The organism is Serratia sp. 22264 (genome assembly GCF_052045345.1).
GTDB classification, from domain to species: Bacteria; Pseudomonadota; Gammaproteobacteria; order Enterobacterales; family Enterobacteriaceae; genus Serratia; species Serratia plymuthica.
On the sequence record NZ_JBQEOY010000005.1, the window covers coordinates 171,854 to 227,132 of the forward strand.

62 protein-coding genes (1 of these 62 only partly in view) are annotated in these 55,279 nt (G+C 56.7%); 19 read left to right on the forward strand and 43 right to left on the reverse strand.

All coding sequences use genetic code 11. The features are described from left to right. Positions 1-184: 184 nt before the first annotated feature. The 3 genes from rpsI to zapE all read right to left on the reverse strand — a co-directional run bounded on the left by rpsI (position 185) and on the right by zapE (position 2,425). The gene (gene rpsI / locus ACTJJ1_RS18085) at positions 185-577 is read right to left on the reverse strand and encodes a 30S ribosomal protein S9 (protein ID WP_004948488.1); all 393 of its coding nucleotides are present in this window, start codon (positions 575-577) and stop codon (positions 185-187) included. Between the two features lie 15 nt (positions 578-592). Continuing rightward, the gene (gene rplM / locus ACTJJ1_RS18090) at positions 593-1,021 is read right to left on the reverse strand and encodes a 50S ribosomal protein L13 (RefSeq protein ID WP_004948491.1); all 429 of its coding nucleotides are present in this window, start codon (positions 1,019-1,021) and stop codon (positions 593-595) included. 276 nt (positions 1,022-1,297) lie between these two features. Further along, positions 1,298-2,425 (reverse strand): cell division protein ZapE, encoded by a 1,128-nt coding sequence (gene zapE, locus ACTJJ1_RS18095; protein WP_004948495.1) that lies wholly within the window; start codon positions 2,423-2,425, stop codon positions 1,298-1,300. Positions 2,426-2,656: 231 nt separating this feature from the next. Between zapE and zapG the strand changes: the two genes are divergently transcribed. From zapG to degS, 3 genes are all read left to right on the forward strand, one after another. Continuing rightward, positions 2,657-3,058, forward strand: coding sequence for a Z-ring associated protein ZapG (gene zapG, locus ACTJJ1_RS18100; protein WP_004948498.1), 402 nt, complete (start codon positions 2,657-2,659; stop codon positions 3,056-3,058). 193 nt (positions 3,059-3,251) lie between these two features. Beyond that, positions 3,252-4,622, forward strand: a complete 1,371-nt coding sequence (gene degQ / locus ACTJJ1_RS18105) for a serine endoprotease DegQ (protein ID WP_122288887.1) — start codon at positions 3,252-3,254, stop codon at positions 4,620-4,622. Positions 4,623-4,711: 89 nt separating this feature from the next. Continuing rightward, positions 4,712-5,770 (forward strand): outer membrane-stress sensor serine endopeptidase DegS, encoded by a 1,059-nt coding sequence (degS, locus tag ACTJJ1_RS18110; RefSeq protein WP_004948503.1) that lies wholly within the window; start codon positions 4,712-4,714, stop codon positions 5,768-5,770. 74 nt (positions 5,771-5,844) lie between these two features. Here degS and murA read toward each other — a convergent pair whose 3' ends face one another. The 7 genes from murA to mlaF form a co-directional block, all read right to left on the reverse strand. Further along, complete coding sequence (murA, locus tag ACTJJ1_RS18115; protein WP_004948506.1) at positions 5,845-7,104, reverse strand: UDP-N-acetylglucosamine 1-carboxyvinyltransferase; 1,260 nt, start codon at positions 7,102-7,104, stop codon at positions 5,845-5,847. 54 nt (positions 7,105-7,158) lie between these two features. Next, complete coding sequence (gene ibaG / locus ACTJJ1_RS18120) at positions 7,159-7,413, reverse strand: BolA family iron metabolism protein IbaG (RefSeq protein WP_004948511.1); 255 nt, start codon at positions 7,411-7,413, stop codon at positions 7,159-7,161. A gap of 140 nt (positions 7,414-7,553) precedes the next feature. Continuing rightward, positions 7,554-7,856 (reverse strand): lipid asymmetry maintenance protein MlaB, encoded by a 303-nt coding sequence (mlaB, locus tag ACTJJ1_RS18125; RefSeq protein ID WP_004948514.1) that lies wholly within the window; start codon positions 7,854-7,856, stop codon positions 7,554-7,556. After that, complete coding sequence (gene mlaC, locus ACTJJ1_RS18130) at positions 7,856-8,485, reverse strand: phospholipid-binding protein MlaC (RefSeq protein ID WP_004948518.1); 630 nt, start codon at positions 8,483-8,485, stop codon at positions 7,856-7,858. Before mlaC ends, mlaB begins: the two co-directional genes overlap by 1 nt. Positions 8,486-8,499: 14 nt before the next feature. Further along, entirely contained in the window at positions 8,500-9,051 is a 552-nt protein-coding gene (mlaD, locus tag ACTJJ1_RS18135; protein WP_006328260.1) for an outer membrane lipid asymmetry maintenance protein MlaD, read from the reverse strand. Positions 9,052-9,055: 4 nt separating this feature from the next. Beyond that, entirely contained in the window at positions 9,056-9,838 is a 783-nt protein-coding gene (mlaE, locus tag ACTJJ1_RS18140; protein ID WP_004948524.1) for a lipid asymmetry maintenance ABC transporter permease subunit MlaE, read from the reverse strand. 4 nt (positions 9,839-9,842) lie between these two features. Then, entirely contained in the window at positions 9,843-10,658 is an 816-nt protein-coding gene (mlaF, locus tag ACTJJ1_RS18145; RefSeq protein ID WP_004948525.1) for a phospholipid ABC transporter ATP-binding protein MlaF, read from the reverse strand. A gap of 313 nt (positions 10,659-10,971) precedes the next feature. Here mlaF and ACTJJ1_RS18150 point away from each other — a divergent pair, with 313 nt between their 5' ends. The 11 genes from ACTJJ1_RS18150 (at position 10,972) to npr (ending at position 19,134) form a co-directional block, all read left to right on the forward strand. After that, positions 10,972-11,949: a calcium/sodium antiporter gene (locus tag ACTJJ1_RS18150; protein ID WP_004948527.1), complete on the forward strand. Its 978-nt coding sequence runs from the start codon at positions 10,972-10,974 to the stop codon at positions 11,947-11,949. 16 nt (positions 11,950-11,965) lie between these two features. Further along, the gene (kdsD, locus tag ACTJJ1_RS18155) at positions 11,966-12,952 is read left to right on the forward strand and encodes an arabinose-5-phosphate isomerase KdsD (protein ID WP_004948529.1); all 987 of its coding nucleotides are present in this window, start codon (positions 11,966-11,968) and stop codon (positions 12,950-12,952) included. An 18-nt stretch (positions 12,953-12,970) separates the two neighbouring features. Continuing rightward, positions 12,971-13,525 (forward strand): 3-deoxy-manno-octulosonate-8-phosphatase KdsC, encoded by a 555-nt coding sequence (gene kdsC / locus ACTJJ1_RS18160; protein ID WP_004948532.1) that lies wholly within the window; start codon positions 12,971-12,973, stop codon positions 13,523-13,525. Continuing rightward, on the forward strand, positions 13,522-14,100 hold the full coding sequence (gene lptC, locus ACTJJ1_RS18165) for an LPS export ABC transporter periplasmic protein LptC (protein ID WP_004948534.1): 579 nt from the start codon (positions 13,522-13,524) through the stop codon (positions 14,098-14,100). The genes kdsC and lptC overlap by 4 nt, the downstream gene beginning before the upstream one ends. Next, the gene (lptA, locus tag ACTJJ1_RS18170) at positions 14,069-14,608 is read left to right on the forward strand and encodes a lipopolysaccharide ABC transporter substrate-binding protein LptA (protein WP_006328270.1); all 540 of its coding nucleotides are present in this window, start codon (positions 14,069-14,071) and stop codon (positions 14,606-14,608) included. The genes lptC and lptA overlap by 32 nt, the downstream gene beginning before the upstream one ends. A gap of 6 nt (positions 14,609-14,614) precedes the next feature. Beyond that, on the forward strand, positions 14,615-15,340 hold the full coding sequence (gene lptB / locus ACTJJ1_RS18175; protein ID WP_006317106.1) for an LPS export ABC transporter ATP-binding protein: 726 nt from the start codon (positions 14,615-14,617) through the stop codon (positions 15,338-15,340). Positions 15,341-15,390: 50 nt separating this feature from the next. Next, complete coding sequence (gene rpoN / locus ACTJJ1_RS18180; RefSeq protein WP_004948545.1) at positions 15,391-16,824, forward strand: RNA polymerase factor sigma-54; 1,434 nt, start codon at positions 15,391-15,393, stop codon at positions 16,822-16,824. A gap of 23 nt (positions 16,825-16,847) precedes the next feature. Then, positions 16,848-17,135, forward strand: coding sequence for a ribosome hibernation promoting factor (hpf, locus tag ACTJJ1_RS18185; protein WP_004948547.1), 288 nt, complete (start codon positions 16,848-16,850; stop codon positions 17,133-17,135). Between the two features lie 282 nt (positions 17,136-17,417). Next, positions 17,418-17,879 (forward strand): PTS IIA-like nitrogen regulatory protein PtsN, encoded by a 462-nt coding sequence (gene ptsN / locus ACTJJ1_RS18190; RefSeq protein WP_004948550.1) that lies wholly within the window; start codon positions 17,418-17,420, stop codon positions 17,877-17,879. Positions 17,880-18,010: 131 nt separating this feature from the next. Beyond that, positions 18,011-18,865 carry an RNase adapter RapZ gene (rapZ, locus tag ACTJJ1_RS18195; protein ID WP_004948553.1) on the forward strand — a complete coding sequence of 285 codons (855 nt, stop codon included), beginning with the start codon at positions 18,011-18,013 and terminating at the stop codon, positions 18,863-18,865. After that, a complete protein-coding gene (npr, locus tag ACTJJ1_RS18200) occupies positions 18,862-19,134 on the forward strand; it encodes a PTS phosphocarrier protein NPr (protein ID WP_004948556.1) in 273 nt (90 codons plus the stop codon). Before rapZ ends, npr begins: the two co-directional genes overlap by 4 nt. A 200-nt stretch (positions 19,135-19,334) precedes the next feature. Here npr and ACTJJ1_RS18205 read toward each other — a convergent pair whose 3' ends face one another. The 10 genes from ACTJJ1_RS18205 to ACTJJ1_RS18250 all read right to left on the reverse strand — a co-directional run bounded on the left by ACTJJ1_RS18205 (position 19,335) and on the right by ACTJJ1_RS18250 (position 28,200). After that, entirely contained in the window at positions 19,335-21,251 is a 1,917-nt protein-coding gene (locus tag ACTJJ1_RS18205; RefSeq protein ID WP_006328272.1) for a BglG family transcription antiterminator, read from the reverse strand. A 52-nt stretch (positions 21,252-21,303) separates the two neighbouring features. Beyond that, on the reverse strand, positions 21,304-22,518 hold the full coding sequence (locus ACTJJ1_RS18210; protein WP_440834750.1) for a lactonase family protein: 1,215 nt from the start codon (positions 22,516-22,518) through the stop codon (positions 21,304-21,306). A 121-nt stretch (positions 22,519-22,639) separates the two neighbouring features. Then, positions 22,640-23,380 (reverse strand): 2-dehydro-3-deoxy-phosphogluconate aldolase, encoded by a 741-nt coding sequence (gene dagF / locus ACTJJ1_RS18215; protein ID WP_004948565.1) that lies wholly within the window; start codon positions 23,378-23,380, stop codon positions 22,640-22,642. Further along, positions 23,377-24,495 carry a DgaE family pyridoxal phosphate-dependent ammonia lyase gene (locus ACTJJ1_RS18220; protein WP_020439858.1) on the reverse strand — a complete coding sequence of 373 codons (1,119 nt, stop codon included), beginning with the start codon at positions 24,493-24,495 and terminating at the stop codon, positions 23,377-23,379. Before ACTJJ1_RS18220 ends, dagF begins: the two co-directional genes overlap by 4 nt. Beyond that, positions 24,479-25,618 carry an amidohydrolase/deacetylase family metallohydrolase gene (locus ACTJJ1_RS18225; RefSeq protein WP_409443688.1) on the reverse strand — a complete coding sequence of 380 codons (1,140 nt, stop codon included), beginning with the start codon at positions 25,616-25,618 and terminating at the stop codon, positions 24,479-24,481. Before ACTJJ1_RS18225 ends, ACTJJ1_RS18220 begins: the two co-directional genes overlap by 17 nt. A 68-nt stretch (positions 25,619-25,686) precedes the next feature. Then, positions 25,687-26,337, reverse strand: a complete 651-nt coding sequence (locus ACTJJ1_RS18230) for a DUF4310 family protein (protein WP_041417193.1) — start codon at positions 26,335-26,337, stop codon at positions 25,687-25,689. 11 nt (positions 26,338-26,348) lie between these two features. Beyond that, positions 26,349-27,125, reverse strand: coding sequence for a DUF4311 domain-containing protein (locus tag ACTJJ1_RS18235; protein WP_006317117.1), 777 nt, complete (start codon positions 27,123-27,125; stop codon positions 26,349-26,351). Positions 27,126-27,155: 30 nt separating this feature from the next. Continuing rightward, positions 27,156-27,452, reverse strand: coding sequence for a DUF4312 family protein (locus ACTJJ1_RS18240; protein WP_004948579.1), 297 nt, complete (start codon positions 27,450-27,452; stop codon positions 27,156-27,158). After that, the gene (locus ACTJJ1_RS18245; protein WP_004948582.1) at positions 27,452-27,817 is read right to left on the reverse strand and encodes an SFCGS family glycine-rich protein; all 366 of its coding nucleotides are present in this window, start codon (positions 27,815-27,817) and stop codon (positions 27,452-27,454) included. Before ACTJJ1_RS18245 ends, ACTJJ1_RS18240 begins: the two co-directional genes overlap by 1 nt. 35 nt (positions 27,818-27,852) lie before the next feature. Beyond that, positions 27,853-28,200, reverse strand: a complete 348-nt coding sequence (locus ACTJJ1_RS18250) for a glycine dehydrogenase (protein ID WP_006328280.1) — start codon at positions 28,198-28,200, stop codon at positions 27,853-27,855. Positions 28,201-28,714: 514 nt separating this feature from the next. Between ACTJJ1_RS18250 and rnk the strand changes: the two genes are divergently transcribed. Continuing rightward, complete coding sequence (gene rnk, locus ACTJJ1_RS18255) at positions 28,715-29,125, forward strand: nucleoside diphosphate kinase regulator (protein ID WP_004948590.1); 411 nt, start codon at positions 28,715-28,717, stop codon at positions 29,123-29,125. Between the two features lie 41 nt (positions 29,126-29,166). Here the strand turns inward: rnk and ACTJJ1_RS18260 are convergent, their stop codons facing one another. From ACTJJ1_RS18260 to ACTJJ1_RS18270, 3 genes are read right to left on the reverse strand one after another with little or no spacing between them, the layout of a single operon-like run. Next, on the reverse strand, positions 29,167-29,955 hold the full coding sequence (locus ACTJJ1_RS18260; RefSeq protein ID WP_440834754.1) for a sulfite exporter TauE/SafE family protein: 789 nt from the start codon (positions 29,953-29,955) through the stop codon (positions 29,167-29,169). Continuing rightward, a complete protein-coding gene (locus ACTJJ1_RS18265) occupies positions 29,948-30,829 on the reverse strand; it encodes a formyltransferase family protein (RefSeq protein ID WP_064799199.1) in 882 nt (293 codons plus the stop codon). Before ACTJJ1_RS18265 ends, ACTJJ1_RS18260 begins: the two co-directional genes overlap by 8 nt. Further along, on the reverse strand, positions 30,826-32,280 hold the full coding sequence (locus tag ACTJJ1_RS18270; protein ID WP_004948598.1) for an FAD/NAD(P)-binding protein: 1,455 nt from the start codon (positions 32,278-32,280) through the stop codon (positions 30,826-30,828). Before ACTJJ1_RS18270 ends, ACTJJ1_RS18265 begins: the two co-directional genes overlap by 4 nt. Before the next feature lie 274 nt (positions 32,281-32,554). On the opposite strand from ACTJJ1_RS18270, the gene ACTJJ1_RS18275 reads away from it, so the two are divergent. Beyond that, complete coding sequence (locus ACTJJ1_RS18275) at positions 32,555-33,340, forward strand: AraC family transcriptional regulator (protein ID WP_037433689.1); 786 nt, start codon at positions 32,555-32,557, stop codon at positions 33,338-33,340. Here ACTJJ1_RS18275 and cybC read toward each other — a convergent pair. Together cybC and pmbA are read right to left on the reverse strand one after the other, a co-directional pair. Then, positions 33,337-33,723, reverse strand: a complete 387-nt coding sequence (gene cybC / locus ACTJJ1_RS18280) for a cytochrome b562 (RefSeq protein WP_004948604.1) — start codon at positions 33,721-33,723, stop codon at positions 33,337-33,339. The two genes, ACTJJ1_RS18275 and cybC, sit on opposite strands and share 4 nt — an antisense overlap. A 212-nt stretch (positions 33,724-33,935) precedes the next feature. After that, entirely contained in the window at positions 33,936-35,276 is a 1,341-nt protein-coding gene (gene pmbA, locus ACTJJ1_RS18285) for a metalloprotease PmbA (protein ID WP_004948605.1), read from the reverse strand. 177 nt (positions 35,277-35,453) lie between these two features. On the opposite strand from pmbA, the gene yjgA reads away from it, so the two are divergent. After that, a complete protein-coding gene (yjgA, locus tag ACTJJ1_RS18290; RefSeq protein ID WP_004948607.1) occupies positions 35,454-36,002 on the forward strand; it encodes a ribosome biogenesis factor YjgA in 549 nt (182 codons plus the stop codon). A gap of 30 nt (positions 36,003-36,032) precedes the next feature. Here yjgA and ACTJJ1_RS18295 read toward each other — a convergent pair whose 3' ends face one another. From ACTJJ1_RS18295 to aaeX, 5 genes are all read right to left on the reverse strand, one after another. Beyond that, positions 36,033-36,332, reverse strand: coding sequence for a barstar family protein (locus ACTJJ1_RS18295; RefSeq protein ID WP_004948609.1), 300 nt, complete (start codon positions 36,330-36,332; stop codon positions 36,033-36,035). Positions 36,333-36,337: 5 nt separating this feature from the next. Further along, positions 36,338-36,787 carry a ribonuclease gene (locus ACTJJ1_RS18300; protein ID WP_004948611.1) on the reverse strand — a complete coding sequence of 150 codons (450 nt, stop codon included), beginning with the start codon at positions 36,785-36,787 and terminating at the stop codon, positions 36,338-36,340. A 253-nt stretch (positions 36,788-37,040) separates the two neighbouring features. Next, on the reverse strand, positions 37,041-39,008 hold the full coding sequence (gene aaeB, locus ACTJJ1_RS18305; protein WP_004948612.1) for a p-hydroxybenzoic acid efflux pump subunit AaeB: 1,968 nt from the start codon (positions 39,006-39,008) through the stop codon (positions 37,041-37,043). Then, the gene (gene aaeA / locus ACTJJ1_RS18310) at positions 39,008-39,943 is read right to left on the reverse strand and encodes a p-hydroxybenzoic acid efflux pump subunit AaeA (RefSeq protein ID WP_004948614.1); all 936 of its coding nucleotides are present in this window, start codon (positions 39,941-39,943) and stop codon (positions 39,008-39,010) included. The genes aaeB and aaeA overlap by 1 nt, the downstream gene beginning before the upstream one ends. 7 nt (positions 39,944-39,950) lie before the next feature. Beyond that, the gene (gene aaeX, locus ACTJJ1_RS18315) at positions 39,951-40,154 is read right to left on the reverse strand and encodes a p-hydroxybenzoic acid efflux pump operon protein AaeX (RefSeq protein ID WP_004948617.1); all 204 of its coding nucleotides are present in this window, start codon (positions 40,152-40,154) and stop codon (positions 39,951-39,953) included. Positions 40,155-40,462: 308 nt separating this feature from the next. Between aaeX and aaeR the strand changes: the two genes are divergently transcribed. Further along, positions 40,463-41,374 carry an HTH-type transcriptional activator AaeR gene (aaeR, locus tag ACTJJ1_RS18320; protein WP_004948619.1) on the forward strand — a complete coding sequence of 304 codons (912 nt, stop codon included), beginning with the start codon at positions 40,463-40,465 and terminating at the stop codon, positions 41,372-41,374. Here aaeR and ACTJJ1_RS18325 read toward each other — a convergent pair. Then, positions 41,337-41,714 (reverse strand): hypothetical protein, encoded by a 378-nt coding sequence (locus tag ACTJJ1_RS18325; RefSeq protein WP_004948622.1) that lies wholly within the window; start codon positions 41,712-41,714, stop codon positions 41,337-41,339. The two genes, aaeR and ACTJJ1_RS18325, sit on opposite strands and share 38 nt — an antisense overlap. 205 nt (positions 41,715-41,919) lie before the next feature. Between ACTJJ1_RS18325 and uriH the strand changes: the two genes are divergently transcribed. Next, positions 41,920-42,864: a uridine-preferring nucleoside hydrolase UriH gene (gene uriH / locus ACTJJ1_RS18330; protein WP_440834761.1), complete on the forward strand. Its 945-nt coding sequence runs from the start codon at positions 41,920-41,922 to the stop codon at positions 42,862-42,864. Here the strand turns inward: uriH and ACTJJ1_RS18335 are convergent. The 12 genes from ACTJJ1_RS18335 to csrD form a co-directional block, all read right to left on the reverse strand. Next, complete coding sequence (locus ACTJJ1_RS18335) at positions 42,861-43,004, reverse strand: hypothetical protein (protein ID WP_252978571.1); 144 nt, start codon at positions 43,002-43,004, stop codon at positions 42,861-42,863. The genes uriH and ACTJJ1_RS18335 overlap by 4 nt on opposite strands. Before the next feature lie 66 nt (positions 43,005-43,070). After that, positions 43,071-43,238, reverse strand: a complete 168-nt coding sequence (locus tag ACTJJ1_RS18340) for a hemagglutinin repeat-containing protein (protein ID WP_440834763.1) — start codon at positions 43,236-43,238, stop codon at positions 43,071-43,073. 49 nt (positions 43,239-43,287) lie between these two features. Then, entirely contained in the window at positions 43,288-43,539 is a 252-nt protein-coding gene (locus ACTJJ1_RS18345; RefSeq protein WP_440834765.1) for a VENN motif pre-toxin domain-containing protein, read from the reverse strand. A gap of 338 nt (positions 43,540-43,877) precedes the next feature. Further along, positions 43,878-45,323 carry a metalloprotease TldD gene (gene tldD / locus ACTJJ1_RS18350; RefSeq protein ID WP_004948634.1) on the reverse strand — a complete coding sequence of 482 codons (1,446 nt, stop codon included), beginning with the start codon at positions 45,321-45,323 and terminating at the stop codon, positions 43,878-43,880. A 7-nt stretch (positions 45,324-45,330) separates the two neighbouring features. Continuing rightward, a complete protein-coding gene (nit1, locus tag ACTJJ1_RS18355) occupies positions 45,331-46,191 on the reverse strand; it encodes a deaminated glutathione amidase (protein WP_004948637.1) in 861 nt (286 codons plus the stop codon). After that, entirely contained in the window at positions 46,188-50,000 is a 3,813-nt protein-coding gene (gene yhdP, locus ACTJJ1_RS18360) for an AsmA2 domain-containing protein YhdP (RefSeq protein ID WP_440834768.1), read from the reverse strand. Before yhdP ends, nit1 begins: the two co-directional genes overlap by 4 nt. Positions 50,001-50,095: 95 nt before the next feature. After that, the gene (gene rng / locus ACTJJ1_RS18365) at positions 50,096-51,565 is read right to left on the reverse strand and encodes a ribonuclease G (protein ID WP_004948644.1); all 1,470 of its coding nucleotides are present in this window, start codon (positions 51,563-51,565) and stop codon (positions 50,096-50,098) included. A 37-nt stretch (positions 51,566-51,602) separates the two neighbouring features. Then, a complete protein-coding gene (locus ACTJJ1_RS18370; protein ID WP_004948648.1) occupies positions 51,603-52,187 on the reverse strand; it encodes a Maf family protein in 585 nt (194 codons plus the stop codon). Between the two features lie 8 nt (positions 52,188-52,195). Further along, entirely contained in the window at positions 52,196-52,684 is a 489-nt protein-coding gene (mreD, locus tag ACTJJ1_RS18375) for a rod shape-determining protein MreD (protein ID WP_004948651.1), read from the reverse strand. After that, complete coding sequence (mreC, locus tag ACTJJ1_RS18380) at positions 52,681-53,685, reverse strand: rod shape-determining protein MreC (protein ID WP_004948652.1); 1,005 nt, start codon at positions 53,683-53,685, stop codon at positions 52,681-52,683. The genes mreD and mreC overlap by 4 nt, the downstream gene beginning before the upstream one ends. Positions 53,686-53,779: 94 nt before the next feature. Further along, complete coding sequence (mreB, locus tag ACTJJ1_RS18385; protein ID WP_004948655.1) at positions 53,780-54,823, reverse strand: rod shape-determining protein MreB; 1,044 nt, start codon at positions 54,821-54,823, stop codon at positions 53,780-53,782. A gap of 412 nt (positions 54,824-55,235) precedes the next feature. Continuing rightward, positions 55,236-55,279: the 3' end of an RNase E specificity factor CsrD gene (csrD, locus tag ACTJJ1_RS18390; RefSeq protein ID WP_004948657.1), read on the reverse strand. 1,888 nt of this gene lie beyond the right edge of the window; the window shows 44 of its 1,932 coding nt (coding positions 1,889-1,932); the start codon falls outside the window, past its right edge; it ends in the stop codon at positions 55,236-55,238.

The window sequence follows — 55,279 nt, forward strand, 5'->3', positions numbered from 1 at the left end:
CAGGCGCAAAAGTGGATGATAGTTTACCAGATTTTGCTTGTTTTGTGGGGACTCTGCGGTGATTTCGTGTTGAATTGTCTGATATACCACAGATTTTAGTCGTGAGAAGGTAATTTTCAGGCATAAAAAAACCCGGTGAAGCACCGGGTTTTTGGCGTAAACTCCACTGCCGAAGCAGTAAAAATTAACGCTTGGAGAACTGCGGACGACGACGTGCTTTACGCAGGCCGACTTTCTTACGTTCAACTTTACGAGCATCACGAGTGACGAAGCCAGCTTTACGCAGCTCACCACGCAGAGTCTCGTCATATTCCATCAGTGCACGGGTGATACCGTGACGGATAGCACCAGCTTGACCAGAAATACCACCACCTTTAACAGTGATGTACAGGTCAAATTTGCCAACCATGTCGACCAGTTCCAGCGGCTGACGAACTACCATGCGGGCAGTTTCGCGACCGAAGTACTGTTCCAGGCTGCGCTGGTTAATTACGATGTTACCGTTGCCCGGCTTGATGAAGACGCGAGCGGCGGAGCTTTTGCGGCGACCAGTGCCGTAGTATTGATTTTCAGCCATTGCCTATAATCCCGATTAGATGTCAAGAACTTGCGGTTGCTGTGCCGCGTGAGTGTGCTCGTTGCCCGCGTAAACTTTCAGTTTACGGAACATTGCACGACCCAACGGACCCTTTGGCAGCATGCCTTTAACCGCGATTTCAATCACGCGCTCAGGATTGCGGGCAATCATCTCTTCAAAGGTCGCTTGCTTGATACCACCGATGTGGCCGGTGTGGCGGTAATACACCTTGTCTGTACGCTTGTTGCCGGTTACAGCAACTTTTTCTGCGTTCAGAACGATGATGTAGTCACCGGTATCAACGTGCGGGGTGTATTCCGCTTTATGCTTGCCGCGCAAACGACGAGCGAGTTCAGTAGCGAGACGGCCTAAAGTTTTACCATCCGCATCAACAACGAACCAGTCGCGTTTTACGGTTTCTGGTTTAGCTGTAAAAGTTTTCATTAGAAAGCTTACCCAATAATTAGTTACACGTTGGTGAACACCCAAACGCTCGAAAACAGTTGAGGCTCACACGACCATACAAGTCCAGCAAACCTACCCCTTCGAATAGCCATTGCCGGCACTATAAAGTTTTTGGGAAAAAAACTTTGTTGTAACGTGGGGTCGCAAGATTATAGAGAAGTCGCTCACAAAGATCGAACGCTTTTTGAATGGAAAAGCAATTTATCGCCGGCGAGAGGAAAGCGGGGATCCTGGCGGCCAGACCCCCGGGGGCGATCAAGGCAGATGAGGCAGCTTCAGATACTCTTCGCTTTGCATCTCCTGCAGGCGCGACAGGCAGCGTTGATATTCAAACTTCAACCGCTCCCCCTGGTAGATGTCGAACATCGACGCTTCGGCGGCAATCACCAACTTGACGTGGCGTTCGTAGAATTCGTCCACCAGCGCCAGGAAGCGGCGGGCGGTGTTCTCCTTCAACGGCCCCATCACCTGGACATTGTACAGTATTACGCTGTGATACAGCCGCGACAGCGCAATATAGTCCAGTTGGCTGCGCGGTTCTTCGCACAGGGTATGGAAATCCACCGCCAATACCCCATCCACCGCGCGGATCGCTTGCAGCGGCCGGTGATTGACCTGCAGCACCGGCGCCTCTTCTCCTGCCTTCCCCGCCAGCTTGATGAACATCCGATCCATGGTCTCTCGGGTCTGACTGTCGAGCGGCGTCAGATACAAATGCGCCTGAGTCAAAGTGCGCAAACGGTAATCAATGCCGGCATCGACATTCATCACATCGCAGTAGTCGTTAATCAGGGCAATCGCCGGCAAAAAGCGCGCACGTTGCAAGCCGTTGCGGTACAGCTCGTCCGGCGGAATATTGGACGTCGCCACCAGCGTGATGCCGCGAGCAAACAGCGCCTGCAACAGCGTGGCCAGCAGCATGGCGTCGGTGATGTCGGAGACGAAGAATTCGTCAAAACACACTACGTCGGTCTGCGCCTTGAACCCGTCGGCAATCATCTCCAACGGGTTCTCCTGCCCTTGCAGCTCGGTCAGTTCTTCGTGCACGCGCAGCATAAAACGGTGGAAATGCAGCCGCAGCTTGCGCTCCCCCGGCAGGCTGTGGAAGAACATGTCCATCAGCCAGGTTTTACCGCGTCCGACACCGCCCCACATGTACAGCCCCTGCACCGGACGAAGGCTGGTCGTTTCAGCGCCCTTGCCCAGCCAGCGGCTTAACTTGCCGCGCAGGCCGTTGGCCGACACGCTTGCTGCAGGTGCCTGCTGCAATGCCTGATAAATGCCCTCCAGCCGGGTAACCGCCTGGCGTTGAACCTCGTCGGCCTGATATTCCCCCGCATCCAGCGCCTGCTGGTAGCGTGATAACGGTGATAATGCCTGCATCTGTTCGATGTTCCCTTAGAACCCGTAGAAATTATTTAGCAAATTTTCGCGGCATGTTGATGCTGCTTCGCACCGTTATCGCCACAAATGTCCGCGTCGCGGCGTACTGAAAAACCCTGTAAACGCCAGGTTATGGCTTATCAGGATTCCACTCGGACAAGGTTAACGGTTATAGTGGATATTATTAAGTGAAAAATCCCTGCGGAACAACGAAGTCAAAAAGGAGTCATCATGACCTGGGAGTATACGCTGATTGGTTTAGTCGTCGGCATCGCCATTGGTGCGGTAGCGATGCGTTTTGGTAATCGTAAATTACGTCAACAACAAGTTTTGCAGAACGAGTTGGACAAGAGCAAAACCGAGCTGGAAGAGTATCGTCAGGAACTGGTCGGCCACTTTGCCCGCAGCGCCGAGCTGTTGGATAACATGGCGCGAGACTATCGCCAGCTGTATCAACACATGGCGAAAAGCTCCAACAACCTGCTGCCGGATCTGCCGATGCAGGAAAATCCGTTCCGCTATCGCCTGACCGAAGCCGAAGCCGATAACGATCAGGCGCCGGTAGAAATGCCGCGCGACTATTCTGAAGGCGCCTCTGGCCTGCTGCGTGGCGAGCGTCCGCGCCGCGACTGATCCTCACCCTGCCCGTGGGCCTGCCCCACGGGTTTTGATCTTGCCCGCTTTATCTCCCCCGCGCCTGAACTATCCTTAACGCTGGTGCTTGAGTGAACTTTTCACGCAAATTCACGGTCTTACCCTTCACTATGGTATTGCTGCTGCTTTATCATCACTATTTCATCGTCAGGTATTGAGAGAGTTATTATCAATGAAGAAAAAGTCGTTAATTCTTAGTGCATTGGCAATGAGTATTGGCCTCACGATCACCTCCGTACCGGCAGCCAGCGCCGCATTGCCCGTCGCTGTTCAGGGGCAGTCGCTGCCGAGCCTGGCACCGATGCTGGAAAAAGTGTTGCCCGCCGTGGTGAGCGTGCATGTTGAAGGGACCCAGGTGCAGCGCCAGCAAGTTCCGGAGGAATTCAAACGCTTCTTCGGCCCCGGCGGCCCAGGGCAGCAACAAAGCTCGCGCCCGTTTGAAGGGCTGGGGTCCGGCGTAATCATCGACGCCGCCAAAGGCTATGTGCTGACCAACAATCACGTCATCAACAACGCCGACAAAATCAGCGTACAGCTGAATGACGGCCGCGAAGTGGACGCCAAGCTGGTTGGCCGCGACGAGCAATCCGATATTGCCCTGCTGCAGCTCAGTGACGTGAAAAACCTGACCGCGATAAAAATGGCGGATTCCGATGCATTGCGGGTCGGCGATTTCGCCGTTGCCGTCGGCAACCCGTTTGGCCTCGGCCAGACCGCCACCTCCGGCATTATCTCAGCCCTGGGTCGTAGCGGCCTGAACCTGGAGGGGCTGGAAAACTTTATCCAGACGGACGCCTCCATCAACCGCGGCAACTCCGGCGGCGCGCTGGTTAATCTCAACGGCGAGCTAATAGGCATCAACACGGCCATTCTGGCACCGGGCGGCGGCAACGTCGGCATCGGCTTTGCCATTCCGAGCAACATGGCGCAGAACCTCAGCCAGCAGTTGATCGAATTCGGCGAGGTGAAACGCGGCCTGCTAGGCATCAAAGGCAGCGAAATGACCGCCGATATGGCCAAAGCGTTTAATTCCGAAGCCCAGCGCGGCGCTTTCGTCAGCGAAGTGCTGCCGAAATCCGCCGCCGCCAAGGCGGGCATCAAGGCCGGCGACATTTTGGTCTCCGTCGACGGCAAGCCGGTCAGCAGCTTCGCCGAACTGCGTGCCAAAGTGGGCACTACCGCTCCGGGCAAAACCATTAAGGTCGGGCTGCTGCGCGATGGCAAACCGCAGGAAGTTGCCGTTACGCTGGATAACAGCGAGGGCACCTCCACCAATGCCGAAACGCTTTCACCGGCCCTGCTGGGTGTTTCCCTCAGCAACGGCACCATTGCCAGCGGTGACAAAGGCGTGAAGATCGATAAGGTGGAAAAAGGCTCTACGGCAGCGCAGATTGGGCTGCAGAAAGACGATGTGATCATTGGCGTCAACCGCCAGCGCGTTGAGGACATCACGACATTGCGCAAAGTATTGGCAGCCAAACCTCCAGTCATGGCGCTGAACATCGTGCGCGGCACTGAAACCCTTTATCTGCTGCTGCGTTAATTTGTTTAAAAACCGGGCTCAGTGACATACTGCGCCCGGTATTCTCATGTTATCCTCCCTGCATCCTTCATCTCACGTACTAAAACTCCATGTTTGCTAAGCTCTTGCGTTCTGTCGTTATTGGTTTAATCGTTGCCGGCCTGCTGCTGGCTGCGCTGCCTGTGCTGCGCTCTTCCAATACTCTGTTCGCAGAAAAACATGACAATACCCGTGACGAAACGCCGGTCAGCTACAACAAGGCCGTGCGGCGTGCGGCGCCCGCCGTGGTGAATATCTACAACCGTAATATGAGCGGCGCCGCCAACGTGCTGTCGCTGGGTTCCGGCGTGATCATGAACGAACGCGGTTATATTCTGACCAATCGCCACGTTATCAAGGATGCCCAGCAAATTACCGTCGTGCTGCAGGACGGCCGCCGCTACGAAGCGCTGCTGGTCGGCTCCGACAGCCTGACCGATCTGGCGGTGCTGAAGATAGATCCGGGCAATCTGCCGGTAATCCCTATCAATAACGCCCGTGCCGCGCACGTGGGCGATGTGGTACTGGCGATCGGCAATCCCTATAATCTCGGCCAGACCGTCACTCAGGGGATCCTAAGCGCTACGGGTCGCATCAGTATGAGCACCACCGGTCGTCAGACCTTCCTGCAAACCGATGCCTCGATTAACCGCGGCAACTCCGGCGGCGCTCTGGTTAACTCACTGGGTGAGTTAATCGGCATCAACACCCTGACCTACGATAAAATCACCGACGGCGAAACACCGGAAGGCTTGGGGTTCGCCATTCCCATCGAGTTGGCCACCAAAATCATGGACAAATTGATCCGTGATGGCCGCGTTATCCGCGGTTACTTCGGCATTCAGGGCAAAGAGATTATTCCTTTGCGTTCGTCCAATTCCGGTATCGACCGCCTGCAAGGCATTATCGTAACCGAAATTACGCCGAACGGACCGGCGGGTAACGCCGGCTTCCATATCAACGACGTAATCACCAACGTTGACAGCAAACCGGCAATATCGGTACTGGAAACCATGGACCAGGTGGCTGAGATCCGTCCGGGCACGGAAATTCCGGTCATCGTACTGCGCGACGGCAAACGCATTACGCTGAAGATGACGGTGGGAGAGTTCCCGGAAGACAGCAATTAAAAAGGGCCCGGCCAAAGTGAGCCGGACCCTCAACGCAGTGTTTTCGCCGGGGCGTCGCCCCGGCATCTGACAAATTACTCGCCTTTCACACGCTCAATATTCGCACCCAGCGCACGCAGCTTATCTTCAATACGCTCATAACCACGGTCGATATGGTAGATACGATCGACGACGGTCACACCGTCGGCGATACAGCCGGCCAGTACCAGGCTGGCGGAAGCGCGCAGATCGGTTGCCATCACCTGGGCGCCGGACAGTTGCTCAACACCGTGACAAATCAAGGTATTGCTCTCAATCTCGGCGTGTGCACCCATACGGATCAGTTCAGGCACATGCATGAAGCGGTTTTCAAAAATGGTCTCGGTGATCACGCCGGTGCCTTCCGCGACCAGGTTCAGCAAGCTGAATTGGGCCTGCATATCGGTCGGGAAACCAGGGTGCGGCGCGGTACGTACGGTAACCGCTTTAGGACGCTTGCCGTGCATGTCCAGGCTGATCCAGTCTTCACCCACTTCGATATCCGCGCCGGCTTCGCGCAGCTTGGCCAACACGGCGTCCAGCGTATTCGGACGGGTATCGCGGCACATCACTTTGCCGCCGGAAACCGCTGCGGCAATCAGGAAGGTGCCGGTCTCGATACGGTCAGGCAGAACGCGATACACACCGCCACCCAGGCGCTCAACGCCTTCGATGGTGATGCGGTCACTGCCGGCGCCGCTGATTTTCGCCCCCAGCGTGTTGAGGAAGTTGGCGGTATCGACAATTTCCGGCTCGCGTGCGGCGTTTTCAATCACGGTGGTACCGGTCGCCAGGGTCGCTGCGCTCATGATGGTTACGGTGGCGCCAACGCTCACCTTGTCCATCACGATGTGCGCGCCTTTCAGGCGGCCTTCAACGGAAGCTTTAACGTAACCTTCTTCCAGTTTGATCTCCGCACCAAGCTGCTCCAGGCCGCTGATATGCAGATCGACCGGACGTGCGCCGATCGCACAACCGCCCGGCAGAGAAACCTGACCGCGGCCGAAGCGCGCGACCAACGGCCCCAATGCCCAGATAGAAGCGCGCATGGTTTTCACCAGGTCATAAGGTGCGCAAAACTCGTTCACGCCGCTGGCGTCTACATACACCGAACCGTTGCGTTCGATCTTGGTGCCTAACTGGCTGAGTAGCTTAATGGTGGTATCGATGTCCTTCAGCTTAGGGACATTCTGCAGCTCGACCGGCTCTTCCGCTAATAATGCGGCGAACAGGATCGGCAGGGCAGCGTTTTTCGCCCCGGAAATAGAAACTTCACCGCTGAGGCGGGTCCGGCCCTGCACACGAAATTTATCCATCTGACTACTCTCTGTTATCTAATCTGAAGCTGCCCGCCCGGAGGGCAAACAGCCTTAAAATCCGTTGAGTTTGCGGTCTCGCTGCCACTCTTCAGGGGTGTACGCCTTGATCGATAAGGCATGAATTCGGTTGTCCGCAATGTATTCCATCAGCGGTGCGTAGACCGTCTGTTGTTTCTTGACGCGGCTCATGGCGGCAAACAGCTCGCCGACCACGATCACCTGAAAGTGGCTGCCATCGCCCGTGACATGTGCTTCATCCAGCGCCAATGCTTGCATCAGCACGTCTTTAATCTCGTTATTTTCCATAGTATCCAGTTCTGCAGCAAAAGGATCATAATCAGCCTGACATCTTAGTGGAATACGACGTTTTCTTAAACTAAAGAAAAAGCCCCTGTGCAACAGGGGCTTTCTGGGGAATGACCGTATTCAGCCAGCTGAAAATATCGCTAACCAGCGGTATCGACAGGCATTATTGCTTGCAGGTTGTACAACGCGATCAACGTTTTCAAGCGATCGGTGGCGCCGGAAATTTTTAATTCAACGCCGCGCTGGCGCTGCTGCTCACGCAAATGCACCAACAGCGCCAACCCGGAAGAGTCCACGCGCTGCAGTTGCGAGACGTCGAGAGCGGTTTTATCCGCCAGCAACGTTTCCCGCTGTTCCCACAGCGGCAGCAGCGTTTCCCGGTCCAGCTCGCCGCGCAGGATCAGGGTCTGCTGCTGCGATTCAAAGCTGAGTGCGGCCGACATCAGTTTTTCTGATCCAGCGTGATAGGCCGCTGCGCAGCCGCTTGCAGCTGTTTGGTCAGACCGTCAATGCCCTGAGTACGCAGGGTAGACGCCCACTCGTTCTGCTTGGTGGTGATCATGCTGACGCCTTCGGCGATCATGTCATACGCCTGCCAGTAGCCGGTTTTGCTGTTTTTACGCCATTGGAAATCCAGACGTACCGGTGGACGGCCGTCTTTATCGATGATGGTCACGCGGATGGCGACGATGTCGGCGTTACCCAGCGGCTGCTCAGGGGCGATCTGGTAGGTCTGACCGTGATACATCGCCAGCGCCTGGCCATAAGCCTGCTCCAGATAGGCCTGGAATGCGGTGAAATAGGCCTCACGCTGCGCCGGCGTCGCTTCTTTGTAATAACGGCCCAGCACCAGCGCACCGGCATACTTGACCTGGACAAACGGCATCAGCTCCTGATGCACCACTGAACGCAAGTAGTTAGGGTCCTGCTTGATTTTTGGCTGCTCGGTTTTCAGCCGGGTGAAGGTCTTCTCAGCCGCATCTTGCATCAGGCTGTACGGGTTGGTTTGATCGGCCGCATTCGCCAGCGGCGCAACCACCAGCAGGGCAACCATAAGTAAACGTTTAAACATGCAGGTTTCCTCTCTTAATGACTTGGGGCGACAGATTGCGGCGCAGTACCGGCAGCCGGCTCAGCGGCCGCGTCTCCCGGCTTGGCTGCATTGTCCTGGCCGCCGCTTTTATACAGGAACTGGCCGATCAGATCTTCCAGAACCATAGCTGATTTGGTGTCTTGAATGGTACCGCCGTCCTTCAGAATGGTGGTGCCCATATCAGGATCTTCAAAACCGACGTTCAGCGCCAGATACTGCTCCCCCAGCAAGCCGGAGGTGCGGATCGCCAGCGAGCTGGTGTCCGGGATCTGGTTAAATTTGTCCTGAATATCCAGGGCTACGCGCGGCGTATAGGTTTTAGGATCGAGCGAGATATCGGCCACACGGCCAATCACCACCCCACCGATTTTCACCGGCGAGCGTGCTTTCAGGCCGCCGATATTATCGAAGGTCGCATAGATGCGGTACGTCGGCTCATTACCGATAGACTTAATGTTTGCTACCTGCAGGCAGAGAAAGACGATGGCGCACAGCGCAATCAGCATAAACGCCCCAACCCAAATTTCACTCTTCTTCGTTTGCATCGAATCAATTCCCAAACATCAGTGCTGTCAGCACGAAATCCAATCCCAACACCGCCAGCGACGAATGTACCACGGTACGCGTCGTTGCCCGGCTAATCCCTTCAGAGGTCGGTACCGCATCATACCCGTTGAAAATGGCAATCCAGGTCACGGTGATGGCGAATACCACGCTCTTGAGCAGGCAGTTGAGCAAGTCTTTTCTCCACTCCACTGCGCCCTGCATCGCCGACCAGAAGAAGCCGCTGTCGATGCCCTTCCAATCCACGCCGACTATCGAACCGCCCCAGATGCCCACCGCGACGAAGATAATCGTCAGCAAAGGCATGCTGATCAAACCGGCCCAAAAGCGCGGCGCGACAATCCGTCGCAGCGGATCGACGGCCATCATTTCCAGGCTGGAAATTTGTTCGGTCGCCTTCATCAAGCCGATTTCTGCCGTCAACGCGGAACCGGCGCGGCCGGCAAACAGCAAAGCGGTAACCACCGGCCCCAGTTCACGCAGCAGCGACAACGCCACCATCATGCCCAGGCTGGCCTCGGCGCTGTAAGTCGTCAGTACCAGATAGCCTTGCAGCCCCAGCACCATGCCGATAAACAGCCCGGAAACCATGATGATCAGCAACGATTGCACACCCACGCTGTGCATTTGCTTTAGCAACAATGGCCACTGTTTACGCGGCTCCGGCCGCCCGACCAGTGCGTTGAACAACATCAACCCCGCGCGCCCAAAGCTGGCGCTGGTATTGATGCCACGGCGCCCTAACGACGCTAACGCCTGTAATAACATGAGCTTATTTACTCCCTAAGCCTAACAGCTCGGCCTGGTAATCCCCGGCCGGATAACGGAAGGGTACCGGCCCATCGGCAATACCATCCAGGAACTGGCGCACGCGCGCATCAGGATTGTTCTGTAATTGTGGCGTCGTCCCTTCGGCAATCACCCGGTGATCGGCCACGATATACGCGTAGTCGGCGATGCTCAGCACTTCCGGCACATCGTGCGAAACCACAATGCAGGTGATGCCCAGCGCATGATTCAGCTCATCGATCAGCTTCACCAGCACGCCCATGGTGATCGGATCCTGACCGACGAAAGGCTCGTCGAACATGATCAGTTCCGGGTCGAGCGCGATCGCCCTCGCCAACGCTGCACGCCGCGCCATGCCGCCGGACAGCTCATTGGGCATCAGCTCAGCCGCGCCGCGCAAGCCGACCGCTTCCAGCTTCATCATCACCGTGCTGCGCAATATCGGTTCCGGCAAGCGGCTGTGCTCACGCAGCGGGTAGGCCACGTTTTCAAACACCGTAAGGTCGGTGAACAGCGCGCCGGACTGGAACAGCATGCTCATTTTCTTGCGTGCTTCATACAACTGATGGCGGGATAACGCGGGAATGTTATCGCCGTCGAACCAGATCTCGCCGCGGTCCGGTGCCAGTTGGCCGCCAATCAGGCGCAGCAGCGTGGTTTTACCAATACCGGACGGCCCCATGATCGCCGTGACCTTGCCACGGGGAACCGTCAGGTTGATGTCTTCGAATATCAGTCGATCGCCGCGCGAGAAACTCATGTCGCGCACTTCGACCAGATTCTCTGCATTTTGGTGCATGTTAATGGATCCTTTACGGCTCATTTTTGCCAAATCTACCCACGATGTTAAAGCAACGGACGCAACGCGTCTCATCTTTACAAAAACTTACCGGTATTTCGCTACCAATGGTGCGCTAAGGCTGCACCTGATTTTACTTTTACGCGCCACCCGGTCAAAATTGCTCATATAACGAAAAAAACGAATCTGTTCATATATTAGCCGGGAAAACCCGTTGCTGCGGCTTTAGCCTGCGCAACGGAGGGCAAAGCAAGATAGCCGAATTTCGGCTTTTAACCAACGAACCGGGTTGATACCCAACAAAGGACCCTGCATGTTTCTCGCGATAGCTTTACTCATCGTTGGTTTATTTTTACTGGTGTATGGCGCAGACCGTTTAGTTTACGGTGCTGCGGTGATTTCCCGTTCGCTTGGCGTGCCGCCGTTAATCATCGGCATGACCGTCGTCGGCATCGGCACATCGCTGCCGGAGCTTTTCGTGTCGACCACCGCCGCGCTGAATGGGCAGATAGATATGGCCGTGGGGAACGTATTAGGTTCCAACATTGCCAATATATTGTTGATCCTTGGCGTGGCGGCGCTGATTCACCCGCTGGCGGCGCGCTCCGAGGTACTGCGCCGCGAACTGCCGCTGATGTTGGCGGTCACAGTATTGTGCGGTTTCGTGCTGATGGACGGCACCCTGAGCCGGCTGGATGGTGTGGTGCTGTTGGCCGCCGCCGCCGCCTTCATTTTATTGATGCTGAAAATTGCCCGGCTGGCGCAGCGCGAAGGCAGCGACAGCCTGACCGTGGAACAACTCGCCGAGCTACCGCAAGACAGCAGCAACACCGTGGCGGTGCTGTGGCTGGTGCTGGCGTTCATTATTCTGCCGCTGTCGTCCAAAATGGTGGTCGATAACGCCACGGTAATTGCGCATTATTTTGGCATGAGCGAACTGGTGGTCGGCTTGACCCTCATCGCCATCGGCACCAGCCTGCCGGAGTTGGCCACGTCCATCGCCGGGGCACTAAAGGGTGAGGATGATATGGCGATTGGTAATATCATCGGCTCCAACATTTTCAACACAGTGATCGTGCTGGGCGTTCCCGCCCTGCTGTCCCCGGGCAGCGTCGATTCTGCCGCCTTCCACCGCGATTATTGGGTCATGCTGGCGGTCAGCATTGTGCTCAGCGCCCTGTGCATCGGGCGAAAACATCGTATCGGTCATCTGGCGGGCGCTCTGTTATTATGTGGCTTTATTGCGTATCTTGCGGTGCTGTTTTTTAATCCTTTCAGTACTTTCGGCTAAACCGACGGGAATGAACATGTCGAACATTCAGTTGCAACCGGGCTTTGATTTTCAACAGGCAGGCAAAGAAGTGCTGCAGATTGAGCGTGACGGGCTGGCCCAGCTCGATCGGTACATCAATGCAGACTTTACCCGCGCCTGCGAATTGATCGCCGGCTGCTGCGGTAAAGTGGTCGTGATGGGCATGGGCAAATCCGGGCATATTGGCTGCAAGATCGCCGCGACCTTCGCCAGCACCGGAACACCCTCATTCTTCGTTCATCCGGCGGAGGCCAGCCACGGCGACCTCGGCATGGTGACGGCACAAGATATCGTGCTCGCCATTTCCAACTCCGGCGAGTCCAACGAGATCCAGGCGCTCATCCCGGTCTTGAAGCGCCAGCAAATCCCGCTGATCTGCATGACCAACAATCCGGAAAGCTCGATGGGCAAAGCGGCGGATATTCACCTGTGCATCAAGGTGCCGCAGGAGGCCTGCCCGCTTGGCCTGGCGCCAACCACCAGCACCACCGCGACCCTGGTGATGGGTGATGCGCTGGCGGTGGCATTGCTGAAAGCTCGCGGTTTCACGCCGGAAGATTTTGCGCTGTCGCACCCCGGTGGCGCCCTGGGCCGCAGGTTGCTGCTGCGCGTTTGCGACATCATGCACAGCGGCGACGAAATCCCGCACGTCAGCGCCGATGCATCGCTGCGCGACGCGTTGCTGGAAATCACGCGCAAAAACCTGGGCATGACGGTCATCTGCGACGATTTGATGAAAATCGCCGGTATCTTTACCGATGGTGACCTGCGGCGGATATTTGATATGGGCATCAACCTCAATGAAGCCCGGATCGTCGATGTCATGACGCTCGGCGGCGTACGGGTGCGCCCGAACCTGCTGGCGGTCGATGCGTTGAACCTGATGCAGCAGCGCCATATCACCGCGCTGCTGGTTGCCGATGGCGACCAATTGCTGGGTGTGGTACATATGCATGACATGCTGCGCGCCGGCGTCGTTTAATTAAAGGAATAGAACTCAATGAGTCTGGTTGAAACCTGCTACGGGCCTGTAGAACAAGACGTCATGGCGCGTGCCGGCAAAATCCGCCTGCTGATTTGCGATGTCGACGGCGTGCTGTCGGACGGCCTGATTTTTATGGGCAACAACGGCGAAGAATTGAAAGCGTTCAACGTGCGCGACGGTTACGGCATTCGCTGCCTGAAGACTTCGGATATCGACGTGGCAATTATCACCGGCCGTTCAGCCAAGCTGCTGGAAGATCGGGCGAAAACCCTCGGCATCACCCATCTGTATCAAGGGCAGTCCGATAAGCTTTTGGCCTTCCGCGAACTGTTGGATACACTGTCGTTAAACGCGGATCAGGTAGCCTATATCGGTGACGACCTGATCGACTGGCCGGTGATGGCTCAGGTTGGCCTGGCGGTCGCCGTAGCGGATGCACATCCGTTGCTGACGCCAAGAGCCCACTATGTTACCCGTATTGCCGGCGGCCGTGGCGCGGTGCGCGAACTGTGCGACATTATACTGTTGGCGCAGAATAAGCTGGAGGACGCCAAAGGGCTGTCGATATGAGCAAAACCAAACTTTGGATCACCCTCCTTTTGGCGGTGATCGCCCTGGCGTTGATTGGCTGGAACATGACTGATTTCAGTGATGATGCGGTTCCAGGCCCCGTTAATGATCAGGACCCGACTTATCAGAGCCAGCACACGGTCACCATAGTGTACAATCCGGCCGGTAAGCTGAGTTACAAGCTGGTGGCGGAAGACGTGAAGTATTATACCGCCGATGAATTAAGCTGGTTTACCCAGCCGGTGATGACGCTGTTTGATGAAAACGCGGTGGCCACCTGGTCAGTTCGCGCCGATCGCGCCAAACTGACTAAAGACAGAATGCTGTATCTTTACGGCCACGTTGAGGTGAACAGCCTGACCACCACCTCACAGCTGGAAAAAATTAAAACGGACAATGCTCAGGTGAATCTGGTGACCCAGGATGTCGCTTCGGATGATGAAGTGACCCTCTACGGGACAAACTTTACCTCGAACGGCATGAAAATGCGTGGGAACCTGCGGGCCAAAACCGCTGAGCTGATTGATAAGGTTAAGACCAACTATGAAATTCAAAACCAAAAAACAACGCCGTAATCTGTTGATCGGAAGCCTCATTTTGGCCGCCAGCGCACCCGCATGGGCGCTGAAATCTGACTCCAACCAACCGGTGAGCATCGACTCGCTGAAACAGTCTCTGGATATGCAGAGCAACGTCAGCACCTTTACCGATAACGTGGTGATCAAGCAAGGCACCATCGACATCAAAGCGGATAAAGTGGTCGTTACCCGTCCAGGCGGCGATCAGAGCAAAACTTATATCGAAGCCTTTGGCAACCCGGTCACCTTCTACCAGATGCAAGACAGCGGCAAGCCGGTAAAAGGCCATGCGCAGAAGGTCCGTTACGACGTGGCGTCGCAGTTGGTGACCCTGACCGGGAACGCCTATCTGGAACAGCTCGACAGCAACGTGAAGGGCGATCGCATCACCTACCTGGTGCAACAGCAGCAAATGCAGGCGTTCAGCGATAAAGGCAAACGCGTGACTACGGTTCTGGTACCGTCGCAGTTGCAAGACAAAAACGGGCAAAAGAAGAGTAACTAATCACTTATGGCTACACTCATCGCAGAAAACCTGGCGAAAGCCTACAAAGGCCGTAAAGTTGTTGAAGACGTCAGCCTGAAAGTGAAATCCGGCGAGATCGTCGGCCTGCTGGGGCCAAACGGCGCCGGCAAGACCACCACCTTCTACATGGTGGTCGGCATCGTTCAACGTGACGCCGGCCGTATCGTGATTGACGAAGAAGACATCAGCCTGCTGCCGCTGCACGCCCGTGCGCGTCGCGGCATTGGCTATTTGCCGCAGGAAGCGTCGATCTTCCGTCGCCTGAGCGTGTATGACAACCTGATGGCCGTCCTGGAGATCCGCGAAGATCTCAGCAGCGAGCAGCGTGCGGACCGCGCGGTTGAGCTGATGGAAGAGTTTCATATCTCCCATCTGCGCGATAACCTGGGCCAGGCGTTGTCCGGTGGCGAACGCCGCCGTGTGGAGATCGCCCGTGCGTTGGCGGCTAACCCGAAATTCATCCTGCTGGATGAGCCGTTCGCCGGGGTTGATCCCATTTCCGTTATCGACATTAAAAAAATTATCGAGCACTTGCGTGACAGCGGCCTGGGCGTGCTGATCACCGACCACAACGTGCGCGAAACGCTGGACGTGTGTGAACGTGCCTATATCGTCAGCCAGGGCAAACTGATTGCTCACGGCACGCCGGATGCCATTTTGGCTGACGAGCAGGTGAAACGCGTTTATCTGGGCGAAGAATTCCGCCTCTGAGTGCCGGCGCGTCCTGATGGACGACTGTTAACGGAAGTAGACTGAAGATTATGAAGCAAGGTTTGCAACTCAGGCTCAGCCAACAACTGGCCATGACCCCCCAGCTCCAGCAGGCTATCCGCCTGCTGCAGTTGTCCACGCTTGAGCTCCAGCAGGAGATACAGCTGGCGTTAGAGAGCAATCCCCTGCTTGAGCAGACCGATCTGCACGAAGAAATCGACGCCAAAGAGACTACCGAAACCGAAGGGCTGGATACCCGCGAGGCGCTGGAACAAAAGGACATGCCCGAAGAGCTGCCGCTGGACGCCACCTGGGACGAAATCTACACCGCAGGTACACCGTCCGGCACCGGCACCGATTACAGCGATGATGAGTTGCCGGTCTATCAGGGCGAAACCACCCAGACGCTGCAGGATTACCTGATGTGGCAGGTGGATCTCACGCCATTCTCTGATACCGATATCGCCATTGCCACCTCGATAGTCGACGCCGTCGACGACACCGGCTACCTCACCGTACCGCTGGAAGATATTCTGGAGAGCATGGGTGACGAGAGTGTGACAATGGACGAAGTCGAAGCGGTTTTGAAGCGCGTACAGCGTTTTGATCCGGTTGGCGTCGCCGCGCGCGATCTGCGCGACTGTCTGCTGATCCAGCTTTCCCAGTACGCAAAAGATACGCCCTATCTGGCTGAAGCGCGCCTGATCATCAGCGAACATCTGGCTCTGTTGGCCAATCACGACTTTCGCAGCCTGATGCGAACAACCCGGCTAAAAGAAGATACACTGAAAGAAGCGATGCTGCTGATTCAGTCTCTTGATCCGCGCCCGGGCCAGTCGATCAATACTGGCGAGTCGGAATACGTGATCCCCGACGTGCTGGTACGCAAAGTGCAGAACAGTTGGACGGTAGAGCTCAACGCCGACAGCATTCCGCGGCTGAAGATCAACCAGCAGTACGCCGCAATGGGCAGCAGCGCTCGTAACGACAGTGACGGCCAGTATATCCGCAGCAATCTGCAGGAAGCGAAATGGCTGATCAAGAGCCTGGAAAGCCGTAACGACACCTTGCTGAAAGTCACGCGCTGCATCGTCGAGCAGCAACAGGCATTCTTTGAACAGGGTGCTGAATTTATGAAGCCCATGGTGCTGGCGGATATCGCCCAGGCCGTGGAGATGCATGAATCGACAATCTCACGCGTCACCACGCAGAAGTTTCTGCACAGTCCGCGCGGCATTTTCGAGTTGAAATATTTCTTCTCCAGCCACGTGAATACCGACAGCGGGGGCGAAGCTTCCTCTACGGCGATCCGAGCGTTAGTGAAGAAATTGATTGCGGCGGAAAACCCCGCGAAACCGCTCAGCGACAGCAAGCTGGTCACCCTGCTCTCCGATCAGGGGATCATCGTGGCGCGGCGTACTGTCGCCAAGTACCGAGAGTCTTTGTCCATCCCGCCGTCCAACCAGCGTAAACAGTTGGTTTGACCTCAATAGAGAAGGAAGACACTATGCAGCTCAACATTACCGGACACCACATCGAAATCACCGAACCTTTACGCGAGTTCGTGAATACCAAGTTCGCCAAGCTCGAACAGTATTTTGACCGCATAAATCAGGTGTATGTCGTGCTTAGCGTGGAAAAAGTGCAGCAGATTGCGGAAGCGACGGTGCACGTGAATGGAGGCGAGTTGCACGCCACCTCGGAAGACGAGAACATGTATGCCGCAATTGACACCCTGATCGACAAACTGGCGCGTCAATTGAACAAACATAAAGACAAACTGAAACAACACTGACATTCTGGGCCGTTTCCGTCAGCGGGCACGGCTCAAACATAGCCCAGGTCGTCGGCGCGTTACCTGTATGACCCTGAATAATTGGCGTTGCATCGAGGTGGCATGAGCGATTATCCCGCGAGCTTACACAGGTAAGTGATTCGGGTAAGTCAGCGCAGCCAACACAGAGACAGCTTCAAGTATGACGGGTATGGGTACCGCGCCGATAAGCCATCAGGGTTAAACAAGGCGAAAAATCACCTCACAAGGCAGCTTGATGGTGTGGTTTTAAGTGAAGATGAGATGAACAACGAAACAATGCAATTAAGCTCGGTGTTAAACATCGAGTGCACCAAAAGCTCGGTACACTGCACCAGCAAGAAACGGGCTTTGGAGATTATCAGCGAACTGGCTGCAAAACAGCTCAACCTGCCATCGCAGGTGGTGTTTGACGCGGTTCTCACCCGGGAGCGCATGGGCAGTACCGGTATCGGCAACGGTATCGCCATTCCCCATGGCAAACTGGAAGAGGACACACTGCGGGCCGTTGGCGTGTTTATCCGTCTCGACCAACCCATTGCCTTTGACGCCATTGATAACCAGCCGGTCGATCTGCTGTTCGCCTTGCTGGTGCCGGCCGACCAATGTAAAACCCATTTGCATACCCTGTCGCTGGTCGCCAAGCGCCTGGCCGACAAAACCGTATGCCGCCGCCTGCGCTCGGCGCAAAGCGACGAAGAGCTTTACCAGATCATTACCGAGTAACGCCCGGCTGGCGTGACTTCCAGCCAGGATAACGATACTGTTTAGCTACGATGGGTTTCGGCTCAGGCCGGAATAATAAAGTTTCTAACGGTGGCGATAAACGCCACTGAGATGCCAGGGGGAGTTGCCACATGGTGCTGATGATTGTCAGCGGCCGTTCCGGTTCAGGGAAATCCGTCGCCTTGCGGGCGCTGGAAGACATGGGTTTTTACTGCGTTGATAACCTGCCCGTGGTACTGCTGCCGCAGCTTGCCAATACGCTGGCGGAACGCAACATATCCGCAGCGGTAAGCATCGACGTGCGTAACATGCCGGAATCGCCGGAAGTGTTTGAATATGCGATGACCCAATTGCCGGACTGCTTTTCTCCGCAATTGCTGTTCCTCGACGCCGACCGTAATACCCTGATTCGCCGCTACAGTGATACCCGCCGCCTGCATCCGCTCTCCACCAAGAACCTGTCGCTGGAAAGCGCGATCGATGAAGAAAGCGATCTGCTTGAGCCGTTGCGCTCAAGGGCCGATCTGCTCATCGACACGTCGGAAATGTCGGTGCATGAGCTGGCCGAAATGCTGCGTACCCGTCTGTTGGGTAAACGCGAACGCGAACTGACCATGGTATTCGAATCCTTCGGCTTTAAGCACGGCATCCCGATCGACGCCGATTACGTCTTCGACGTACGCTTCCTGCCGAACCCGCACTGGGATCCGAAACTGCGCCCGATGACCGGCCTGGATAAACCGGTCGCCTCGTTCCTCGATCGTCACACTGAAGTGCATAACTTTATCTACCAGACGCGCAGCTATCTGGAACAGTGGCTGCCGATGCTGGAAACCAACAACCGCAGCTACCTGACGGTGGCGATTGGCTGTACCGGCGGTAAGCACCGTTCCGTCTACGTAGCCGAACAGTTGGCCGACTACTTCCGCTCACGCGGCAAGAATGTGCAATCGCGCCACCGGACGCTGGAAAAACGTAAACAATGACGGTCAAGCAAACGGTTGAAATCAAAAACAAACTCGGTATGCACGCTCGCCCGGCGATGAAGCTGTTCGAGCTGGTGCAGAGTTTTGACGCCGAAGTGATGCTGCGTAACGACAGCGGCACCGAGGCCGAAGCCAGCAGCGTGATTGCGCTGCTGATGCTGGACTCCGCACAGGGGCGGCATATCGAAGTGGAAGCCACCGGCCCGGATGAGGTGAAAGCGCTGAATGCGGTAATTGAACTGATTAATTCCGGGTTTGATGAAGACTAACTTCCCCGCAACAAAGAAGTAAACCCCAGGAACGCGCCCTTTATGGCGCGTTTAACATTTATGAAGCTTCAGCAGTATACTCAGATTAAATCTAGCGTTTATCGGCAATTGAATAGACTTCATCCCCTGCCCGTTTTTAGCACTCTTAAAGGTGCCTAACAATATTCCCTTTAAGACGGCCTCTATTTTTGGCTCATCGCTTAAATCCGGCTTAAACAGTCCAGCGCCACCGCCTTGAAACTGTCGAAATTATCGCTGCCCAACAGGCGGCTCATCGAACGTTCGCGTACAAAGGTGACGAACAGATCGTAAATCGCCATCGCCTCTTCGTAGTCGCTTTTGCTGATCGCCAGCAGGAAAATCACATGGGCGATCTCACCGTCGCCCCACACCACGCCCTGCGGCGCCAGCAGCGTCATCACCACGGTTTTTTTCGCCAGCAATCCCAACGAGTGCGGCAGTGCAATACCTTCGCCCAGCATGGTCGACACTATCGCTTCGCGCTCCACTACCGACGGGTAAAAATCGTCGCCGACATACCCTTCCTGCTCCAGTTGAACGCACACTTTTCGGAACAGCTCCGCCTGCGTCAGCGGCTCATTTACCACCCAGAAATGCGCGGCGTCGAAGAACTTCTCCAGCATGTAGGGTTTGGTACGATCCACCAGCACCAGCTTACCCAGCTGTTCCAACTGGTAGTCGGTAGGAAACGGCGACATCACCACCACCGGTTTGTTCTTTTCGCTGACCCGCGCGTTGGAAATGACAAAATCTTCGTCGATATGAGTGAGTACCTCGTAATCGCGCAGCGAAACGATGCGCGTCATCACCAGCTGCGGGTACTTGCGCGCAATCTGCGCCTGGATCATGCGCACCGTTGAGTTACCGGTATCGCACACCAGCATCACCTGCGGATGGCGCTCGTAGCCGATGTTGTAGTGCCGTTCCAACCCAACGCCGATATGCAGCACCAGATAGCCGATTTCGTTTTCGCTCAGGGTGTAAGGCGTGTATTTTCCCCAGCTCGATACCGCCGCCAGCGTCACGTCATAGGCCATCGGATAGTGTTGTTTGATGTTGGCCAATAGCGGGTTGGGAATATTGATCTGGTATTTCACCCGGGTAATCATGGTCTTGATATGGGTGAGCAAGTCCGCCCGCAGTTGGCGGTCGCCCTGCAGGTTGTAGTTATAGTGCGCGTTGATGTACGACAAAATGTAGTCCACCAGCGCTTCTTCGTCGTCGGCGTTAATCTCGGTCGGCTGCACGTCCTGCACCCGGCGCGCGGCAATATTCACCCTGAGGTAGGCCTCTTCCGCCATCGACACCTCTTTGCCGCTGGCCTTGCGCAGTTCCCCCGCCAGCCAGGTGGAGACCTTGCGCACCGCGTCATCGCCGTCTTCAACGTCAAAGTCCGACAGCGGGTAGCCATCGCTGATGCGCCGCAGCGCCACCGCGCAGTAAAAAATCAAATACTGCTCACCTTCATCCGTCAGGCGGATGGCGTATTGCGACAACAGCGGATGCAGCAGCCCGGCGAAGGTCGCCACCTGCGGTTGCAGCAGGATTTCATTGTTGAGCAACGGGTTTTCGGCATCGGCCAGATGCAGTTGGAATAACAGATCGGTCAGGCAAGCGCGGATCGCCATCTCCGAGCCGAACAGCTTCATGCCATAGCGTGGTTTGGTTTCAATGGTTAATTGATAGTTCGCCAGGCGCTCTCTCACCTCAGCCATGTCGTTTTGCAGCGTTCCACGGCTGACAAACCATTCATCGGCCAAATCTTCCAGCTTCAGGGAAAAGGCTGAGGTCAAAAAACGAATCAGCAGATAGTGCACCCGCTCTTGCGCACTGCGTGGCGTGGCGTGCTTTTTGCGCTCTCTATGCTGCAAGGCGCTGAACAGCGCGGCATCATCCACCTGCAGGCGATAGCCCGCCCCACGGCTATGCACAAAGCGAGCGCCGTATTTTTCCAGGATATCGTTCAACGCGGTGATATCGGCACGCACGGTACGGGTGGATACCGCAAAGCGCTTCGCCAACTCATCCTGCGGCAAGGTCTCGGACTGCAAAGCGTCGAACAGATAGGCCAAACGCGGGTAGGGAAATCGTACCATGCTCTTTCCGTCAATTAAGGTGCCCACCTGGGGAAACCAGGCGGGCAACGAGTTACTTCGTCACCGGCAGGAACACCATTTGCGAGGGGCTGCCTACCGGCGTATAGCCCTCAACAAAGCTGAGTTTGCCGCTGGCCTTGTCCAGGCTGAAACGGGTGACGTTATCGCTGCGCTGATTCATCGCATAGAGATAATGCCCGTCCGGGCTCAACGTCAACGATCGCGGATAGTCACCGCGCGTCCAGATTTCCGCCACCGGCTTCAATTCGCCATCGGCGCCAACGCTGAACTGCGCGATGCTGTTATGCAGCCGGTTGGCGACATACAGATTCTTGCCGTCCTCACTCAAGACCAACCCCGAAGCAAAGCTGGTGCCCTTATAATCGGCAGGCAGCGAAGAAAGGGTATGTAATTGTTTCAGAGTACCTTTTTGGCTGTCAAAACGGTAGCTGGTCAGCGTCGAAGCCTCTTCGTTCACCAACAGCACCGTCTTGCCGTCCGGATGGAACACAAAGTGACGCGGGCCGGCACCGGCGGAAGAAGCGGCGATCCACGGCGGATCGTTTGGCGTCAGTTGGCCGCTTGCGCCGTCAAAGCGCCACTGGTAGAGGCGATCCAGCCCCAGATCGGTGGAAAACACAAACTTGCCGCTCGGATCGCAGGCGATCATATGCGCGTGCGGGCCATTATGGTCGCTGGCGGCAAAACTGCCCTCCACCGCCGCCGCAGGTTTGCTCGCGCCTGCCGGCCCCTGATCCTGTTGCACTGAACTGGCATTGCCCAATTTGCCGTCATTCTCAACCGGAAACGCCGCCACGGTGCCGCTGACGTAGTTCGCCACCAGCAGATGGCGGCCGTCCGGCGTCAGGGAAAGGTAAACCGGCCCCGCGCCCTGCGAATCAACCTGATTCAGTTGCGTCAGCCCGCCATCTACCGGGTTGATGCGATAAGCGATGATGCCGCCGTGCTTGCTGCCGTTAAAATCGGCCACTTCGCTGGCGACATACAGCGTCCGGCCTTGGGCATCCAGGGTAAGCTGCGCCGGATTCGGCTGGTTGCTGACCAGCGTTTTCGCGCTCAGCGCGCCGCTGACCGGATCGACCTGCACCCGGTAAACGCCTTCACCGTTAGGGTTGTAAGTACCGATATAAGCAAAATGAGATGACGTGGAGTTCATTGCATCCTCAGCGTGCAGCGCCGGGCTGGCGATAGCCAGCAGCGCCAGGGTTAACGCAGTACGTAAGGGGGAAGCCTGCCAGTTTCGCATGATTGTCCTTATTGTAGCTAACGGCGCGGCATACCGCGCCTGTAGAGAGAAGGGTAGCCTCCCTGCCTTACGTCATCCGATATACCTTTCTTGCGTGAAGCTGCAGCGTTGTTGGCTGCGCTTAACCCACCAGCTTTTTGCTCATCGCCAACAGGGTTTTCACATCCTGCGGGCGGGTATCACCGGTGGCAGAATCAATAATGGAACTGTAGATATGCGGAATAATTCGCTTCACGCCGGCGGCCAATGCAATCTCAACGATCGGTTCGAAGTTTTCCAGATCGATGCCGCCAGTCGGCTCCAGCATAAAATCATGCTCGGCGCAGGCTTGAGCCACATACCGATATTCTTCTTTACACGCCAACCCGCCCATCGGGAAATACTTGATGGAGCTGCCGCCCATATCTTTCAACATGGCGATGGCCGTCTCGACCGGTACGATGCCGTCTGGCGCGGCAGCGCTCAGCGGGCCGGTCGAGATCTTCACAAAGCCGACGCGACCGGTCGGAGAAACCAGCCCGTTCACCACGCTGTCGCTCTGGCCCAGCAGCGCACGGCTGGCGCCCACGCCGGTAAACACCTGATTGACGTGCTGCGGCTGAACGCGCTGGGCAATCAGGCTGACCATCGCGGATTGTTTGGGATCGCCCGCCCCCAGGCCCACCGACAGCGCATTCTCGATCAGTTGCGCATAGTGCTGCATATCCGCCACCGCGCTGTCGACGTCCGGATAGTTCTTGGAGAGAACCCCGACCAGCACATGCCCTTCCGCCGCCGCATAAATAGCCTGCGCATTGTCTTTTGAGCCGGCCAGTACGTTGAGGCACAGACGGTCGCGGTAATAGTTTGGCTGCAGCTTCATGCTTGTTTCTCCGTAAACAGATTTTTAATACAGGTAAAGACGGTCATCAGTTGCTGCTCGTCGACGCTACGCACATCCACTTCGATTTTGCCTTCATTGGCCTTATAGCCACGGAAGTAGATGGCGATCTCGCCGGTTTTCAGCGCCTGGACGATGTCGGTGGTAGAGCGCCCCAGCACCGCTTCGTCAAAGGTGATTTCAGCACGGGCGATATCGCGGCCGGCGCTGTCCCAGACGGTTTTGGCGCTGATGCCGGTCAGCGAGTTCAGGCTGGTGATAAACGGCGTCATTCGCGCCACCATCTGCTCACCGGTGGTTTTTTCCAGCTTCAGGTAGCTTTCAATCGCCTGCGTCAGGCCGAGGATGCCCTCTTTGCCGACCTTCATCGCCCGGCCAATGCCGCCGGATTGCAGCTTCACCCACTCCACGTATTGCCGCTTACCCACCACCAGGCCGCTGGTTGGGCCTTCGATGGCCTTGGCGCCGCTGTAGATCACCAGATCGGCCCCCATCTGGTAGTAGCACATCAGATCTTCTTCTGCGGCGGCATCGACGATCAGCGGCAGATCATGCTTGCGCGCCACCACCACCGCCTGCTCGACGGAAAGAATGCTTTTCTGCACGCAGTGGTGCGATTTGATGTACAGGATCGCCGCCGTTTGCGGCGTGATGCAGGCCTCGAGCTGCTCTGCTGAGCATTCGTTGGCATAACCCGCCTCAACCACCTTGCCGCCGCCGAGGGCAACCATAGTGTCGACCGGGGCACCGAAGTTCACGTTGTGGCCGCGCGGCAACACTATCTCGCGCGGCACGGTGATTGGCGCCGAGTGCAGGTTCACCAGCAGGTTGGCATTGTCTTTGACGATCACTGCCGCCACCGACTGGGCGATACCCGCCGAGGCGCAAGACACGATCACGGCATCTTCCACATTCAGCAGATCGGCGATGTAAGCACCGGTCTTGTTAACCAGATCCTTGATTTCAAAATAGTGATTCAGGCCGTAGTCGACGGCGTCAATCACCTCCTGACGCGGGGTAGATACGCCAAGAATAGTCATACGGCCAGAAGTGTTAATCACTTGTTTTAAATTATATTTTTCATAAATCGAAGACATGATGGGCTTTCCCTTCGTCGGTTAATAGAATTTCCCCGGCTACCACCGCAGCCAACGGAACCAACAACTGTTCGCCACCGACCGATTGCCCTTCTGAGTCGGCAAATACCTGCGGCCCCAGGCGGAGATCGAACAGGGTAAAATCGGCGTCATAACCCGGCTCCAGCCGGCCTTTATGGGTCAGGCTCAGCGCCGAAGCGGCATTTTCCGTCACGCAGGCAATCACCTGCGGCAACGACAGGCCAATGCTGAAGAATTTGGACATCACCGTCGCCAGGCTGTGTACCGGCCCGGCCATGCGGTTGCGGCAATAGATATCGGAGCTGATGGTGTGCGGGAGAATGCCAAGCCCAATCGCCTGGCGTGCCACGTCAAAGCTGAAACTGGCGGTGCCGTGGCCCACGTCGAGCAGCACGCCGCGTTTCAGCGCCCGCTGGATCGACTCGCGCAACGTACCCGCCGGGGTCAGAATGCGGTTCGGCTTGCCGTTATAGCAGTGGGTAATGATGTCGCCGCGGGTCAGCAGATCGGCGATGTCATCCAGATTCGGCGGGTTATTGCCGATATGCACCATCAGCGGCAACCGGTTGTTTTCCTGCTGGATTTGCTTGGCGCGCACCAACGGCACAATGCCGTTTTGCCCCACCACGCTGCTGCTCATGCGCGCCTTGATGCCTATGATGAAACCGGGGTAGGCATCGATGGATTTTTTCACCGTCGGCGGGTCGATATCCGCCAGATCGGCCAGCTCATTTTGGCGTAACAACCCGATGCGCGAGATATTCAGGAAAGCGAATACGTTGGTTTTGGCCCGGCGCGTCAGAGCATAGAACTCGTCAACGTCGTCGGTGCCGGTGCTGCCGGCGTCAACCACCGAGGTCACGCCACTGGCTACGCCCACTAAGTCCGGTTCGTCATAGTAAATCGGCGAAGAAGGATAGCAGTGCACGTGGGAGTCGATCCAGCCGGCGCTGAGGCGGCAATTGCCCGCCAGATCCAGTTGCCTGCCGGCGTTGACGTCATCGGCCAACTGCCCAACGACGACAATCTTACCGTCCAGAACCGCCAGATCGACCAGTCGGTCGTCCGCCAGCCTGGCGCGTCGGATTACTAAGTCATACATACTGCGCTACTCCTTTTCCAGCAGGGGGCGGCGCACCGCCCCACTATCACACGGCTCTGGAACAGTGATTAAGCAATGGCGACAGGGAAAATGGCCCCTAACAGCATTGCGCCAAGGATCGCTCCGCCAGTGATTGGCTTGCCCCAGATATAGAACAGCAGCGCGCCAAGCAGCGAACCAACGCCAATCGGAATGGATGCGGTCATCGCCGACAGGATGATCAACGGCCCCAGGAAGCGGCCTGAGGAGTTACCTGCCCCCATCATTACGTCTGCGCCGTAGGTGGAGTTGCTCTGGCTGATGGTGAATTTGCGTGCCAGAATGATCAGGTAGCCAATCGCCAGACCAATCACCAGGCCGGTCACCAGCGAGGCGGCAAAGTTGGCGACCGGGAAGATGATCCCCGCGCCCAGCAACAGCGCCGGAACGCCCAACCCCACGCCGGTCTGGATCGCGCCGCCGATGTCCAGAATGCCCACCAGCGAGCCTTCAATGATGCGCGCAAACAGGAAGCTGGCGCCGAATGCCGCCACCGCGCCATAAACGCCGGTGTCCATCCCGGCACGCAGCATGGAAACGAAGGCCACTTCGTTAAACGCGCCGATGCCATACAGGTAGTACATGTGCGTCCCGGCGAACACACCGGACGAGAGCAGGCCAACAAAAATCGGGAATGACCAGTCGGCGTACCAGAAGCCTTTTTGGGTTTGTTCTTCCATCATCCCGCTCCTTATTTACCGCTCAGGGTGTTGTGAATGGTGTCCAGCCAACCCGGCACGCCGAGGCTGAAGGACTCGAGGACTTTCATGTCGAAGCCGCGGAAGAAACCGCTCAGCACGAACAGCAGCACGATCACCGCCATCATGATCTTGGTGATTTTGTTCCAGCCGCTCTCTTCCACGCCCTTACCGATCAGAATGCCCAGCACCAGACCCGGCACGGCGTTGCCCATGATCAGCTGCGCCAGGCCGCCGAAAATGGTTCCCCAGAAACCAGAGCGACGCCCGGCGTCGATCGCCGCCAGCCAGAAGATCACCGGCATCACGGTGTTCACCAGCAGGTTAGCCGCCGGCACCAGCACTTTGATTGCCGTAACCTGCAGCGCAGCGGGCACTGCGGAAGCGGTGGTATTGAGGAACGCCACCACCAGCATGCCGATAACGCCGCAGGCGATAGCCATTTTTTTCGGGTCATGCAGCGTTTGCGCCAGGTTGCGGTTCTTGACCATCAAGGCTGCCGCGCCCCAGTGAGGGATGATGCGGTGGTCAACGTCCTGCGTGAAGGCGCCCGCCGCCACGGAAGACGCCCAGGCGTTGAAGAAGAAACCCAGGCCGAATGAGAAGTGGGAAGCCGGATCGCCTTCGCAGGAATTCAGCTCGCCCAAGGTGCGGAAGGCGCCCATGCCCTGTGTCGTCGGAGCATGGAACATGCGTGCGGCGCCAGCCCCTACGCCAACCCCCACCAGTCCGCCAATAATAAGCGACTTAAATAAGATGATTAAAAACATCAGTATACCCTTAGATTTATGCTAACGTTTTTATTTCGTGACGAAGACAACCTTTTCTGTATTAATCATTGTCACGTTCACGGTTATTTCCAGAGTCACGGTGTAGGTTTTTCTTTCTCGCGGTAAAAAGAAAAAGAGAAATTTCTCTTTTGTTATTTTCTCTTCCGCTTTTAATACGCTGACATCCTGCGGTTCAATGCGCAGCAGAATATTGCTGGTGGATTTTAATACCGTGCCCTGCACATTAGCCAAGGCGGAAGCAAAAGCTTTCGCTTTGCTGTCACCCTTGCCCTCCACCTTTACCGATGTGGTATAGTGTTCTTTCATTACGGGTTGCCGTGTTTTTTGATGTAGGCTTCCACCAGTCTTTGGCCCAATTCTTCTTTATCCATAAAGCCAAAACCCAGCACGATATAACCTTCGTTGATTGCCGTCACGCCTTCATCAATGGAGCGCATGCCGTATTTCGCTTTGTAGCCGTATTTGGTCTGCGCGGTAATTGCCCCGGCACCGCCGCTGCCGCAGAAGGAAATTCCCAACTGCGCACCTTCCGCTTTCATTACGTCGCCCAGCTTCATATCCGCCGCTACGCCAGGGATAACGATGGCTTTTCCGCCAGCCGTTTCAATGCCCTGGCCGACTTTCTGGCCTTTGCCCAAACGATCGCCAATCACTACGGTAATCTGACCCATGGTATTTTCTCCTGATGATATGAATGCGTTAATCGCTATTGGTTATTGTCTTTTGCCACTTCAAAATGCACAGAAAGCAAATAAGCTTCTTCGATCGGCAGAGCCGGAAAATTATCGACAACTCGCTCAGCCATTTGCATCGATTCCGCTGAAATCTCATCAAAAAGCGATTTATCGACTTCCGGCAAGGGTTCACCAGTCATTGAACGCAGTACCATGGCACGAATATGCGATTCCAGCATCTGTTGCTGTACTGCATTGGTATAAATGTTTTCTGCATTCAGCATGGCGGTAATATCGGCCAGCACCTTATCGGTGATCGCCCCGGCCTCGCCGAGGTCAGACCGCTCATTTTTTTCTATCGCAACAGATCCTTCATTCACTTTTCAATACCCCTGGTTCCAACATTATTCGTAAGTCGCAGAATGCATCACCTGAATATACCCTATGAATTTCAAGTTACAGCCAGGCGCTCAGCTCGTGGGTCTTGTAAAGCAGCCAACAACGCTGCAGCTTGAAAGGCGGTGGGTATTTCCCGCTTTCTTTGATGTCTTACCCTAACCCCGGGGAGAATTTCTGTGTAGCCGCTTTTTTTCCAGTTTAAAGTGGAAATTCAATGATTGTCAGGGATCCATTTCGCAAAATAAGCGCTTTTAAGATAATTTAATGACATTACAGAAAGTTAATGCCACAAAGGGTTTCCGTTTCTCCCCGCCGCAGTGAAAAGCTTCGTGATCGGGATCTCTTTCTTTTCACCGCTTAACCGCCTACTATCGGTAAGACAATTCGACATCAGCAACGCCCCCGCTCCTCTGGCGCGGGGGCGTTGCTTTTGTGCTGTTTTTCCGAATTTATGGGCGCGAAAACGGGCGCCCTTTGATTTGACTGGAGAGTGGAATGACCAAACCAACCATTACTATTAATGAGCTGGATGCGGAACGCCTGGATGCGCTATTGGAACAACCGGCCTTTGCCAACACCGACGTCGCCATCGCGCTGAACGACGAGCTGGATCGCGCCGAAATCCTGCCGCCGGCCCAGATCCCGGCCAACGTGGTGACCATGAACAGCCGCGTGCGTTTCCGCGATCTGCATACCGCAGAAGAGCACGTGCGCACGCTGGTGTACCCGGCCTCGCTGAAGGACAGCCACGAGCAGTTGTCAGTGATGGCGCCGCTGGGCGCAGCGCTGCTGGGCATGCATGTAGGCAACCAGATTACCTGGCAGTTGCCGAACGGCGAAGAAGCGCGGATCGAAGTGCTGGAACTGCTGTACCAGCCGGAAGCGGCAGGTGAATACCACCGCTAAGCGGTAATTCAGGGCGGTGAACATGCCGCCCTTTCTGAGCCTTACAGGCTGATAGCGATCAGTACCACCACCAGCAGCAACACGTAAACTCTGGCGTGCAGCTTGTCATTGACCTTCGGCAACGCCCTTTTGGCAAAGACGATCCCCGCAATGCCGGCCGCCACCAGCAGCCCAAGAATGGTCAGGTTGACGTAGCCAAGATAGTGCGGCCCGCTCATTTCCTGCCAGCCCAAACCGATATACATCAGTGCGCCGATGACAGCGACCGGAATCGACAAGGGATTGGCCGCGCTGACGCAGTGCTTCATTTCATAGCCATGCCGACGCAACAAAGGCACCGTCATCACGCTGCCCCCCACGCCGAGCATAGTGGCGATCACCCCAATCAGCGGGCCACCGGCCCACAACGTCATCTTTGACAGCGCCGCGCGCGCCGGTTTGACCAAAAAACCCTGCCTGAACAGACAATCCGCAATCGTCACCAGCATATAAATCACGAACAGCAGCCTGACCACATTGTCCGCCAGCAGCGTAGAGGCAAAAGCGCCCAGTGCGGCACCAATGCTGATGAAAAAGATCAGCGGGATGATGGTTTCACGCAGCAGGTTGCCGCTGCGCCAGTTGGTTAGGGTGGCGTAACCCGAATTGAGGATCATCACCGCCGTTGAGGTCGCTACGGCGATATGCATCGCCTGGCCCGGCTGTTCGCCGGAGGAAGACACCAGATGATAGACAAAGGGCACCACCACAAAGCCGCCGCCAAAGCCGAACAAGATGGTGGTGATGCCGGTAATGAAACCGGCACCGAGAATAATCAACGTTTCAATCATGGCCATGCGCCCGGATGAAATCGTCGAAACCGGCAGAGAACTGACCGGCAAGTGGATGGAACTCGTCGCCGACAAACAGCGCCAGATAATGCCGGCGAATGGCATCATGATCGATAAGCTCAATCCCGGCTTCCGCCGCCTGCGCCAGAGTCAGCGCATCCGGAAATCCCCAATAGCGATAATTACCCTGCCGCTCGACAATAAGGGACTTGCGTTCGCCCGCGCGCATTAGCTGCCCCGCTAAAAATGCACCGGACCGCATGCCCGCCAGCATCATGTTTTCCAAAAACGACAGTTCATAACGCAATTCGATCGGCAAGCGGGCAAGCACCGGCCCGGCATCCCAGTGTTCATCCATCTCGTGCAACGTTAACGCGCCGTTTTTCTCGCCGTTCATCATGGCGCGGAACAGCGTCATCACGCCACGGTAATGCGGCAAATCGCCCGGATGCAGATTCCACAGCAGCTTGCCGCGCTGGCTGAAGGCCCGGACGTAATCCGCGGAAAACTTCTGGTAGCAGCGCAAAGAAACCACCGCGTCCATATTACCCAGGCTGCTGATAAAAGTGGCGTCATTGATGTCTGCAATACGGTGCGCCGTGATGCCTGCGCCGGCCAGGAAAACCTGCGGCGGCTGGTAAGCGCCCTCGCAGGCATCGGCATTTCTGCTGACAAAGGGGAAAACGAAGTCATTCAACACTTCACGTTCATACAAGGCAAGCTGGCGAATTTCAGGCTCCTGCAGCCGGCCGGCGGCTTTCGCCAGTGGAAAATAAACCGTAAAGGTGCATTCCTTGTGTAAGGCGCTAATAACATCCTGACATGCCAGCCAGGAAAAAATATCGTTGCCAACAAATAGCGCTACGTTTTTCATGCTTCCGCCTTATTTCCATTAAATATGCTGTTGTTGAAAACTATTTTGCTGATATCCCGGGTGATGGATTCCATTGCGGAAGTATAAAAAAGGTCGCCTTTGGCGGGGGCTCCAAGGGAATAGAGATCCTGCTCATTGCCTTTTTCATCCGACACTTTTAACGTAAATGGATTGCATTTTACGCCACCGAAGATATTTTCCTGTACCAGGCCGCCCTGAAGCATCTTTTTATTTAATCGACTTAACTTCAGTTGGTATGAGGGCGTGGTGCAATTAAGCAAATATTGGCTATGCACCTCCGCATTGTGGCAAAGGGTTTTAAATCCCCGGCCTTCTTTTTCTATATTTACCACCCCACCAAAGGCGCGCAAACGTTGGCTCTCTAGCGCCGCAATAATTTTATAGGCATTTTTTAGTGGCATGGCGTGCCGATTGCGCATCCAGGAAGAGTTATAGAAGCGCATGAAGATCTGTCGGTTATTTTCATCCATTTTTACCCAGGCTTCACATACGGCCGGATGAATCGCTGCCAGATAGCTACAGATATGCTCACGGGCAAAGCGCGCCCGATCCAGGCTTTCGGCCAGGTCACGATAGCAATCCCTTTCGGCCCCCATTGCAGACAGCACCGTTAGCCGTTCCTGCCCTGGGTAATATTCTTCGAGCGCCGCGTTAATCACCTGAACCCACTGGTGCGCATCAATATAGCTGTTGTCGGCGACAAAACGGTTCAGCCGTTGCCTGAATTCTGGCGGTGGCGCGCGCATCAACGCAGGCTGCACGCTGGGGAAAAGCCCGGAACGCGACAGGGCGGTAATATTGCTCGCCCCCACCCGCTCAATCAGCTCAATAATGGCGTCGATCGCCGTCAGGCTACAGCCAATCACGCCGACTGCCGATGCAGGATTGATGGCGGGCAGATCCCGATTGGCCTGATAGGCAATCACCCCGTCAATCGGGTAGAGGCTCGCCGGCTCATTATGCCCCGAGCACAGCACTACCGCATTCATCTGCTCCGCGGCCCCGCAGGCCGTTGTCAGCAAATATCCTCCTGGATGCGAACCTATCTCCTCAACTTCGGCGGTCACGAAATTCAGCGTGACGTTGCTGGCAGCCGCCATAAACACCGCCCTGTCGCGAATAAAATCGAGATATTCTTTATAAAGCCAGCGGGGTGGGTAGCGATCTTTACTGTATCGCCGAAAATGCGTCGTGATCCAATCGGAAAAATGTGCACTGTCAAAAATATCCGCCGACATATTCTCTGGCGTCATATTTAAAATATGGCTGTCAAAATCGCTGCTGTAAGCCATACCGCCATTGAACCCCTGCTTGTCAAACACTTTCAGGGAAAGATGCTTATTGCAATTATTAACAGACTTATTCTTGATAAAGTTGTAAGCGAAAGAAATACCTGCCGCCCCACCGCCAATCACACCGATCTTATACATGAAATATCACCTTATAGTTACAGCATTAAAAGAAGAACTATTGCTTCAGGTGTTGGAATAAAATAATTCCTTATTAACTTCTTGTATGATGCAGACGAGATAACCCGCCCGGCCCCGGCGTTTAAATTAAAAAGGGGTTAATCAACAATAAAAATACCTCGCCACCAAGGCAGCGTTATTTTTCTGCCCTGATAGTAGAGCTATGGCCAGTGGCTTGCTTTACATGAAAGGCCAACTATCATTGCATTTCGGCCAAACTGCTCTGATAAGGATTATGCGCAACGTACGCATTGATGACATCGACCATGTGCCAAGGTCGGTGATTGCCATCGGCACCGACTACCCGTCGGGCCATTTACTGCCCATGCACAGCCACCGCCGCGCTCAGTTGCTCTATGGCGCTACCGGCGTAATGCACGTATTTACCCACCAGGGGAACTGGATTGTGCCGCCGCAGCGGGCGGTGTGGCTGCCGCCGCAGATGCCGCATGAAGTGAGAATGGTCGGCGTCACCACCCGCAGCCTGTACATTGAACCGACCGCGCTGCTGGCCTCTCAGCCGCAGGTTTGTCAGGTGGTCAGCGTTACGCCGCTGATGCGCCAACTCTTGATGGCGGCGGTGGATATGCCGCTGGAGTACGATCCGGACGGCCGCGACGGCGCGCTGGTTTTCCTGCTGCTGCATGAGCTTGCCCAACTGCAATCCCTGCCGCTGCACATCCCCCTTCCCGCCGATCGGCGGCTGGGCGAATTATGCCAGCTGTTCCTGCTTCAGCCCAACGCGCACGATTCGCCGCAGGAATGGGCCACGCGCCTGTATATGAGCATCCGCACCTTCAGCCGATTCTTTCGCGCACAAACGGGGATGTCATTTTCACAATGGCGGCAACGGGCCTGCGTGGTGCTGGCGCTGGCTCAGTTGACGGAGGGCAACAGCGTAACGCAGGTCGCTCTGGAGTTGGGGTATGAGAGCAGCGCGGCTTTTGCCACCATGTTTCGCCGCGTGTTGGGACAGGCGCCGTCCTGCTATCTGGGATCGGAACGGCGCGAAAAGGCTTAGCGGAATTTCTTGTGGTTAACGTCGCGGGTTTGCTTGAATCCCTGGGCGATCTGCTTGGCTTCAGCCAGCTTGCCTTGATTGGCCAGCGCCAGCGATTGGTCTATCTGGCCGATAAGCTGGTCCAGCCCATGCTGAAAATCTTTTATCTCCGGGCTGCCGGCCGCTTTATCCTCCAGCTTCGGCGGCGTGGATTGCTTCGCATCCAGCGCGGCGGCGCGCATGTTCTGCAGACTCTGCTTCAGAGTGTCCGTTGAGTCAGTGCTCAGCACCGTTTTGTAATTGCCGGCGATGGTGTCCATATCGTCGGCCAAATCTGCCGCGACCGCCAGTGAACTGGCTCCCAGCAGCGCCAACGCCATCAATGCTTTCAGTTTGTTCGACATGCTTGCTCACCTTCCAGTTATTATTTTATCTACCCGTCGCCTTTCGAGCTGCGGCGTCGTTGGCTGCAACTCGACATTCATAGGGTATAAGTTTTTGTTCAACCTAAACATAGGCAAGGGCGCTGAAAACCGGAACAAGAGATTTGTAAGCAAGGTTATAACGGGGGGAAAGGAGAGAGGCTGGCAACCGGAGCGGCCAGCCCTGGCAGGTATTATTGGCCGGCGATTTTCATGTCCGGCAGCAGCACCGAACCGCACTGAATATTGCTGCGGGTTTCGATATCGCTGCCCACGCTGACGATGTTGCGCAGCATGTCTTTCAGGTTGCCGGCGATAGTGATCTCGCTGACCGGGTACTGGATCTCGCCATTTTCCACCCAGAAACCGGCGGCGCCGCGCGAATAGTCGCCGGTAATGCCGCTAACGCCCTGCCCCATCAACTCGGTGACCACCAGACCGGTGCCCAGTTGCTTCAACATACCGGCAAAGTCATGGCCCTGCCCGGCAATGCGCCAGTTGTGGATGCCGCCGGCATGGCCGGTGCTGTGCATGCCGAGCTTACGCGCCGCGTAGCTGGTCAGCAACCAGGTTTGCAGCACGCCGTCTTTGACAATGTCACGCCGCTGGGTACGCACGCCTTCGCTGTCGAACGGCGTGGAAGCCAGTCCTTTCAGCAGGTGCGGGTGCTCCTCGATGGTCAGCCAGTCCGGCAGGATCTGCTTGCCCAGCGAGTCCAGCAGGAAGGTGGATTTACGGTAAACGCTGCTGCCGCTGATGGCGCCAACCAGGTGCCCGAACAGACCGGTCGCCACTTCAGAAGCGAACAACACCGGGGCGGTCATGGTTGACAACTTGCGCGGCGCCAGGCGCGACAAGGTACGACGTGCACACTCCTCGCCCACCCATTCAGGGCTTGCCAAATCGCCCATAGCGCGGCCAATGGTATAGGCGTAGTCACGCTCCATATCGCCATCGTGCTCGGCGATCACACAGCTCGACAGCGAATGACGGCTTGAACAGTAGCTTTGCAACATGCCGTGGCTGTTGCCGAACACCTTGATGCCGTAGTGGCTGTTAAAACTGCCGCCTTCGGTATTGGTGATGCGTTTGTCCGCCGCCAGCGACGCCTGCTCGGCGCGGGCAGCCAGTTCGATGCCCCGCTCCGCGTCCAGCTCCGCCGGGTGGAACAGATCCAGATCCGGCGCCTCAAACGCCAGCAGGTCTTTTTCCGCCGGGCCGGCGTTCGGATCCGCAGAAGTATAACGAGCGATATCCAGCGCAGCCTGTACGGTACGGGCAATGGCGTCCGGGCTGAGATCGGTTGAAGACGCGCTACCTTTACGCTGCTGGTGATACACGGTAATGCCCAACGCGCCATCGCTGTTGAACTCGACGTTTTCCACCTCGCCAAAGCGGGTGCTGACGCTGATACCGGTAGATTTGGTTACGGCAACTTCTGCCGCATCGGAACCGGCGCGCGCCAGCTCCAGAGCCTGTGAAACGGCCTGTTCCAGCGCCTTGCGCTGTTCTGCAACTTGAGTGACTACTTTCATCAATCTGCCATAATTAATCAGAAAATCGTTGAGAAAAGTGCCGTGGCGGCGTGGTTGCGCGCGGAGTCACGCGCAAAAATCATGTGATTTATGCTTTTGAGTCTAACAGGAACCGCGTGGAATTTCGCATAAAGCCGGCAACCTGTTAGGATTAGCCTCTTTTTAACGGAGCCTACCATGAACAAACAGCCTGAAGACTGGCTCGACGATGTCCCGGAGAACAAAGACGAGGACGATGACGAGATTATCTGGGTCAGTAAAAGTGAAATTAAACGTGATGCCGAAGCACTAAAAGACCTGGGGACCGAGCTGGTCGAACTGGGTAAGAACGCGCTGGAACGCATCCCGCTGGACGAAGATTTGCGCGCCGCCATTGAACTGGCGCAGAAGATCAAGAAAGAAGGCCGCCGCCGTCAGTTGCAACTGATTGGCAAGATGCTGCGCGCCCGCGACGTAGAGCCGATTCAAACCGCGCTCGACAAGCTGAAGAACCGCCACAACCAGCAGGTTTCGCTGTTCCACAAGCTGGAAGCGCTGCGTGACCGTTTGGTGGAAGAAGGCGATGACGCGATCCCGTCTATCCTGGCCCTGTACCCGGAAGCCGATCGCCAGCAATTGCGCGCACTGGTGCGTAACGCGCAGAAAGAGAAGGCCGCTAACAAGCCGCCGAAAGCCTACCGTCAAATCTTCCAGTACCTGCGCGATCTGGCCGAGACCGCCGAATGATCGCCGCCGTCACCATGGGATGAACCCGTTTCATCCCCGGTGATGTGCAGGTTCACCGCTGCTTTCGCGAATATTGAAACGCAGGCTGCCTTCCAGCTCTTCCTCCGCCTCTTCAAACAGCAGGATAATCGCGCCGAAGCGGCGTTTGCTACGGGCATCGAGATGGGTAAACTCAATCTCGACCGGCAACCCGATATCGACGGTCACCACGTCCCACAACGCGTCCAGATTGGCGCCGAAGGCTTCATCGAGCGCAAACTTATGCGCAAAATCGCGATAGAACGCCGGCAAATCGTGGATCTGATTAAAATCGAACTCTACTTTTGCCATCAAGCTCACTCCACCCGAATGAAGTTTTTATAATGGTCACGCGTGACAAAAATCAGGCCGTCGCTGGAATACAACAGGCGATCGGCCCCGCGCCGGCCGCATTGATAATTGATGTCCGCCTCGCGCCATACCCGGCTGCGGGCGGTAGGCAGTTGCCCTTCACGGTTTGAGAAACGATCGCCGCCAATCGCTTTGCCCGGCAGAACCGAACACAGGTTGCCGTTGCGCGCATCCCACCCCTGCTCACGCGCCTGCTTTTTGGTGATGTAATAGTCCGGCAGCCGCTGATGCTGCTGCAGGTAGCTCACCACCCTTTTTTGCTGCGTCAGTTGGTCGATGCTCTGGCCTTCGGCCACCGCAGGCACGTTGGCAATCACCCGATCGTTACCGCGCAAAGCGCTAAAACCGGCTATCACAACAGCGATGACGATCGCCACGAGGATCCGCTTGTTCATTACTGTCCCTGACTGAGTGCCGACAGGGGTGCATCAGCACCCATGCCCGTTGGATTTATAGATGAAAAGAATGAATCAGAGATGACCGGCAGGTAACATTTTCACTTCAGGGAACCCATGCCTTAATAATCTGCATCACCCATTCATGCTTATCATGCCATTTTCCCGTATGCCTGGCACTCAGTGCAACTCCGAAACAAGGCCCTATCAGGCAAGTATAGCCCCGGATGAGCGCATCAGGGGCCTCAGCGCATCAGTCGATCAACGCGTGGCGATAGCGGTGCAGCATGTCGGCCAGGCGTTTTACCGGGCCGGTGACGCTGAGCGGTGCCTGATAGTCCACCAACTTCTGCTGATAGTCGTTCATCTCGCTCAACAGCCGATCGTAATAATAGGCGCGTTTCACGTCATTCTTGGCTGAAACCACGTGATCGGCAGTATTGCGGATCTGCTTATGGAAGGCCGAAAGCTCCTCGCTGGCCGGGATTTCCGCCCGCTGCATGCGCTGGTGAGCGATGATCAGGTTCAGCGCCAGCCGGTACTTGGCGATATCGTTCGGGAACATCATCAACAGCTGATTAAGCTGCTGATAAAGCGCCGGCAGGTGGTTCTGCCGACGGCGCGACGCCTTGGTGGTCAGCGCCGAGACCGCGCTGCCGACAAACTGGTTCAGCAACGTGCGGCCGGTGCGTTCACGCGAGTTGTCACGGATCAACAGCAGCACCATCAACCCCACGCAACTGCCGAGGAACTGGCCGAGCGCGCCATCGAGAAACTGGGTGACGTTAAAGGTCATCGGGTTGCTCAACACCAAAATATTGATGGTCCCCGCCAGCAGGCCGAGCGAACCCAACCGCCGTTTTTGCACCTCGATGCCGATGAAAAAGGCCAGCAGGCCAAGGCTGAGGCACAACAATAAAATGCTCTGCTGGGTCGCCGGCAGGATCACCATAAAGAACAGCGAACCGACCGGGATCGCCGCCAGCATGCCCAGCACAAAATCCATAGCCACCATGCGCGGTGCCGGGGTGCGCATCGCCAGCGACGTAATCACCGCAATGATCACCATAAAACCGCTGCCGGAAGTCCAGCCGGTCCACAGCCACAACAGGCTGCCAAACGTCGTCGCCACAAAGGTGCGCAGGCCGTTAATCATGGCGTGATGCCCTTCCGCCGAGCTCGGTCTGACCACCACTTCACTGCTCAGCACATCTTCTTCCACTGCGCTGATGCTGCTGTTGGTATGCACGCCTTTGGCCAACAGCAGGTAACGCGTGGCCGCGCCGACCCAACTGGTGATGGTCAGCAGCGTCTCGTCGGTGCGGTTGGTGGTCAGCACCTGGCGCAGCAACTTCATGCGCTTGTGGATCTCCTGCGGCGTTTGCGCCGGCACCATCAGCAGTTCGCGGATATTTTCCTTCACCGCATCCGGATGATTCAGCAGAATCAGATAGGTCTCGCAAGCCTGAGTAATCAGCGTCAGCGACAGAGTATGCAGCGCCCGCACGCGCCGGTTGACCTTCTGCCAGCGCGATGACTCCATCATCAGGTTGCTGCGCATGCCGTTCAGCGCGGTCGTGCTTTTGACCAGATTGCTCCAGGCGCGGTCAATGTCTTCTTTCTCGGCGTTACTGACGCACATCTGCATCAGCAAATACTGATCCACCAGCAGCTTGTCTACCGCCCGGTCGATATCCAGTTTGATCGAACGCGGCGAGAACAGCAGGTCCGCCAGCACCGCGCTGACGATCCCCAGCACAATCTCGCTGCAGCGTTCAATAGCGAACTGCGGCGCCTCCAGCAGATGGGCTTCGCTGGTAGCGACAGTGACGATGATGATCAGTGCGGTATAACCGGCAAGCCCCCAGGCGTAGGAGTTTTCAACCTTGATCAGCGAAGAGATCCAGGTACAAAACCCGGCCCACATACAACACAGCAGCAGCATCACCACCGGCGCACGCGCGGTGGTGACGATAATCACCAGACCGACGAAACAGCCGATAAAAGTACCGATAATGCGCAACCAGCCGCGGTGGCGAATGGCGCCGGAAAACGGCTCGCCGCCCGCCGCAAAGGCCGGACCGGCGGCCACGATGGCGGCGGTCATCGCCGACCAGCGCGGGGTTTCCAAATTGAGATGGAAACCGACAAACAGGGCAAACACAATCGCGAAGCTGAGCTTGAAAGCGAATCTCAGCCGAATAAACGTTGGGCTATTCATTAGCCAAACTCACGTAGCCGATGCATCAGGCGAACAAAAGGCGAGCCGCTGTCGGCCTTGCGATCGTTCTTGCCGGTGATCACCACGGTCGCGGTGGTGCCGGCCGGGTACGGATGCAACTGGTCTTTGTCGTCCAGCAGGATTTTAACCGGTACGCGCTGCGCCAGACGCACCCACTCCAGGTTGCTGTCGATAGACGCCAACCCTTTGCTGTTCACGGTGCTGCTGCTGTTGTTCACGGCGGCGGCCACGCTATCGACGGTGCCGTGCATGATGCGGTTGCTGCCCAGCGGGGTGATTTCCACACGGTCGCCCTTGTTCAGGCCATTCAGCTTGGTTTCTTCCAGATAGGCCAGAATGTAGAAGGTGTTTTTCTTCACCAGCGCCACGGCGACCGAGCCGCGGGTGATGTATTCGCCGCTGTGGACGTTCAGGTTGGTGACCCAGCCGTCGGCCGGCGCACGCACCGTGGTGCGTTCCAGATCCAGCTGCGCCAGCTCGCGGGTCGCCACGGCTTTCGCCAACTGATGCTGCACGGTTTGCAGCACGTTGTTGGCCTGATCGATCTCTTCTTGCGACATCGCCTGCACGCCCAAACGCACCCGGCGGCCGGCTTCACGTTTTTTCTCCGCCGCCAGCGTCTGGTAATAGGCAACGTCGGCGCTGGCTTCCGCCAAGGCCTGCTCATAGCGCGGCCGGTCGATAACAAATAGCACCTGCCCTTTTTTCACCAGTTGGTTATCCACCACCGGCACGTCGGTCAGCAGGCCGGTGACGTCCGGCGCTATCGCCACTACGTCGGCGGTAAACTTGGCGTCACGCGTCCAGGGGGATTCGGTGTAGAACACCCAGGCTTTGAATATGGCCACGATCGCTAACAGGACCAGAAACAAAGTGATCGCGATTCGAACTATTTTTATTGAGAAATTTTTCACAGCGACCTCAAACGAAAAGACGTGAAATCAGATAGAACAGACAGCAATACAGCGCGGTATTAAACAGCGCCGGATGCCAGACAAAATCGTAAATCCCGGTGGGTTGCAGCAGGCGGCGCAGCAAGAAAAACAGCGCCAGCGATACCAGCAACTCAAAAAATACCGGGGGAAACGACAGTCCGAAGATGACCATAACCGGAAGCAAACTCATCCATTTTTCCTTATTGTTCACTGCACCGGGCGTTACCCTTTCTTCTCATTCACATTCTCTTTACATGTTAGCTGACGCGCACCACAAATTTCGGCCCAGACAGGTCAGGAACCTGAAAAAAGGATAAACTCAGGGGCATACATCCGCGATAGGGATTGCGAGGATATCGGAGGGATCGGCCAAAGCTGCTCTGCCGACCGCACTCACGCGTTGGTAAGGTCTTTCCACCCGACCGGTTTATATTAGCGTGCTTACTATCAACCTATCAACAATCTGTGATCTAAATCACTTTTAAGCCAGAGTGAATAATGGAAAGACTAAAACGGATGTCGGTGTTCGCAAAAGTCGTTGAATGCGGGTCGTTTACGGCGGCTGCGCGCCAGCTTGATATGAGCGTTTCGTCTATCAGCCAGACCGTCTCCAAACTGGAGAATGAGCTGCAGGTCAAGCTGCTCAACCGCAGCACGCGCCGCATTGGCCTGACGGAAGCCGGGAAAATTTACTATCAGGGCTGCCGGCGCATGCTGCAGGAAGTGAGCGAGGTGCACGAACAGCTGTACGCGTTTAACAATACGCCGACCGGCACGCTGCGCATCGGCAGTTCGTCCACCATGGCGCAAAACGTGCTGGCGACCATGACCGCCGATATGCTGAAGGAATATCCCGGTCTGACGGTGAACCTGGTGACCGGCATTCCGGCGCCGGACCTGATTGCCGACGGACTGGATGTGGTGATCCGCACCGGCGCGCTGCAAGATTCCAGTCTGTTCTCCAAACGCCTCGGTTCAATGCCGATGGTGATATGCGCCGCTAAAAGTTACCTCAGCCAGCACGGCACGCCGCAGAAACCCAGCGACATGGTCAACTTTTCCTGGCTGGAATACAGCGTGCGGCCTGACAGCGAATTCGAACTGATCGCGCCCGAAGGCATCACCACGCGCATCTCGCCGCAAGGGCGCTTTGTCACCAACGATTCGCAAACCATGATCCGCTGGCTGAAAGCCGGGGCCGGCATCGCCTATGCACCGCTGATGTGGGTGATCGAAGAGATCAAACGCGGCGAGATCGAGATCCTGTTCAAAAGCTATCACTCGGATCCTCGCCCGGTGTACGCCCTGTACACCGAGAAAGACAAGCTGCCGCTTAAGGTACAGGTGTGCATCGACTACCTGACGGAGTACTTCAAGCGCGTGGCGGAAGTCTATCAGGGCTATCGCTGAGCAGAAAACGGCGCGCCAGAGCGCCAAGCAGCAACAGCGCCAGCATGCCCAGCCCCCAGATTAACCAAACGGCGTAGCCCGCCCAGGTGAGCAACAGCGGGAAAGAGCTAGCCAGCCAGCGCCCCAGTTCTTGCAGCATCGGCAACCAGCCCTCCAGCAACGTCTGCGGTACCAGGCTGAGCAAACCGGTAAACTGGGGTGCCAACTGCGCCGAGCCGTTTTCCGCCAAGCCCACCAGTGCAGGCAACCAGCCCAGCACGCCGGAGACGCCCCAGGCCAGCAACGTCCATAACCCCATTGCCACCAGCACGGCTGCCAGCGCCCATCCGTTCTTTGTCATGATCTACCCTTTCCGTGTTGCACCAAGCAGCAATGTAAACCATGGACTCCACTCCAGGGTAAAGCGCCGGCGCGCGGATTTACGTTTAATTACACCGCAGCCTTGGCCGTGCCTGGAAGCGATGAACAAAAGCACCATTGGCATTACTCCGCTCTGCACCGCTGCGCTAAGCTGCGAACACCTCTCCTCTGCATCGGGAATAAAAATGAAAAAAATCATACTGGATTGCGACCCTGGGCATGACGACGCCATCGCCTTGCTGCTGGCCTGGGGCAACCCGCAGATCGAACTGCTGGCGGTGACCACCGTGGTCGGCAACCAGACGCTGGATAAAGTCACCCGCAACGCACTGGCCGTTGCGCGTATCGCCAATATCACCGGCGTCCCCTTTGCCGCCGGCTGCCCGCGCCCGCTGGTGCGGCAGATTGAGGTAGCGCCCGATATTCACGGTGAATCCGGCCTTGACGGCCCGGTACTGCCGGAGCCGACCCTGGCGCTGGAGCCGCGCCATGCGGTGGACTTGATCATCGATACGCTGATGGCGCATCCGCCGGGCAGCGTGACGCTGGTACCTACCGGCGGCCTGACCAACATTGCCATGGCGGTGCGCAAAGAACCGCGTATCGCCGAGCGGGTAAAGGAAGTGGTGTTGATGGGTGGCGGCTATCACGTGGGCAACTGGAGCGCGGTGGCGGAATTCAATATCAAGATCGACCCTGAAGCGGCGCACATCGTGTTTAATGAAAAGTGGCCGCTGACCATGGTCGGACTGGACCTGACCCATCAGGCGCTCGCCACGCCGGAGGTGTGCGAACGCATTGCCACCATCGGTACCGGGCCGGCGAAATTCGTCGGCGAGCTGCTCGCGTTCTTCGGCAAGATGTACCAACAGGCGCAGGGATTTAGCGCACCGCCGGTACATGACCCTTGCGCGGTCGCCTACGTGATCGACCCTGAAGTGATGACGGTGCGTAAGGTGCCGGTGGATATCGAACTGACCGGTACCCTGACGCTGGGCATGACCGTGGCCGATTTTCGCGCTCCGCCGCCGCCGGACTGCCACACGCAGGTCGCGGTAACGCTGGATCAAGACAGGTTCTGGGATTTGGTGGTGGATGCGCTGGAGAGGATTGGGGAAGTGCGGGTTTAGAGTGCAGGGCTTGCATGACGGCTACCGCCGTTAAGCTGGGTGTGTTTGCCGACGTTAATATCAAACCCTTTATCACCGGCAAACAGCCCGCTTTGCTCACCCACGCTGGCATATTCGCTGTCGATTTTGGTCTGGCTCATGCTCAGCGATGCCGAACCCGTCATCGAACCGAAGGTAAAACTCGCACCCGCGCTGCTGTCCTTCTGTCAGTTGTGATAATCGTCGGTATCATGCAGGCTGCTGATGGACAGGTCACGACCGGCATCCACCTTAATCTTTTCACCCAGCGCCTGCGCACCGGACAGCACCGTATCGCGCCCACTGCTCAGGCTCAGTTCATCCGGCGCATTCACCCGCGTGTTAACGTGTAACAATTAACTCATTACGTTGCTTCAGACTCAGATCTTCCATTTCCTGCACGATCTACTTGCAGTCACCACGAGCCTCACAGCCTTTCGCTCTAGCCGCAAAATCATTTATCTGGGCAGCACTCAGGAAGCTATTCTCCACCGCATTCTTCCCGGCCTGAGAACCGGTCACCACACCGGCTGTATTCCCTGCCGCCACGCCACCCGTCAGCCCTGTCGCCAGTTGGCTCAGCACGCTGACCTGCTGTTTCTCGCTTTCACTCAGCTCGCCAACTTTGCGTCCCGGGAACAACTCGCCGGCTATCACCCGTGCCGGCAGTGGGGGAAAAGAAAATGCAGAGTAAAGCGGCTGAGAGCCGCCGAGTTACTGAATCCATTCAGAAGGCCATCCGTATGATTTTTCGGCATTCTAAAGGCTACGCGCGGCGGGGAACAAGGCATAAATGATGGGCAAACCATTAGATAGCCTAACCAAAAAAGAAAACTCTTAAACAAAAACTCCATAAGATCAGTTTTTACACTTAAAAATGGCTTATTGGTTTTCTTTAATCGGAAAAAGCAGCGAATCCGTCTTAATTATGGCTAATGCGATAAGCGCCGCAAAAAACGGATTTATTGGGGCCGTGAACCGGCCCCAGAAAAGAACTACGCGGTACCGCCAACGGTCAGCATATCCAGTTTCAGGGTCGGCTGGCCGACGCCCACCGGCAGGCTTTGCCCTTCTTTGCCGCAAACGCCCACGCCTTTATCCAACGCCAAATCATTGCCGACCATCGAAATCTGCTGCATCGCCTCAATGCCGGAGCCGATCAGCGTCGCGCCCTTCACCGGCTTGGTGATGCGGCCTTTTTCGATCAGATAGGCTTCGGTGGTGGAGAACACAAACTTGCCGGAGGTGATATCCACCTGGCCGCCGCCAAAGTTCGGCGCATACAGGCCATACTCCACGCTGGCGATGATCTCTTCCGGCGTGGATTTGCCCGCCAGCATGTAAGTGTTGGTCATACGCGGCATCGGCAGATGCGCATAGGACTCGCGGCGGCCGTTGCCGGTCGGCGCAACGCCCATCAGGCGTGCATTCAGCTTGTCCTGCATGTAGCCTTTCAGGATGCCGTTTTCGATCAGCACATTGTACTGGCCCGGCACGCCTTCATCATCGATGGCCAGCGAACCGCGGCGCCCCTGCAAGGTGCCGTCATCCACCACGGTGCAAAGCTCGGAAGCCACCAGTTGGCCCATCTGGCCGCTGAATACCGAAGTGCCGCGACGGTTGAAATCGCCTTCCAGGCCGTGGCCTACCGCTTCATGCAACAGCACGCCAGGCCAGCCGGCGCCCAACACTACCGGCATATTGCCGGCCGGGGCCGCTACGGCGGAAAGGTTAATCAACGCCATGCGCACCGCCTCTTTGGCGTAGGCGTCCGCGCGGACGTCGCCATCGACGACTTCCAGGAAATAGTCATAACCGAAACGGCCGCCGCCACCGCTGGAGCCGCGTTCACGCTTGCCGTCTTCTTCCACCAGCACGCTGACGGAAAGACGCACCAGCGGGCGAACGTCCGCCGCCAGGGTACCGTCGGTCGCGGCCACCAGGATTTGTTCATACACGCCGGTGATGCTGGCGCTCACTTCCTGCACCCGCTTGTCGGCCGCACGGGCAACCTTGTCAACGCGGTGCAGCAGGGCAATTTTCTCTTCGCGCGGCAGGCTTTGCAGCGGGTCGAGCAGCGGATACAGCGCCTTGTGGCTGATTTCACCGAGCGTATGCACCCGGCCGTCACCGCTGTCGCGCACGATGCTGCGTGCCGCCTGAGCGCTTTGATTCAGGGCGTTCAGGGTTATCTGATCGGCATAGGCGAAACCGGTTTTCTCGCCGCTGACGGCGCGCACCCCAACGCCCTGGTCGATATTATAAGAACCATCCTTGATGATGCTGTCTTCAATCACCCAGGCTTCGTGGTAGCTGGACTGAAAATAGAGATCGGCGTAATCGAGGCGGCGTTCGGCCAGTTGCCCCAAGACAGAAAACAGGTCCTGGTGGCTCAACTTATTCGCAGCAAGTAACTGCTCACTGACAAACGTCAGGCTCATAATTTTTTCACTCTTTATTGGAGGAGGTTTTTTCAAACGGCGCCGTCAGCGACGTCTGGAATCGGTTGTGTTGCAATACCGGCATTTGCGCGCGAAGGGTGTTGAGGCCGGCCGTATCGACCCGCACTTTCAACGCCGAAACCGCATCCGGGTTTTCGGCCAGCACCTTGCCCCAACCATCCACCGCCAGCGAATGGCCCCAGGTGCGGCGGGTCGGGCCGTGGCTGCCAACCTGCGCAGGCGCCAGTATCACACACTGGTTTTCAATTGCCCTGGCGCGCAGCAGGATTTCCCAATGCGCCTCGCCGGTTACGCGGGTAAAGGCGGCAGGCACGGAAATCAGCTCTGCACCCTGAGCGCGCAGCGCCTGATACAGGGCCGGGAAGCGCAGGTCGTAACATATCGTCATGCCAAGCCGGCCGACCGGCGTATCCACCACGGTCAACTGCTGACCATGCTGGTACGTGTCCGATTCCCGATAATGGCCGTGGGAATCGTTAATGTCCACGTCGAACATATGCAGCTTGTCGTAGCGCGCCCGGATTTCACCCTGGTCGTCAAACAGCAGGCTGCTGGTGGTGATCAACGCAGGATTTTCGCGGCTGATCAACGGCATAGAGCCGACCAGCAACCATACGCCATAGCGCCGCGCCAACTCGCGTACCGCCTGCTGCAGCGGGCCATCACCCTGCGGTTCCGCATGCTGGCGATAAGCGGCAGAGTTGGCGAACAGCAGCGCGTTCTCCGGTGTCATGACCAGCTTTACCCCGGCATTGAGCTGCTTAATCTGCTGTTCGATCTGGGCCAGGTTATCACGCACCCGATCGCCACTGCACAACTGTAACAATGCAACGTTAGCATTTCTCATGACGCCTTATTCTCCTTTGGCTTGCGCAACACCTCGTTAATTTTCGGCTGATCCAGGCTGCCGCTGATGTGATAGCGAATCAGCGAGATCTTGTTCCACAGCGGCGCCAATACTTTGGAGGCGGCAAACACCGCCGCGCCGACGATCGGGTTGATCACGAACGCCGTCGCCACGCCGACCGTGGCTGAGATCTCCGGCGCCACCACCGCTTCCATATCAATCTGCCGACGCGCCAGATCGATCTGGCCGTTCATGGCGATATCCGCCGCCAGCCCGTCAACCAACAGATTGTCGGTATGCATTATGCCATCTTTCATCCACGCGGTGCTGCGGATGGAATCAAAGTAGAAGCCTTTCCCGAAGGTATCGCTGAAATCAAACTGCAGCTTGCGTAACAGGGCGTCGAAACTCACCAAACGCAGCAACTGGCCGGCACGGCCGCCGCCGATGCTGTCGATCTCGCCCTTGCCCATTTTAATCGTCAACGCGCCGCTGAGGGTGTCTACCTGCGGTTTCCACGGTTGGCCACGCCAGTAGAGGTCGAAATCGACATCGTAAGGCGCGCCCTTCAGCGGGGTGGTGATACCAAAGAAGGCGGCGGTTTCGTCGATCTTGCCGCCCAGCAACTTGCCTTTCAGCGAGCTGCGCTCTTCCTGCGCGTTTTGCTTCCACAGGCCGCTGGCGGTCATGCGCCCTTTGCCGGTGTCGATCAGCCCATGCTCCAACGTCAGAGTATCCCCCTGATTGGCCAGATCGGCTTCGACCTTACCGAGGTTCTGCCCCATCACCCAGCACGACTTGCAGCGCAGCATCAGCGAAGGCCAGTCACTGAAGGAGACTTTATCCGCCACGGTCAACGGGTTGGTCGCCGCAGGGGTGCTCTTGTCCGCGCTGAACTGCGGGTTGTAATAGAGGTAGTTGATGTCCGCACGCCATGGCCCGCGATCCGCGATCCGCAGATTGCCGTCAACTTCATCGCCCTTGGCGCTGACCAGCGTGCCACCCAGCTGTTTCTCCGCCGTCAGTTGCAGCTTGTGCCATGCCTGGCCGCCCAGCATCAATTGCGGCGTTTTCAGCGCCACTGTGGTCGGGAAATTAAACCCGCCCACCTGGCCTGAGCCACCGCCTTGTTTTAGCGCCGGCGCCAACAGCGCCAGCCATTTCTCGCCGTCCAGCGGCGGCAGATTCAGCGTCAACGAGGGGCTACCCGGCAATGGCGGCGTAGCGCCGGCGTCGGTTTGCCATGCGGCACGCGCCAGCGTCACCTGCTTTTTGGCAAAGATCCATTCGCTGTTGAACCGGTTCTGCTTGCCTGCGCTGCCGGTCAACATGAACCCATTCAGGCCACCCTTCACCTTAACGCTCAATGGCAGGGGCTCACCCGCCGGTTTATCCAGCGGCGGAGGTAAGTGACTGCTTACTTTTTTGAGGTCGGCATCGAGGCCGATGTCATAGCTGGCCGCGCCCTGATGTGGCAGGACGATCGCAACCTGGCTCTGCCACGGCGCGCTGCCGCTCAGCGCGTCACTCGCTTCCTGCGGTATGCCGGGGAATTTGGCGGGCAACCAGTCAGCTTTCAGGCCAACATTGACCTTATAGTCACTTTTGCCCTCTTGGGTGGTGAAATTCACCGCCACCGGCTGCCCGAACCAGTTAGCCGACAGCGTGTCGCTTGTCAGATTGCCGTTATCAAAGCGGAATTTGCCGCTGACCTTTTTCAGTTCGCTTTCAATCGGCTTAACCAGCAGCGAATTGTTGTTCAGCGCAACCTCACCCTGAGCACGCACCTGCTCGCCGTTCAAGGGGATATCGAGATGTAAGCGCCCACTGACATTACCGCCAATCTGCAGCTCATCCAGGGCGGAACCGAGCGAATCATGCAGCGGGGTCTGGTTAAAATAGTTATGGATCTCTGCGCCTTCGCCCGCCACGTCGGCGTCAATCAGCAAGCGTTCTTTCAGATAGTCCGGAATCACCGCCGTAATATTCTTGCCGTCCACCTTGCCCAATTTGGTTTGCGGGGCATTCATCCACAACCCCTCGTTGGCAAAGTCGAGATCAATCGCCAGATCGGTCAGCGCCGGCCAGCCCGGCTGGAACTGGAAGGTAGAATGACGCAGCGGCACAAACACTTCAAACTGCCCTTCGTTCTTGCGATAAGGGAAATGTTGCGGGTCGCCGGCGTAAATCAGCGTGGCGTTATCCACCTGCCCACCCTGAATCGCACCGCCAAGATAATCCACCAGGTGCTTGCCCATCAGCGGTTCGGGGAAGTAACGCCAGGCGTCTGCGCCGTCATACAAACGAATACCGGCCAAAATGCTCAGCCAGGGATCGCCTTTCGCCGGCTGCTGATAGCGGAAATCGCCGTTAACCCACAGCGATTTGGCCTTCACATCCAGGTTCTTGCTGGCCAACTCCCAGCCCTGATCGTTGTTAAGCCAGGTCAGCGCACCGCGCGCGCTGCTGATTTCCAACGGGGCGCGGAACATGTCGCCGTAAGGTAAGGTGCTGTTGTCGAGATCAAGCTGCAGGCGGCCATTCTCCACGCCGCCGCTCAGCGCGCCGGAGAAGCGATTAACCCCCGGCAGCAGTTTCCAGTGCTGCCAGCTGACATTCTGCCAGCGGGCCTGGAAACGGGTTTTTTCCGGCTGTTTCAGCGGAATGTCCAGCGCCAGCGCATCGAGTTTGCCCTTCGGCTGCAAGTCGTTCCAGCGCTCCAGTACGTCCGGGCTGAGGAATGAGAACGTGGGCAACAGCGCCGACAGTCGCTCAAGCTGAATATCGGTAGCGCGGACGCGTAATTCTTCGTTCTGCCCCGGCCCCATAAATTCGGTATTTTCCGGCAGCCACAGCGCTGAAAGCCGGCCCTGCGGCCAGGTCTTGCCGTCGGTTTGCAAACTGAGCTGCGGCACGTCAACTTGCCAGCCGTTGCCTTGGCGACTGAGCGCCAGCGCCTGATTGTCCACATCCAGCCGGTGCTGTTCGGTTCCCACGCGCCAGTTGGCCGCGCCTTGTTTCAGCAGCACATTGCCGCCGGCTATCTCGCCGTTTTTGATCTGCAGCCAGGCCGCCAGGCTGAAATCCGCGCTCTCCAGGCCGGTATTGGCGCGCAACCAGCGGGTAAACCACGGCTTCATGTCAATGTTATCGGCCTGCATATAGACCGTACCGGTGTTTAATAACCCCTGGTTATCACGCAGATCCATGCGCAGCTGCACCACGCCGTGCTGGCCATTCAGCGTCGACAGGCTAAGCTGCCCTTCAGCGCGGTGGCGATCGCGGCCATTGAGCCAGGTGAGCTGCGGGATTTCGAATTCGGCGCGCGCGCCGGAAGGCATGAGAAAAGAGATACGGCTGTCGCGCAGATCAAAATGATCGAGCTGATGCAGCATCAGATCGCTGATTTTACCCGGCTCGATGGTGTTGCCCTTACGGTCATCACCGCCCAGCGTGGTATTCATGTCGAGCTGGAATTGATAAAAGGTGAGATCGCGGAACTGCCAGCGCCAGTGCAGCAGTGACTGCCACACATCCAGCGCCAGCGTCACGCGTTCGATGTGCAAATTGCTCTTGGGCAGCGTGGCGCGTACGTTACGCATTTCAAGCTGTGGGCCGAAGGTTTCCCAGCTCCCCTGCATGAAATCGACCTGGAAAGGCACGCCGGAGAGGCTTGCCACTTTTTCCAGCACCTGAGGGCGGTACTTGTTCAGTTCAGGCAGCGCCAGACGCAGCCCGCTGACCAGTAACGCCACAACAACAACCAGAGTGGCGCCTGTTGCTAACAAAATCCCAGGCAGTCGCCTCACACAGTTCTCCTTGCTTCCGCTGCCTGGCAACGGCAATATCTCGACTGTTCGTCCTCACCCTACCTCAGGGAGAGGTATGGGGCGAGGGCCAACGATCACATCATGACAACGTCAAACTGTTCCTGGCTGTACAAGGGTTCGATTTGCACCTTAACCTGTTTGCCAACAAAGATTTCCACTTCCGCCAGCGCATGTGACTCTTCGCTTTTCAGCGCTTCGCCAACCGCCGCAGAGGCATATACCAGGAAACGATCGGAATCGTAAGCATGGTGTACGCGAACAATTTCACGCAAAATTTCGTAGCAGACGGTTTCCACCGTTTTCACGGTGCCGCGCCCATTACAGGTAGGACAGTCATGACACAGCACATGTTCAATGCTTTCTCGCGTGCGTTTTCGCGTCATTTCCACTAAGCCTAGCTGAGAGAAGCCGTTGATCGTGGTTTTTACCCGATCTTTACTCAGCGCCTGCTCCAACGAGTGCAGCACCCGGCGGCGATGTTCGTCATTGTTCATGTCGATGAAGTCAATGATGATGATGCCGCCGAGGTTGCGCAGCCGCAGCTGGCGGGCAATGGCCTGCGTCGCTTCGATATTGGTATTGAAGATGGTTTCGTCGAGGTTGCGGTGGCCGACAAAGGCGCCGGTGTTGATATCCACGGTGGTCATCGCCTCGGTCTGGTCGATGATCAGGTAACCGCCGGACTTCAGCTCCACCTTGCGCTCCAGCGCCCGCTGGACTTCGTTTTCGACATCGTACAGGTCGAAGATCGGCTGCTTGCCGACGTACAACTCCAGCTTGTCGGTGATGTCCGGAATGTATTCGCCGGTAAATTCCACCAATTGATCATGGGTCTGGCGCGAATCAATGCGGATCCGGTCCAACGCCGCACCGGCGAAATCGCGCAGAATACGGTGCGCCAACGCCAGCTCGCCGTACAGTTTGTATTTGGTCTGATTGCGTTTTTTGCGCTCCATGACCTTGGTCCACAGGCGCTTGAGGAATGCGGCGTCCTGCGACAATTCTTCTTCGCCGATGCCTTCTGCCGCCGTGCGGATGATAAACCCCCCCAGCTCGTCGCAGTAGGCGGATACGGCCTTTTTCAACCGCTCGCGTTCGGCCTCGCTTTCAATGCGCTGCGAGACGCCAACGTGCGCCGCACCCGGCATGAACACCAGATAACGCGAAGGCAGGGTTATGTCGGTGGTCAGGCGCGCGCCTTTGGTACCAAGGGGATCTTTCACCACCTGCACCATCAGATCCTGCCCCTGGCGCACCAGTTCGGCGATATCGCGCACGTGGAAATTCTTCTGCTCATCACCGGCGACACATTCGGTGTGCGGCATGATATCGGAGGCGTGCAGGAAAGCGGCCTTGTCCAGGCCGATATCGACGAATGCCGCCTGCATACCCGGCAAGACGCGGCTTACGCGCCCTTTATAAATATTGCCGACGATACCGCGTTTGGATTCGCGCTCGATGTGGATCTCTTGCAGGATGCCGCCATCAATATAGGCAACCCGCGTTTCAGACGGTGTGATATTAACCAGTAGCTCAGCTGTCATGCCTTCTCCTCAGAGCCGGTCGATATGGCAGCGCCCATCAACCGGTTCTTACATCACGTAATGCGACAAAATGACTGAGCAGCTCATGTGTTTCGACCAGCGGCAGGCCCATCACCGCGTGATAACTCCCGGTTATCGTTCTGACGAAACAACCACCCTTTCCTTGAATTCCGTAGGCGCCCGCTTTATCCATCGGCTCGCCCGTAGCAATATAATCGCAGATATCCTGTTGTGACAGGTTGCGGAACGTCACGTCCGTGACCACCAGTTGGCACAAAACGTCCTGGCTATCGGCGATCGCCACTGCGGTCATCACCTGATGCTGCTTGCCCGAGAGCACCGCCAGCATTTCTGCCGCATGCGCTTCGTCGCGCGGTTTTTCCAACACCCGGCCGTTGAGCACCACAATGGTATCCGCGCCCAGCACCGGCCAGTTCTGCTGCGCCAGCGCCACGCCCGCTTTGGCCTTGTCCTGCGCCAGACGGCGCACGTAAGTTTCCGCGGCTTCCCCTTCCCGACGCTGCTCTTCGGTATCCGTCAGGATAATTTCAAACGGAACGCCCAGCAGGGTCAGTAATTCACGTCGACGCGGAGAGCCGGAGGCCAGATAAAGCGAAGTCATTGATATCCTCATTGTACGGCGAACTGACGGCGGATTTTGCGCATCAGCAGGAACAACCACGGCCACAGAATGCCGTTAACCACACTACTCCAGAACACCTCTGGGCGGAAAGAGACGTTGATCACTAAAAACTCAGCCCAGAACACCACAACGTCCATCGCCAAGGATAACAGTACGACGATCAGCGCCTGTTGCCATAACGCCATATTGCGGAACAGCTGGAATTTGAACGCCACCAGATAGGCGATGATGCCCAACGCCAGCGCACGTACGCCCAGCGTGGAGCCGAGGATCAGATCCATGACCAGCCCCAGCACAAAGCCGGTGCCGACATTCACCCGGTGTGGCAGCGCCATCACCCAGTAAATCAGGATCAAAGCCAGCCAGGACGGCCGGAACATATAGATTTGCTCCGGCCACGGCATGATTTGCAGCACCAGCGCCACCAAAAATGACAGCCAGATTACCCAGCGCCCGTTGCTGCGGTAGCGGTTCATTGCGTGGCTCCCGCAGCCGGTGCGGCGGTCTGCGTCCCAGCGGCACCGGTTGCAGCGGCAGGCAGGGAGGGTTGCGGGCCCATGGCATCGGCCGGCGGCAGCACCTGCGGCATCATCTGCATCAGGCGTTCATTGGCGACGCGGTGAACTTCGTCCGGTGGCAGCGGCATATCGCCATTGCGATCGGCACCCCACAGCAGCAGCAGGTAGCGCAAGCGTTGCAGGCCTGCGGTTGGCCGCGCCTGGATCACGGTATAAGCACGCTGGTTATCCACTTTAACCGAGGAGACCACCGCTACCGGATAACCTTCCGGGAAGCGGCCGCCCAGGCCGGAAGTGACCAGCACGTCCCCCACGCGGATGTCGGTATTGTTGGGCAGGTGCTCGAGCTGCAAATCGTCGGCGCAACCGCTGCCTGCGGCAATCACCCGGATATCGTTGCGCAGCACCTGAATCGGCAGTGCGTGCGAGGCGTCGCAAATCAGCAGCACGCGGCTGGTGAACTTCGCCACCGCCACCACCTGGCCGACTACGCCTTTATCGCTGATCACCGGCTGGCCTTCATAGACGCCGTTGTCCGAACCTTTGTCGATCACGACCTGATCGCTATAAGGATCGGAACCGGTAGAGATCACCTGGGTGACCATTTTGTGTTCATCCTGGCGCAGCGGCGAGCCTAGCAGCTCACGCAAGCGGGCGTTTTCCTGCTTGAATTGGCCAAGAAGAAGAGTGTCGCTGTTTTTCAGCAGCAGTTCCTGCCGCAGAGCTCGGTTTTCCAGCTCCAGCTGTTGGCGGGTAGCCAGCGTTTCTGAAACGCCGTCCAAAACTTTACGTGGCCCATTGGCCAAAAAATAGAAAGGGCTGACGGCCGTGTCCATGTAGTTGCGAATTTTCACGAACGTACCGAGACGGCTATCGGCAACGATCAGGCCAATGGCCGCAATCACCGCCAAAAAAAGTCGGAGTTGCAGGGAAGGCCCCCTGCTAAAAATCGGCTTCATAAATTATGCGAGTTCCTCGACAACAGAAAAAGGAACCGTACCTGATTTCCGCTTTGCGCTGTCATCCGATACGGTTCCTCTTTCCTGGGGCTGACTATTCTTCGCTGAACAAATCGCCGCCATGCATGTCGATCATTTCCAACGCCTTGCCGCCGCCGCGGGCTACGCAGGTCAGCGGATCTTCTGCCACGACAACCGGGATGCCGGTTTCTTCCATCAGCAGGCGATCCAGGTTGCGCAGCAGTGCGCCACCGCCGGTCAACACCATACCGCGTTCGGAAATGTCGGAGGCCAGCTCCGGCGGACACTGTTCCAGCGCCACCATCACCGCACTGACGATGCCGGTCAACGGCTCCTGCAGCGCTTCGAGGATTTCATTGGAGTTCAGGGTAAAGCCGCGTGGCACGCCCTCAGCCAGGTTACGGCCGCGAACTTCAATTTCATGCACTTCATCGCCCGGATAAGCTGAGCCGATGCCGTGCTTGATACGCTCGGCGGTCGCTTCACCAATCAGCGAGCCATAGTTACGGCGCACATAATTAATGATGGCTTCGTCGAAGCGATCGCCGCCGATACGTACGGAAGAGGAGTACACCACACCGTTCAGTGAGATCACCGCGACTTCAGTGGTACCGCCACCGATATCAACCACCATGGAACCGGTCGCTTCAGACACCGGCAAGCCGGCACCGATCGCGGCAGCCATCGGTTCTTCAATCAGAAACACCTCACGCGCACCGGCCCCTTGGGCGGATTCGCGAATGGCGCGGCGTTCAACCTGAGTTGCGCCAACCGGTACACACACCAACACACGCGGGCTTGGCCGCATGAAGCTGTTGCTGTGAACCTGTTTGATAAAGTGCTGCAGCATTTTTTCGGTCACGAAGAAGTCGGCGATTACGCCGTCTTTCATCGGGCGAATAGCCGCGATATTGCCGGGCGTACGGCCCAGCATCTGTTTTGCCGCATGACCCACGGCCGCAACGCTCTTGGGTGAACCGGCACGATCCTGGCGAATGGCAACCACCGACGGTTCGTTCAGTACAATGCCTTGCCCTTTAACATAAATCAGGGTATTGGCGGTACCCAAGTCGATGGACAAGTCATTGGAAAACATGCCACGAAATTTCTTAAACATAACTAAAGGATAATCCTGCAAGCTGGGGGCGGAAAATAAAATCCGCCTACTTTACCAACCACACGAAGCAGCGACAAGGCGCAAAAACGTTCTACTTCGGTGAAAAATAGTCTGTATTGTTTCTGCTCGAATGCACGGAAATTGGATGAGGCCTGAATTCCCTGAACAAAGGCTCAGTTTACCACCCTGTCAGCGTACGAAACGGCGTAACACAGCTCATAAAATCTAACATATTCCCTGATTGACGCGGGTGGTAAGCACCTACCAACGTACAACAGAAAAGGACTGACAAGAGCCTATATCAAATAGGCGTTCTTGTCGCAGGCAGTTTGGGGATAATCCCAAAATGACAGATAAGATAGCCCGGATGAATTGGCGCTCATTCTACGTCAATTTTTGCCCGGCATTCAGGTTAAACGCGATAACGACGCGAATATTTTTTACGCCCCACGTCTA

Excerpts from the sequence above, each read along its gene's own strand:
- tldD (WP_004948634.1), bottom strand. The coding sequence starts at position 45,323 with ATGAGCCTGACGTTTGTCAGTGAGCAGTTACTTGCTGCGAATAAGTTG.
- zapG (WP_004948498.1), top strand. The coding sequence starts at position 2,657 with ATGACCTGGGAGTATACGCTGATTGGTTTAGTCGTCGGCATCGCCATT.
- kdsC (WP_004948532.1), top strand. The coding sequence starts at position 12,971 with ATGAGTCTGGTTGAAACCTGCTACGGGCCTGTAGAACAAGACGTCATG.
- cybC (WP_004948604.1), bottom strand. The coding sequence starts at position 33,723 with ATGTCGAACAAACTGAAAGCATTGATGGCGTTGGCGCTGCTGGGAGCC.
- yjgA (WP_004948607.1), top strand. The coding sequence starts at position 35,454 with ATGAACAAACAGCCTGAAGACTGGCTCGACGATGTCCCGGAGAACAAA.
- rpsI (WP_004948488.1), bottom strand. The coding sequence starts at position 577 with ATGGCTGAAAATCAATACTACGGCACTGGTCGCCGCAAAAGCTCCGCC.
- mreD (WP_004948651.1), bottom strand. The coding sequence starts at position 52,684 with ATGAACCGCTACCGCAGCAACGGGCGCTGGGTAATCTGGCTGTCATTT.
- mlaB (WP_004948514.1), bottom strand. The coding sequence starts at position 7,856 with ATGTCGGCCGCACTCAGCTTTGAATCGCAGCAGCAGACCCTGATCCTG.
- mreB (WP_004948655.1), bottom strand. The coding sequence starts at position 54,823 with ATGTTTAAGAAATTTCGTGGCATGTTTTCCAATGACTTGTCCATCGAC.
- ACTJJ1_RS18210 (WP_440834750.1), bottom strand. The coding sequence starts at position 22,518 with ATGCGAAACTGGCAGGCTTCCCCCTTACGTACTGCGTTAACCCTGGCG.
- ACTJJ1_RS18270 (WP_004948598.1), bottom strand. The coding sequence starts at position 32,280 with ATGTATAAGATCGGTGTGATTGGCGGTGGGGCGGCAGGTATTTCTTTC.
- lptA (WP_006328270.1), top strand. The coding sequence starts at position 14,069 with ATGAAATTCAAAACCAAAAAACAACGCCGTAATCTGTTGATCGGAAGC.
- aaeB (WP_004948612.1), bottom strand. The coding sequence starts at position 39,008 with ATGAATAGCCCAACGTTTATTCGGCTGAGATTCGCTTTCAAGCTCAGC.
- murA (WP_004948506.1), bottom strand. The coding sequence starts at position 7,104 with ATGGATAAATTTCGTGTGCAGGGCCGGACCCGCCTCAGCGGTGAAGTT.
- ibaG (WP_004948511.1), bottom strand. The coding sequence starts at position 7,413 with ATGGAAAATAACGAGATTAAAGACGTGCTGATGCAAGCATTGGCGCTG.
- ACTJJ1_RS18150 (WP_004948527.1), top strand. The coding sequence starts at position 10,972 with ATGTTTCTCGCGATAGCTTTACTCATCGTTGGTTTATTTTTACTGGTG.
- dagF (WP_004948565.1), bottom strand. The coding sequence starts at position 23,380 with ATGAAGCTGCAGCCAAACTATTACCGCGACCGTCTGTGCCTCAACGTA.
- ACTJJ1_RS18240 (WP_004948579.1), bottom strand. The coding sequence starts at position 27,452 with ATGAAAGAACACTATACCACATCGGTAAAGGTGGAGGGCAAGGGTGAC.
- ptsN (WP_004948550.1), top strand. The coding sequence starts at position 17,418 with ATGAACAACGAAACAATGCAATTAAGCTCGGTGTTAAACATCGAGTGC.
- lptB (WP_006317106.1), top strand. The coding sequence starts at position 14,615 with ATGGCTACACTCATCGCAGAAAACCTGGCGAAAGCCTACAAAGGCCGT.
- ACTJJ1_RS18325 (WP_004948622.1), bottom strand. The coding sequence starts at position 41,714 with ATGACAAAGAACGGATGGGCGCTGGCAGCCGTGCTGGTGGCAATGGGG.
- ACTJJ1_RS18265 (WP_064799199.1), bottom strand. The coding sequence starts at position 30,829 with ATGAAAAACGTAGCGCTATTTGTTGGCAACGATATTTTTTCCTGGCTG.
- ACTJJ1_RS18205 (WP_006328272.1), bottom strand. The coding sequence starts at position 21,251 with ATGGTACGATTTCCCTACCCGCGTTTGGCCTATCTGTTCGACGCTTTG.
- ACTJJ1_RS18335 (WP_252978571.1), bottom strand. The coding sequence starts at position 43,004 with ATGAGCCAGACCAAAATCGACAGCGAATATGCCAGCGTGGGTGAGCAA.
- lptC (WP_004948534.1), top strand. The coding sequence starts at position 13,522 with ATGAGCAAAACCAAACTTTGGATCACCCTCCTTTTGGCGGTGATCGCC.
- ACTJJ1_RS18230 (WP_041417193.1), bottom strand. The coding sequence starts at position 26,337 with ATGGAAGAACAAACCCAAAAAGGCTTCTGGTACGCCGACTGGTCATTC.
- ACTJJ1_RS18220 (WP_020439858.1), bottom strand. The coding sequence starts at position 24,495 with ATGTCTTCGATTTATGAAAAATATAATTTAAAACAAGTGATTAACACT.
- rnk (WP_004948590.1), top strand. The coding sequence starts at position 28,715 with ATGACCAAACCAACCATTACTATTAATGAGCTGGATGCGGAACGCCTG.
- nit1 (WP_004948637.1), bottom strand. The coding sequence starts at position 46,191 with ATGAGAAATGCTAACGTTGCATTGTTACAGTTGTGCAGTGGCGATCGG.
- rpoN (WP_004948545.1), top strand. The coding sequence starts at position 15,391 with ATGAAGCAAGGTTTGCAACTCAGGCTCAGCCAACAACTGGCCATGACC.
- kdsD (WP_004948529.1), top strand. The coding sequence starts at position 11,966 with ATGTCGAACATTCAGTTGCAACCGGGCTTTGATTTTCAACAGGCAGGC.
- degS (WP_004948503.1), top strand. The coding sequence starts at position 4,712 with ATGTTTGCTAAGCTCTTGCGTTCTGTCGTTATTGGTTTAATCGTTGCC.
- ACTJJ1_RS18295 (WP_004948609.1), bottom strand. The coding sequence starts at position 36,332 with ATGGCAAAAGTAGAGTTCGATTTTAATCAGATCCACGATTTGCCGGCG.
- rapZ (WP_004948553.1), top strand. The coding sequence starts at position 18,011 with ATGGTGCTGATGATTGTCAGCGGCCGTTCCGGTTCAGGGAAATCCGTC.
- degQ (WP_122288887.1), top strand. The coding sequence starts at position 3,252 with ATGAAGAAAAAGTCGTTAATTCTTAGTGCATTGGCAATGAGTATTGGC.
- mlaE (WP_004948524.1), bottom strand. The coding sequence starts at position 9,838 with ATGTTATTACAGGCGTTAGCGTCGTTAGGGCGCCGTGGCATCAATACC.
- aaeX (WP_004948617.1), bottom strand. The coding sequence starts at position 40,154 with ATGAGTTTGCTTCCGGTTATGGTCATCTTCGGACTGTCGTTTCCCCCG.
- pmbA (WP_004948605.1), bottom strand. The coding sequence starts at position 35,276 with ATGAAAGTAGTCACTCAAGTTGCAGAACAGCGCAAGGCGCTGGAACAG.
- ACTJJ1_RS18245 (WP_004948582.1), bottom strand. The coding sequence starts at position 27,817 with ATGGGTCAGATTACCGTAGTGATTGGCGATCGTTTGGGCAAAGGCCAG.
- ACTJJ1_RS18260 (WP_440834754.1), bottom strand. The coding sequence starts at position 29,955 with ATGATTGAAACGTTGATTATTCTCGGTGCCGGTTTCATTACCGGCATC.
- aaeR (WP_004948619.1), top strand. The coding sequence starts at position 40,463 with ATGGAAAGACTAAAACGGATGTCGGTGTTCGCAAAAGTCGTTGAATGC.
- ACTJJ1_RS18300 (WP_004948611.1), bottom strand. The coding sequence starts at position 36,787 with ATGAACAAGCGGATCCTCGTGGCGATCGTCATCGCTGTTGTGATAGCC.
- mreC (WP_004948652.1), bottom strand. The coding sequence starts at position 53,685 with ATGAAGCCGATTTTTAGCAGGGGGCCTTCCCTGCAACTCCGACTTTTT.
- mlaD (WP_006328260.1), bottom strand. The coding sequence starts at position 9,051 with ATGCAAACGAAGAAGAGTGAAATTTGGGTTGGGGCGTTTATGCTGATT.
- rplM (WP_004948491.1), bottom strand. The coding sequence starts at position 1,021 with ATGAAAACTTTTACAGCTAAACCAGAAACCGTAAAACGCGACTGGTTC.
- mlaF (WP_004948525.1), bottom strand. The coding sequence starts at position 10,658 with ATGCACCAAAATGCAGAGAATCTGGTCGAAGTGCGCGACATGAGTTTC.
- rng (WP_004948644.1), bottom strand. The coding sequence starts at position 51,565 with ATGACAGCTGAGCTACTGGTTAATATCACACCGTCTGAAACGCGGGTT.
- ACTJJ1_RS18235 (WP_006317117.1), bottom strand. The coding sequence starts at position 27,125 with ATGTTTTTAATCATCTTATTTAAGTCGCTTATTATTGGCGGACTGGTG.
- npr (WP_004948556.1), top strand. The coding sequence starts at position 18,862 with ATGACGGTCAAGCAAACGGTTGAAATCAAAAACAAACTCGGTATGCAC.
- zapE (WP_004948495.1), bottom strand. The coding sequence starts at position 2,425 with ATGCAGGCATTATCACCGTTATCACGCTACCAGCAGGCGCTGGATGCG.
- mlaC (WP_004948518.1), bottom strand. The coding sequence starts at position 8,485 with ATGTTTAAACGTTTACTTATGGTTGCCCTGCTGGTGGTTGCGCCGCTG.
- ACTJJ1_RS18370 (WP_004948648.1), bottom strand. The coding sequence starts at position 52,187 with ATGACTTCGCTTTATCTGGCCTCCGGCTCTCCGCGTCGACGTGAATTA.
- ACTJJ1_RS18225 (WP_409443688.1), bottom strand. The coding sequence starts at position 25,618 with ATGTATGACTTAGTAATCCGACGCGCCAGGCTGGCGGACGACCGACTG.
- ACTJJ1_RS18275 (WP_037433689.1), top strand. The coding sequence starts at position 32,555 with ATGCGCAACGTACGCATTGATGACATCGACCATGTGCCAAGGTCGGTG.
- hpf (WP_004948547.1), top strand. The coding sequence starts at position 16,848 with ATGCAGCTCAACATTACCGGACACCACATCGAAATCACCGAACCTTTA.
- uriH (WP_440834761.1), top strand. The coding sequence starts at position 41,920 with ATGAAAAAAATCATACTGGATTGCGACCCTGGGCATGACGACGCCATC.